General features: G+C 62.5%; 57 protein-coding genes (2 of these 57 running past the window's edge). 25 read left to right on the top strand and 32 right to left on the bottom strand.

What is annotated here, in order from left to right; all coding sequences use genetic code 11:
• On the top strand, positions 1-1351 hold the 3' portion of the coding sequence (pepF, locus tag EHF33_RS02825; protein WP_124867695.1) for an oligoendopeptidase F. Its footprint begins 443 nt before the window's first position; 1351 of the gene's 1794 nt are visible here — the last part of the coding sequence; its start codon lies off the left edge, out of view; its stop codon occupies positions 1349-1351.
• Positions 1352-1422: 71 nt separating this feature from the next.
• On the opposite strand, the gene EHF33_RS02820 is transcribed toward pepF, so the two are convergent.
• Positions 1423-1653 (bottom strand): hypothetical protein, encoded by a 231-nt coding sequence (locus EHF33_RS02820; protein WP_124867693.1) that lies wholly within the window; start codon positions 1651-1653, stop codon positions 1423-1425.
• A gap of 104 nt (positions 1654-1757) precedes the next feature.
• On the opposite strand from EHF33_RS02820, the gene EHF33_RS02815 reads away from it, so the two are divergent.
• The 6 genes from EHF33_RS02815 to trpA all read left to right on the top strand — a co-directional run bounded on the left by EHF33_RS02815 (position 1758) and on the right by trpA (position 7641).
• Positions 1758-2855 carry an acetate/propionate family kinase gene (locus EHF33_RS02815; RefSeq protein WP_124867691.1) on the top strand — a complete coding sequence of 366 codons (1098 nt, stop codon included), beginning with the start codon at positions 1758-1760 and terminating at the stop codon, positions 2853-2855.
• Positions 2856-3281 (top strand): hypothetical protein, encoded by a 426-nt coding sequence (locus tag EHF33_RS02810; protein ID WP_124867689.1) that lies wholly within the window; start codon positions 2856-2858, stop codon positions 3279-3281.
• 127 nt (positions 3282-3408) lie between these two features.
• Positions 3409-4578 carry an alanine--glyoxylate aminotransferase family protein gene (locus tag EHF33_RS02805; RefSeq protein ID WP_124867687.1) on the top strand — a complete coding sequence of 390 codons (1170 nt, stop codon included), beginning with the start codon at positions 3409-3411 and terminating at the stop codon, positions 4576-4578.
• 45 nt (positions 4579-4623) lie between these two features.
• Positions 4624-5451, top strand: a complete 828-nt coding sequence (gluQRS, locus tag EHF33_RS02800; protein WP_241191304.1) for a tRNA glutamyl-Q(34) synthetase GluQRS — start codon at positions 4624-4626, stop codon at positions 5449-5451.
• A 142-nt stretch (positions 5452-5593) separates the two neighbouring features.
• Complete coding sequence (trpB, locus tag EHF33_RS02795) at positions 5594-6817, top strand: tryptophan synthase subunit beta (protein ID WP_124867683.1); 1224 nt, start codon at positions 5594-5596, stop codon at positions 6815-6817.
• Entirely contained in the window at positions 6814-7641 is an 828-nt protein-coding gene (trpA, locus tag EHF33_RS02790; protein ID WP_124867681.1) for a tryptophan synthase subunit alpha, read from the top strand. Before trpB ends, trpA begins: the two co-directional genes overlap by 4 nt.
• Positions 7642-7720: 79 nt before the next feature.
• On the opposite strand, the gene EHF33_RS21720 is transcribed toward trpA, so the two are convergent.
• The 9 genes from EHF33_RS21720 to EHF33_RS02750 all read right to left on the bottom strand — a co-directional run bounded on the left by EHF33_RS21720 (position 7721) and on the right by EHF33_RS02750 (position 14525).
• Positions 7721-7855: a hypothetical protein gene (locus EHF33_RS21720; protein WP_277425528.1), complete on the bottom strand. Its 135-nt coding sequence runs from the start codon at positions 7853-7855 to the stop codon at positions 7721-7723.
• Complete coding sequence (locus tag EHF33_RS02785) at positions 7852-8442, bottom strand: Rad52/Rad22 family DNA repair protein (protein WP_124867679.1); 591 nt, start codon at positions 8440-8442, stop codon at positions 7852-7854. The genes EHF33_RS21720 and EHF33_RS02785 overlap by 4 nt, the downstream gene beginning before the upstream one ends.
• Before the next feature lie 127 nt (positions 8443-8569).
• On the bottom strand, positions 8570-9364 hold the full coding sequence (locus EHF33_RS02780; RefSeq protein WP_124867677.1) for a Cof-type HAD-IIB family hydrolase: 795 nt from the start codon (positions 9362-9364) through the stop codon (positions 8570-8572).
• 144 nt (positions 9365-9508) lie between these two features.
• Positions 9509-10255, bottom strand: a complete 747-nt coding sequence (tpiA, locus tag EHF33_RS02775; protein WP_124867675.1) for a triose-phosphate isomerase — start codon at positions 10253-10255, stop codon at positions 9509-9511.
• 2 nt (positions 10256-10257) lie between these two features.
• Positions 10258-10467: an SEL1-like repeat protein gene (locus EHF33_RS21850; protein ID WP_124867673.1), complete on the bottom strand. Its 210-nt coding sequence runs from the start codon at positions 10465-10467 to the stop codon at positions 10258-10260.
• Positions 10468-10521: 54 nt separating this feature from the next.
• Positions 10522-11388: a tetratricopeptide repeat protein gene (locus EHF33_RS02765; protein WP_124867671.1), complete on the bottom strand. Its 867-nt coding sequence runs from the start codon at positions 11386-11388 to the stop codon at positions 10522-10524.
• Positions 11388-12557 carry a phosphoglycerate kinase gene (locus EHF33_RS02760; protein WP_124867669.1) on the bottom strand — a complete coding sequence of 390 codons (1170 nt, stop codon included), beginning with the start codon at positions 12555-12557 and terminating at the stop codon, positions 11388-11390. The genes EHF33_RS02765 and EHF33_RS02760 overlap by 1 nt, the downstream gene beginning before the upstream one ends.
• A gap of 84 nt (positions 12558-12641) precedes the next feature.
• Entirely contained in the window at positions 12642-13637 is a 996-nt protein-coding gene (gene gap, locus EHF33_RS02755; protein ID WP_124867667.1) for a type I glyceraldehyde-3-phosphate dehydrogenase, read from the bottom strand.
• A gap of 180 nt (positions 13638-13817) precedes the next feature.
• Complete coding sequence (locus EHF33_RS02750) at positions 13818-14525, bottom strand: metallophosphoesterase family protein (protein WP_124867665.1); 708 nt, start codon at positions 14523-14525, stop codon at positions 13818-13820.
• Between the two features lie 110 nt (positions 14526-14635).
• On the opposite strand from EHF33_RS02750, the gene lnt reads away from it, so the two are divergent.
• Entirely contained in the window at positions 14636-16090 is a 1455-nt protein-coding gene (lnt, locus tag EHF33_RS02745) for an apolipoprotein N-acyltransferase (protein WP_124867663.1), read from the top strand.
• A gap of 16 nt (positions 16091-16106) precedes the next feature.
• On the opposite strand, the gene EHF33_RS02740 is transcribed toward lnt, so the two are convergent.
• Together EHF33_RS02740 and EHF33_RS02735 are read right to left on the bottom strand one after the other, a co-directional pair.
• On the bottom strand, positions 16107-17138 hold the full coding sequence (locus EHF33_RS02740; RefSeq protein ID WP_124867661.1) for a site-specific integrase: 1032 nt from the start codon (positions 17136-17138) through the stop codon (positions 16107-16109).
• Between the two features lie 112 nt (positions 17139-17250).
• Complete coding sequence (locus EHF33_RS02735) at positions 17251-18183, bottom strand: diacylglycerol/lipid kinase family protein (RefSeq protein WP_124867659.1); 933 nt, start codon at positions 18181-18183, stop codon at positions 17251-17253.
• A gap of 34 nt (positions 18184-18217) precedes the next feature.
• On the opposite strand from EHF33_RS02735, the gene EHF33_RS02730 reads away from it, so the two are divergent.
• The 5 genes from EHF33_RS02730 to EHF33_RS21715 all read left to right on the top strand — a co-directional run bounded on the left by EHF33_RS02730 (position 18218) and on the right by EHF33_RS21715 (position 23199).
• Positions 18218-18589, top strand: coding sequence for an IPT/TIG domain-containing protein (locus EHF33_RS02730; protein WP_124867657.1), 372 nt, complete (start codon positions 18218-18220; stop codon positions 18587-18589).
• Between the two features lie 91 nt (positions 18590-18680).
• Positions 18681-20030: a histidine--tRNA ligase gene (gene hisS, locus EHF33_RS02725; RefSeq protein WP_124867655.1), complete on the top strand. Its 1350-nt coding sequence runs from the start codon at positions 18681-18683 to the stop codon at positions 20028-20030.
• Entirely contained in the window at positions 20027-21745 is a 1719-nt protein-coding gene (gene aspS, locus EHF33_RS02720; RefSeq protein WP_124867653.1) for an aspartate--tRNA ligase, read from the top strand. Before hisS ends, aspS begins: the two co-directional genes overlap by 4 nt.
• 45 nt (positions 21746-21790) lie before the next feature.
• Positions 21791-22864, top strand: coding sequence for a M24 family metallopeptidase (locus EHF33_RS02715; RefSeq protein ID WP_124867651.1), 1074 nt, complete (start codon positions 21791-21793; stop codon positions 22862-22864).
• Positions 22861-23199 (top strand): septal ring lytic transglycosylase RlpA family protein, encoded by a 339-nt coding sequence (locus tag EHF33_RS21715; RefSeq protein ID WP_277425527.1) that lies wholly within the window; start codon positions 22861-22863, stop codon positions 23197-23199. Before EHF33_RS02715 ends, EHF33_RS21715 begins: the two co-directional genes overlap by 4 nt.
• A gap of 66 nt (positions 23200-23265) precedes the next feature.
• Here EHF33_RS21715 and EHF33_RS02705 read toward each other — a convergent pair whose 3' ends face one another.
• Positions 23266-24594 (bottom strand): Nramp family divalent metal transporter, encoded by a 1329-nt coding sequence (locus tag EHF33_RS02705; protein WP_124867649.1) that lies wholly within the window; start codon positions 24592-24594, stop codon positions 23266-23268.
• Positions 24595-24793: 199 nt separating this feature from the next.
• Here EHF33_RS02705 and EHF33_RS02700 point away from each other — a divergent pair, with 199 nt between their 5' ends.
• Entirely contained in the window at positions 24794-25246 is a 453-nt protein-coding gene (locus EHF33_RS02700) for a YbjN domain-containing protein (RefSeq protein ID WP_124867647.1), read from the top strand.
• A 174-nt stretch (positions 25247-25420) separates the two neighbouring features.
• Positions 25421-26752: an asparagine--tRNA ligase gene (asnS, locus tag EHF33_RS02695; protein ID WP_124867645.1), complete on the top strand. Its 1332-nt coding sequence runs from the start codon at positions 25421-25423 to the stop codon at positions 26750-26752.
• 135 nt (positions 26753-26887) lie between these two features.
• Here asnS and EHF33_RS21000 read toward each other — a convergent pair whose 3' ends face one another.
• Together EHF33_RS21000 and EHF33_RS02690 are read right to left on the bottom strand one after the other, a co-directional pair.
• Positions 26888-27055: a hypothetical protein gene (locus EHF33_RS21000; protein WP_164473388.1), complete on the bottom strand. Its 168-nt coding sequence runs from the start codon at positions 27053-27055 to the stop codon at positions 26888-26890.
• A 227-nt stretch (positions 27056-27282) separates the two neighbouring features.
• Positions 27283-28722: an aspartate kinase gene (locus EHF33_RS02690; protein WP_241191225.1), complete on the bottom strand. Its 1440-nt coding sequence runs from the start codon at positions 28720-28722 to the stop codon at positions 27283-27285.
• A 77-nt stretch (positions 28723-28799) separates the two neighbouring features.
• Here EHF33_RS02690 and EHF33_RS02685 point away from each other — a divergent pair, with 77 nt between their 5' ends.
• The 6 genes from EHF33_RS02685 to EHF33_RS02660 are packed head-to-tail and all read left to right on the top strand — an operon-like array spanning position 28800 to position 34378.
• A complete protein-coding gene (locus tag EHF33_RS02685; protein ID WP_124867643.1) occupies positions 28800-30269 on the top strand; it encodes an alpha-amylase family glycosyl hydrolase in 1470 nt (489 codons plus the stop codon).
• Positions 30266-30925, top strand: a complete 660-nt coding sequence (locus tag EHF33_RS02680; RefSeq protein WP_241191224.1) for an HAD-IA family hydrolase — start codon at positions 30266-30268, stop codon at positions 30923-30925. The genes EHF33_RS02685 and EHF33_RS02680 overlap by 4 nt, the downstream gene beginning before the upstream one ends.
• A 39-nt stretch (positions 30926-30964) precedes the next feature.
• Complete coding sequence (locus EHF33_RS02675) at positions 30965-31984, top strand: dipeptidase (protein WP_124872744.1); 1020 nt, start codon at positions 30965-30967, stop codon at positions 31982-31984.
• The gene (locus tag EHF33_RS02670; RefSeq protein WP_164473387.1) at positions 31981-32847 is read left to right on the top strand and encodes a C40 family peptidase; all 867 of its coding nucleotides are present in this window, start codon (positions 31981-31983) and stop codon (positions 32845-32847) included. The genes EHF33_RS02675 and EHF33_RS02670 overlap by 4 nt, the downstream gene beginning before the upstream one ends.
• Entirely contained in the window at positions 32844-34043 is a 1200-nt protein-coding gene (locus EHF33_RS02665; RefSeq protein WP_241191223.1) for a Gfo/Idh/MocA family protein, read from the top strand. Before EHF33_RS02670 ends, EHF33_RS02665 begins: the two co-directional genes overlap by 4 nt.
• 32 nt (positions 34044-34075) lie before the next feature.
• Positions 34076-34378 (top strand): hypothetical protein, encoded by a 303-nt coding sequence (locus EHF33_RS02660; RefSeq protein ID WP_124867639.1) that lies wholly within the window; start codon positions 34076-34078, stop codon positions 34376-34378.
• 190 nt (positions 34379-34568) lie between these two features.
• Here EHF33_RS02660 and EHF33_RS02655 read toward each other — a convergent pair whose 3' ends face one another.
• The 10 genes from EHF33_RS02655 to EHF33_RS02615 all read right to left on the bottom strand — a co-directional run bounded on the left by EHF33_RS02655 (position 34569) and on the right by EHF33_RS02615 (position 46017).
• Positions 34569-37844, bottom strand: coding sequence for an AAA family ATPase (locus EHF33_RS02655; RefSeq protein WP_124867637.1), 3276 nt, complete (start codon positions 37842-37844; stop codon positions 34569-34571).
• A 52-nt stretch (positions 37845-37896) separates the two neighbouring features.
• Positions 37897-38439, bottom strand: a complete 543-nt coding sequence (locus EHF33_RS02650) for a GerMN domain-containing protein (protein ID WP_124867635.1) — start codon at positions 38437-38439, stop codon at positions 37897-37899.
• Entirely contained in the window at positions 38436-39821 is a 1386-nt protein-coding gene (locus EHF33_RS02645; RefSeq protein WP_124867633.1) for an N-acetylmuramoyl-L-alanine amidase, read from the bottom strand. The genes EHF33_RS02650 and EHF33_RS02645 overlap by 4 nt, the downstream gene beginning before the upstream one ends.
• Positions 39818-40249, bottom strand: a complete 432-nt coding sequence (gene smpB, locus EHF33_RS02640; RefSeq protein ID WP_124867631.1) for an SsrA-binding protein SmpB — start codon at positions 40247-40249, stop codon at positions 39818-39820. The genes EHF33_RS02645 and smpB overlap by 4 nt, the downstream gene beginning before the upstream one ends.
• Before the next feature lie 46 nt (positions 40250-40295).
• On the bottom strand, positions 40296-40463 hold the full coding sequence (locus tag EHF33_RS20995) for a hypothetical protein (protein WP_164473386.1): 168 nt from the start codon (positions 40461-40463) through the stop codon (positions 40296-40298).
• 55 nt (positions 40464-40518) lie between these two features.
• Positions 40519-41082, bottom strand: coding sequence for a hypothetical protein (locus EHF33_RS02635; protein ID WP_124867629.1), 564 nt, complete (start codon positions 41080-41082; stop codon positions 40519-40521).
• A gap of 24 nt (positions 41083-41106) precedes the next feature.
• Entirely contained in the window at positions 41107-42234 is a 1128-nt protein-coding gene (locus tag EHF33_RS02630; protein ID WP_124867627.1) for a GGDEF domain-containing protein, read from the bottom strand.
• Between the two features lie 120 nt (positions 42235-42354).
• On the bottom strand, positions 42355-43503 hold the full coding sequence (locus EHF33_RS02625) for a VWA domain-containing protein (RefSeq protein WP_124867625.1): 1149 nt from the start codon (positions 43501-43503) through the stop codon (positions 42355-42357).
• A gap of 3 nt (positions 43504-43506) precedes the next feature.
• Positions 43507-44133, bottom strand: a complete 627-nt coding sequence (locus EHF33_RS02620; RefSeq protein ID WP_124867623.1) for a DsbA family oxidoreductase — start codon at positions 44131-44133, stop codon at positions 43507-43509.
• A 39-nt stretch (positions 44134-44172) separates the two neighbouring features.
• On the bottom strand, positions 44173-46017 hold the full coding sequence (locus EHF33_RS02615) for an ABC transporter ATP-binding protein (protein ID WP_124867621.1): 1845 nt from the start codon (positions 46015-46017) through the stop codon (positions 44173-44175).
• 127 nt (positions 46018-46144) lie between these two features.
• Between EHF33_RS02615 and EHF33_RS02610 the strand changes: the two genes are divergently transcribed.
• Positions 46145-47266, top strand: a complete 1122-nt coding sequence (locus EHF33_RS02610) for a GGDEF domain-containing protein (protein ID WP_124867619.1) — start codon at positions 46145-46147, stop codon at positions 47264-47266.
• Here the strand turns inward: EHF33_RS02610 and EHF33_RS02605 are convergent.
• Genes EHF33_RS02605 through EHF33_RS02580 form a run of 6 tightly spaced genes read right to left on the bottom strand, consistent with a single transcriptional unit; the run spans position 47263 to position 52311 of the window.
• Entirely contained in the window at positions 47263-48378 is a 1116-nt protein-coding gene (locus EHF33_RS02605) for a cysteine desulfurase family protein (RefSeq protein ID WP_164473385.1), read from the bottom strand. The two genes, EHF33_RS02610 and EHF33_RS02605, sit on opposite strands and share 4 nt — an antisense overlap.
• Positions 48379-48391: 13 nt before the next feature.
• A complete protein-coding gene (locus EHF33_RS21710; RefSeq protein WP_124867617.1) occupies positions 48392-50149 on the bottom strand; it encodes a PASTA domain-containing protein in 1758 nt (585 codons plus the stop codon).
• Positions 50150-50209: 60 nt separating this feature from the next.
• Complete coding sequence (gene folK, locus EHF33_RS02595) at positions 50210-50692, bottom strand: 2-amino-4-hydroxy-6-hydroxymethyldihydropteridine diphosphokinase (protein WP_124867615.1); 483 nt, start codon at positions 50690-50692, stop codon at positions 50210-50212.
• On the bottom strand, positions 50689-51081 hold the full coding sequence (gene folB, locus EHF33_RS02590) for a dihydroneopterin aldolase (protein ID WP_124867613.1): 393 nt from the start codon (positions 51079-51081) through the stop codon (positions 50689-50691). The genes folK and folB overlap by 4 nt, the downstream gene beginning before the upstream one ends.
• Positions 51082-51092: 11 nt before the next feature.
• The gene (gene folP / locus EHF33_RS02585) at positions 51093-51950 is read right to left on the bottom strand and encodes a dihydropteroate synthase (protein WP_124867611.1); all 858 of its coding nucleotides are present in this window, start codon (positions 51948-51950) and stop codon (positions 51093-51095) included.
• Between the two features lie 16 nt (positions 51951-51966).
• Entirely contained in the window at positions 51967-52311 is a 345-nt protein-coding gene (locus tag EHF33_RS02580; RefSeq protein WP_124867609.1) for a histidine triad nucleotide-binding protein, read from the bottom strand.
• Between the two features lie 48 nt (positions 52312-52359).
• On the opposite strand from EHF33_RS02580, the gene EHF33_RS02575 reads away from it, so the two are divergent.
• Both EHF33_RS02575 and EHF33_RS02570 read left to right on the top strand, forming a co-directional pair.
• Positions 52360-53442: an SDR family NAD(P)-dependent oxidoreductase gene (locus EHF33_RS02575; protein ID WP_124867607.1), complete on the top strand. Its 1083-nt coding sequence runs from the start codon at positions 52360-52362 to the stop codon at positions 53440-53442.
• Between the two features lie 70 nt (positions 53443-53512).
• A complete protein-coding gene (locus tag EHF33_RS02570) occupies positions 53513-54517 on the top strand; it encodes a polyprenyl synthetase family protein (protein ID WP_124867605.1) in 1005 nt (334 codons plus the stop codon).
• 70 nt (positions 54518-54587) lie between these two features.
• On the opposite strand, the gene EHF33_RS02565 is transcribed toward EHF33_RS02570, so the two are convergent.
• A complete protein-coding gene (locus EHF33_RS02565; protein WP_124867603.1) occupies positions 54588-55136 on the bottom strand; it encodes a superoxide dismutase in 549 nt (182 codons plus the stop codon).
• A gap of 624 nt (positions 55137-55760) precedes the next feature.
• Here EHF33_RS02565 and EHF33_RS02560 point away from each other — a divergent pair.
• On the top strand, positions 55761-55793 hold the 5' portion of the coding sequence (locus tag EHF33_RS02560) for an aldehyde dehydrogenase family protein (protein ID WP_164473384.1). It continues 351 nt past the right edge of the window; only the first 33 of its 384 coding nucleotides appear in the window; its start codon is at positions 55761-55763; its stop codon lies beyond the right edge, outside the window.

Raw genomic sequence — 55793 nt, 5'->3', positions numbered from 1 at the left:
GCACATTCGCAGCGCCGAAGTCGAAGAACTGCTGGGTCTGGTGCAGGCCCCCTTTGCCAGCGAGCGCGGCATTCATCCGGCCTTGGCCAACATGGATTTAGATTTTGGGCAAGTCGGCGGCGTCCAAATCGGTCAGGGCAACATCGACCGCTTGATCGCCGATCCAGACCGCCAAATTCGCCAGCAGGCCTGGGAGTCCTACGCCGACGCCCACCTGTCGACCCAGCACACCATGGCAGCGGCCCTGTCGACCCACGTGCGCCAAAACGTCTTTATGGCCCGCGCCCGCCGCTACCCCGACGCGCTGACAGCCGCCCTGACGTCCGACCACATTCCCACGGCTGTTTTTCACACCCTGATCGACACGTATAAAGCCAACATTCACATCTGGCACCGCTACTGGCAGGTGCGCCGACGCTGGTTGGGCCTGGATCAACTGCGCGAATACGACGTCAAAGCGCCCCTGGTCAGCCCCCCGCCACTGTCTTACCAGGAATCTGTGGACGCCATCTGCGCCGGGATGCAGCCGCTGGGCGACGACTACGTTTCGCAGATGCGCTCGGGCCTGACCACCGAGCGCTGGGTCGATTACGCCAACAACGCGGGCAAGCGTCAAGGCGCGTACAGCAACGGCGGGGCCAGAGTCAAGCCGTACATTTTCATGAGCTTTCAGGGCGGACTCAGCAGCATGAGCACCCTCGCCCACGAAATCGGCCACAGTATGCACTCGCACCTCGCCCAGCAAGCGCAGGCCAGCAGCGTGCCGCGCTATACGCTGTTTGCCGCCGAAGTCGCCAGCAATTTCAATCAGGCGATGGTGCGCCACCACTTGTTTGCGACCAACACCGATCCTACGTTTGAAGTGGCCCTGATTGAAGAAGCCGTGTCCAACTTTCACCGCTACTTTTTCATTATGCCGACGCTGGCCCGCTTCGAGCTGGAAATTCACCGCCGCATAGAAGCGGGAGAGAGTCTGAGCGCCCCCGACCTCAACACCCTAATGGCCGACCTCCTGCAAGACGGCTACGGCGAGGGCGTTCAAGTCGACCGCGAGCGCAGCGGCATCACCTGGGGCGAATTTTCCACCCACCTCTACGCCAATTTCTACGCTTACCAGTACGCCACCGGCATCAGCGCCGCCCACCAACTCCGGGCTGGTTTTGACACTGATCCCGAAACGGCCCGCACCAAATACCTGCAGTTTCTCTCGGAAGGCGGCAGGCTCGACCCGCTCGACGCCCTCAGCGCGGCGGGAGTGGATTTGAGCACGGCACGCCCGGTGGAGGAGACCTTCAAGGTGCTGAGCGGTTACGTAGACCGGCTGGAAGTTTTGCTGAGCGAGAGAACCTGAAACTTGTCTTCAAAAAAAAGCCCCCCTTCGCCGTAAAGCGAGAGGGGGCTTTTCTTCTCTCTATTTCTCCTCTAGGCTTCCGCTGCTGGCCGCTCTCCCAACCTGTCCACGTACTTCCTCGCGGCGGCCAGAGCGTCTTCCATGCTGTCCATTTTCCGTTTGACGGTGTGCCGGGACACGTCGCGTCCGTCTACGCTGATTTTCCAAGTCTGCGCCGCGCCGCCTCTCAGCGGCCCACTGGTAAACTGCGGCAGTTGCGGGCGCTCAATTTTGATGCGGTGGCCTAAATAAAATTCGTCCATGCCGAGTAGGGTAGCGCTTTTCGGCGAAAAACAAATTCTTCACCACTTGAGGTCACCGTGAAACCCAGCGCCGTGAAACCCAGTACCCGTGTAAAATCTTCTCCATGACCCGCAGCGCCGTCCTTGTGCTCAATGCTGGCTCCAGTAGCCTCAAATACCAATTGATCAGCGGTTCCGAGCGCCTCCTGAGCGGTCTGGTGGAGCGTATCGGCGAACCTGGGGGAGACCACGACCACGCCGTTGCCCTGGGGCGCATCCTTGCCGAGCTTCCAGAAGACGTCACGGTGCAGGCTGTCGGCCACCGCGTCGTCCACGGCGGTGAAGCCTTCCGGGAAGCCACTTTGATTACGCCAGCGGTTCTCAGTGCTCTGACCGAGCTCTCCAGCCTCGCGCCGCTGCACAACCCGCCCGCCGTGCAGGGCATCGAGGCGGCCCTCGCCAGCTTGCCCGGCGTGCCGAATGTCGCTGTTTTCGACACGGCTTTTCACGCCACGTTGCCGCCGAAAGCCTACCTTTACGCGCTGCCGTACCGGTTCTACACCCAAGACGGCATTCGGCGTTACGGCTTTCACGGCACCTCACACGCTTATGTTTCGCGGCGGGCCAGCGAACTTCTGGGCGGCGTGGAAAAACTCGTGACGCTTCACCTTGGCAATGGAGCCAGCGCCGCCGCCGTGCAAAGCGGCCAAAGTATAGACACCAGCATGGGCCTGACCCCCCTGGAAGGCTTGGTGATGGGCACGCGCAGCGGCGATATCGACGCGGGCGCGGTGCTGCGGCTCTCGGAGCAGTACGGCCTTCAGGAAACCTCGAGCCTGCTCAACAAAGAAAGCGGCCTGAGGGGACTTTCCGGCGTTTCCAACGATCTGCGCGACGTTCGGGCCTCAGACACCGAGCAAGCCCGCCTCGCTCTGGCGGTGATGACCTACCGCATCATCAAACAGGTTGGGGCTTACGCGGCGGCCATGAACGGCTTAGACGCGCTGGTTTTCACGGGCGGCGCGGGCGAAAACGACGTCCAGCTTCGCGCCGACGTGCTGAGCGGCCTGAGCTTTCTCGGCTTTGAAGTGGACGCGGCAGCCAACCGTGCCAGTGGGAAAGAGCGGCGCATCACCACGCCGCAGAGCAAGCCCGCCTTGGTCATCCCCACCGACGAGGAAGGCGAAATCGCCCGCCAGACGCAGGAAGTCGTGAACCGCTAGATGCTGCTACTGGTACACGCCGCCCTCACCTTCATGCTGGTCGGGCTGATTCTCATGGTTCAGTGGGTGCATTACCCGCTGTTTGCACAGGTGGGCGCGGCGACTTGGCCGGCTTACGAGCGCGAACACCAAAACAGAATCACGTTCCTGGTCGGCCCGCTGATGCTCGCCGAACTGCTCAGCGCGGCGTGGCTGACCCTGCACCCGCCGCCCGCCTTGCCAAGTTGGAGTGTCTGGCTCGGCCTCGTGCTCACTTTGCTGATCTGGGTGTCCACCGCTCTTGTTCAGTCCCCGCTGCATGGCCGTTTGTCTGCCGCCTTTGACGCCCGACTGCACCGCCAACTGGTGGTCGGTAACTGGTTTCGCACGCTGGTCTGGTTGCTGCGCGGCGGCCTGTGTCTGTGGTGGCTGACGCTGCTGCTCTAAGAGCAAAAGAGATTCAGCGCTGAACGAAGCCTGCGCCGTTCTTATGATTTGAGCAATAAAATTGCTTTTGATATTCAGATACTCAGAGCAGGCGCAATTTTAAATTGTTTTATGTTATTCTGCCTCTATGAAGTTGCTAGAGACTCCCCGACCCTCCCAGCCCCAGACCGAGTATCCCGAACACACGTTGCTGACTCCTGGCCCCACGCCGATTCATCCCCGCGCCATGAAAGCGCTGACCCGCCCGATGCTGGGTCACATGGATGAAGAGGTGTTTAAGCTCAACCGCGCCATCCAAGCCGACTTGCGCGAGATGTACGGCACCGCGCCCGGAGCTTTCACGGCGCTGCTGGCCGGAACCGGTTCGCTGGGCATGGAAGCCGGATTTGCCAACCTGGTCGAACAGGGCGACGAAGTCTTAATCTGCGCCAACGGCTCGTTTGGCCGCAGGATGGCTGAAATGGCGGCCCGCTACGGCGCAAACGTGCGTCTGGTCACCGCTCCCCTGGGCGAAGCCATCAACCCGAGTGACGTGGCCGACCAGTTGGGTGACGCGCAGATGGTGGCCGTCGTTCACGGTGAAACCAGCACCGGCGTGCTCAATCCAGTGCCGGAAATTGCCGAAATCGTGCGGCGCAGCGGCGCTTTGCTGACGGTCGACGCCGTGACCACCGCTGGCATGGAGCCGTTTGAAATGCAGGCCTGGGGCGTGGACTATGTCTACACCGGAGCGCAAAAGTGCTTGTCGGCTCCGCCGGGACTCGCGCCAGTCGCCATCAGCGAACGCGCTTTTGCCCGCTTTGCCGCCCGCCGCCAGCCCACACCGCTGTGGTACTGCGACTTTGAAGGTCTGCGCGGGTACTGGCTGGAGCAGACCTACCACCACACCGTGCCGGTCAATTTGCACTTCGCGTTTGCCGAAGCGCTCCGCGCCGCACTGGAAGAAGGCTTGCCTGAGCGTGCCGCCCGCGTGCGAATGATGGGCGCGGCGATTACCACCGCCCTCGCGCCGCTGGGTTTTTCGCCTTACGTCAGGCGCGAACAAGACCGCTTGCCGACGGTGCTGGCGCTGCGCCTTCCGGAAGGTCTGGACGACGCGGCTGTGCGAAAAGAACTCCGCAAGCGCGAAATCAGCATTACCGGCGGCCTCGGCCCCACCGCTGGCCTGATCTGGCGGCTCGGCTTGATGGGCGAAGCGGCCCGACCCGCGCCGTACCGCATGTTGATGAGCGCTTTGGAAGACATCCTGAATGCGCCGGGCCTGGTGAAGCGCTTTGAAGCGGCTTTGGAGCGCTAACTTGTAGGGGTGATAGGCCGTTACGCCCCCAGTCCTACCGGAGCCATGCACCTCGGCAACGCCCGCACGGCGCTGCTGGCCTGGCTCCACACCCGCGCCCACGGCGGCCAGCACCTGCTGCGAATAGAAGACCTGGACGTCAGCCGAGTCCGTCCCTACGCCTACGACTTGATCCGCCGAGATTTGACATGGCTCGGGTTGGATTGGGATACTGAATATATACAATCAGAGCGGATAGACCTCTACCAAGATGCCTTAACGCACCTCCAAACCTACCCATGCACCTGCACCCGCCGCCAAATCGCCGAAATGACGGCCGCAGCCAGCGCCCCACACGGCCCCGAAGCCGTCTACCCAGGCACCTGCCGCCATCAACACACCGATTCAGCCAAAACTGCCGCCCTGCGCTGGCGCGTTCCCGACGCTGTCGTCTGCCTGACCGACCACTGGATCAAGCAGACGGTGTGTCAACACCTGCTAACCGAGGTGGGCGACTTCGTGTTGCGGCGCGGCGACGGCGTATTCGCCTACCATTTGGCGGTGGTGGTGGACGACGCCGCCATGCAGATCACCGACATCGTGCGCGGCGCTGACCTGCTGAGCAGCACCCCGCGCCAGATCGCGCTGCAACGCGCCCTTGACGCGGCGACTCCGCGTTACTTTCACGTGCCGCTGATGACCGATTACAAAGGCGAGCGCCTCGCCAAACGCGGCGGAGCGCCCAGCTTAAAAGACCTGCGCGAAACGGGTATTTCGCCAGAAAAAGTCCTTTCCGAGTTGGCCCGCTCGCTGGGCTGGAAAATACCGCAAGAAGTGACAGCGGCCGAATTGTTGCCGATTTACCTGGCCCAACCCCAAAGCTCACTTGCTTAGGCGGTCGCATCTTGGCGACCTCTCAATCCTTCCTGTCCGGCTGAGTACCTCCACATTGTGCTTAAATTGTAAAAAAATAACTATTAGACAACTTGTCTAAGTTTCACATTCAAACCCTTAATCGGGGTTCTACTCTACTGCTATGCAACTTCCCACTTATCCGCTGCCAGACGAACGCGGGCGCTTCGGTATCTACGGCGGGCGCTACGTCCCCGAAACCCTGATTCCGGCCCTCGATACCCTCAAGGCCGCTTACGCCGAGGCCAAGCAAGACCCGGTGTTCCTCAAACAACTTGAAGATCTGCTGCGCGAGTACGTGGGCCGACCCAGCGGACTTTACTTTGCCGAGAACCTGACCAAGCACGCGGGCGGAGCCAAAATTTACCTCAAGCGCGAAGACCTCAACCACACCGGCGCACACAAAATCAACAACTGCCTCGGTCAGGCGCTGCTGGCCGTCCGAATGGGCAAAAAGCGGGTGGTGGCCGAAACCGGAGCCGGACAGCACGGCGTGGCCAGCGCCACCGCCGCCGCGCTGCTGGGCCTGGAATGCGTGGTCTACATGGGCGCGGAGGACATCCGCCGCCAAGCACTGAACGTCTTTAGAATGAAGCTTCTCGGGGCGGAAGTCCGGGAAGTCACTTCCGGCAGCGCCACCCTCAAAGACGCCACCAACGAAGCCATCCGCGACTGGGTCACCAACGTGCGCGGCACCTTTTATATTCTCGGCTCGGTGGTGGGGCCGCACCCTTATCCAGCGATGGTGCGCGATTTTCAGAGTGTGATCGGTGAAGAAACCAAGTGGCAGCTCGCCGACTTGGAGGGCCGCGAAGTTCCCGACGTGGTGATCGCCTGCGTGGGCGGCGGCAGCAATGCCATCGGCATCTTCGCGCCGTTCGCTTACCTTCCCGAAGGCCAGCGCCCCCGCTTGATCGGCACCGAAGCGGCGGGTCAGGGCGTGGACACCGGCTTCCACGCCGCCAGCGTCGCCGGAGGCAAAGTCGGAGTGCTGCACGGCTCGATGATGTACCTCCTCAACGACCCCGAAGGCCAGATCACCGAAGCCCATTCGATCAGCGCGGGCCTCGATTATCCGGGCATCGGCCCCGAGCACTGCTATTACAGCGATATGGGCGTGGCCGAATATGTTCCCGTGACCGACGCGCAGGCCCTAGAAGCGCTGCAACTCCTCGCCCGTCTGGAAGGAATCATTCCCGCTTTGGAGACGGCTCACGCCATCCATCAGGCCGTCATCACCGCCCGTGAAATTGGCGAAGGCAAAATCATCGTGGTCAACTTATCGGGGCGAGGCGACAAAGACGTGGCCGAAGTGGCCCGCCTGCTGACCGGGAGCGCCAACGCATGACCCAGACTGTCACGACTCAACTTCAACTATCAACGCCGAGCGCCGAGCGCATCCAGGCCGCGTTCAGTGCCGCCAAAGCCGAGCGCCGCGCCGCGTTTATTCCGTTCATGACCGCTGGTTATCCCGACGCCGAGCGCTTTCATGACGTGGCCTTACAGCTCCTCGAACACGCCGACATGATGGAAATCGGCTTGCCGTACTCTGACCCGCTCGGTGACGGCCCCACCATTCAGCGTTCCAGCGAAGCGGCCATTAAAGGCGGCACCAGCACGCGGCGCACCTTGGAGCTCATCAAAGCGCTGCGCCCGCACACCACCAAGCCGCTGATCGTCATGACCTATATCAATCCTATTTACGCCGTGGGGCCGCGTGAATTCATGCGCCTTGCGGTGGAAGCGGGCGTGGACGGACTGATCTTACCGGACTTGCCACCCGACGAAGATATAGAAATTCGCGACCTCGCGGCGCAGGCGGGCCTAGCCTTGACCTTCTTGATCGCCCCGACCAGCACTCCTGAGCGAGTCAAAATCGTCACCGCCGCCTGCACCGGCTTTGTCTACGCCGTCAGCGTCACCGGTGTGACCGGAGCCAGAGAAGGCAACGCCCTGAGCGAAGTTCCGGCACTGGTGGCCCTCGCCAAGCAGCACACCGATTTGCCTATCGCGGTGGGGTTCGGCGTCAAAGACACCGCCACTGCCCGCCAAGTCGCGGTAGACGCCGACGCCGACGGCGTGGTGGTCGGCAGCGCTTTTATCAACGCGGTCAGCCGTGGGGAAGATGTGGGCGCATTGGCACGCGAAATCGTGGAAGGTTGCCGAAAATAAGCATGTATCTTGCGTGAGCAGACAAAAAAGCGGGGCACTTGGATCATGTCCAAGTGCCCCGCTTTTTTCGCTCGCAGCTTTACACGAACTGCGACAGCCAGCCGCCCAGCAGCAACAGCGGCAACAAGCCAACCATCAACATTAGCGCGGCTGGACTTTCACGCTCTTCTCTGACCTGATCACGGAGCGGCACACCCGAACGCGGCGAGATCACGCGGCCCGCCCAGTAGGGTGAAGGCTCATCAGCGCGGCTTTGAGGTGCTTGTAAATTTCGCGCTGCAACTCCAAGTCATCGGGCAATTCGTATTTGAGCTGCTCCATGGCCTGCATCAGGTGAGCGCCGCCAGGGGTGCGCTCGTGGTCGGGCCGCGCCCACTCGGGCAATTCGGGATCGTGGACGGGAGCGCGTTTTTCATCGTCCCAGTCGGCCCACAGTTTGGGCAAATCGTAGAGATAGCGTCCGATGCCGAACTGCACCGCGCACCGCTTGAGGGCGTCACTCGCCGCCGCCTTCAAAGTTCCCAGCTCTCCTTCACTGCCTTCCCCGATGTCTTCACGTGCCACGCCCAGAATGGTCAGGCGGCCTTTGACGGTGGGGCGGGCCGCGCCCACCACGACTTCCAGTTCAAAGCTCCACTCGTCGGGGCAAATGGCGTCGAGCCGGTCTTGCACGGCGCGGGCGTCAATGTGGGCAAAGAGCAGCGCCCGCTTGTGATCGCGGCTGAAGCTGGCAGGCTTGAAGCCCACCAGATGGGCGGGAAACGGCGCTTGCAGTCGTTTCTGGACATCGCTCAGTTTCATGGATTTAGTCTATAACAGAATGGCGTTATGGTCAAGACGTAAAAGAGGGGAACAGATCGTGGTCAGTAGGAAGTAGGGGGTTGCTTTTCCTGCGGCAGACAACACCGCAAAAACCGCCACCTTCCACTCATTCCTTCATTGCCAGCTCCACCGCTTCCACCAATCCGCCGCTGTCCACATCGCCCACATGGTACTTGGCCGCCGCCCGCGCTTCTTTATCGGCGTTGCCCATCGCCACCGGATAGCCGACCACCTCCAGCGCCGTCACGTCGTTGTGGCCGTCACCGACCATCATCACGCGCCCCAGATCAAAGCCGTAAAAGCCCGCCACTTTCCGAATAGCGCTGCCTTTATTCACGCCGTCACGGGTGACGCTGACAAACAGGGTCTGCGGCATCACCGGACTGCTGGCCGGATGAAGTTGCAAGCCGTCGTGCGCCTCACTCAGCAGCGCGTCTTTTTCGGCGTAAGGAATCAGCCACTGCGCCCGCACCACCATCCCGCTGAGGCTCAGCAAATCACGTGGCTGGAACGGTACGCCCAGCAGCTTGGCGTGTTCCGCCGAGACTGGCGACGTGTCTTCCACAGCGTATTCGCGGTCTGTGTATGTTTCTAAAATTCGCTCCGTCGCCCGCGCTTTTTCAACGAGGCCGACCAACAAATCGTGCGGCAATTCCTCACTGCGCGACTCGCCGGTGTCCACCTTGACAATGCTGGCTCCATTTTGAAAGACGTGCCAGCCGTCAGGATCGAGCCGCTTGGCATACTCCAGCGCGTGTCCCACAGCGGGTCGGCCCGAACACAATACGATTCTGATTCCCGCGAGCCGCGCATCTTTAAGCGCTTCCCAGACTTCCGGCAACACTTGATTGCCGGTTCCGACGAGGGTGCCGTCTACATCCACACAAATCATCTGCAACATGCTGAGCAGTCTAACGGCGCAACGCCCCTTCCTTGAAGGTGCCGTCTACTCTTAAAACTTTATTTCACAAGTTTAATAGTAAGTGAAGAGAATCACTTGCTTCCTCCTGAAAAAGCGGGGCCGACTTCTCCCCGCCGTTCACGTTCAGCTCAGCGCGGCGGCCAAACCCACCACCGAGGCGACGTCCAAGCTCGCGCCACCGACCAGTGCGCCGTTGACATTCGTCTGGGCGCAGATCTCAGCAATGTTGGCAGGCTTGACGCTGCCGCCGTACAAAATCCGCACGCCGTCGGCGTACTCACGGTACAGCCCGCCGAGCGCCCCGCGAATCGCGTCGGCCATTTCGCCGGCGTCGGCGGCGGTGGCGGTTTTTCCGGTGCCAATTGCCCATACCGGCTCATAAGCGATCACGATTTGATCCGCGCCCAACACCGGCACCTGCGAAAGCGAATCGCGCAACTGATCCAAGGTGTAGGCCACCTGCTCGCCTTTTTCGCGCACGTCCAAGCCCTCGCCGACGCAGATGATCGGCACCAAGCCGCCTGCAATAGCCGCTGCTGCTTTGGCCGCCACGATTTGCGAGCTTTCGCCGTGATACTCGCGCCGCTCGGAGTGGCCCACCACCGCGTACATCGCGCCCACATCTTTGAGCATTGCCGCGCTGATTTCGCCGGTGTACGCGCCGGATTCATGCGCCGAGATGTCCTGAGCGCCCAGCTTGACCGGACTGTCTTTAAGTTCCAAGCTCAGGCCCTGGAGGGCAATCGCGGGAGCCATGATCGCCAGCTCCGCCGAGGTCTGCGGCAAGGCGGCCCGTAACTCTTTGGCCCACTGCACGGCTTCCGAAGGTGTCTTGTTCATTTTCCAGTTGAGCGCGAGTAGATTTTTCATGGTTATTTCCCCAGTTCCTTTAAGCGGCTGATGGAGTATGGATCACCTTGTTGCGCTGCGAGCCTGTACCACTTTACCGCTGAGTCGATTGATTTTCTCGTGGCTAGACCGGCTTCATACATGTACCCGAGTTGACCTTGCCCATAGGCATTGCCCCGCTGCGCGGCAAAGGCATTGTATTTAAACGCCTCGGGGTACTTTTTTTGATCCAAAAGCAGGTGGCCGAGTCGGGCCGAGGCGAGGGGGTAGCCCTGCTCTGCACTTTTTTAATACCACACCCCGGCCCTGCCGAGATCTCGAGCGGTGCCGAAGCCGCCCTCGTACAAGATACCGAGCGTGTGCTGAGCGTACTTGTCTCCTTGCCGGGCGGCCAGATCAGACCAGACAAACGCTTCTTGATACTGCCGGGTCTGGTAGGAAAGCCAGCCTAAACTGGCCTGCGAGTACACGTCGCCGAGCGTGGCGGGCTGCTCAAAGTACTTGGCCGCTTTGGCATAATTTTTCGCAACGCCCAGTCCATCTTTATAGACGGTGCCCAGCCGAATCAACGCCATCGGCGCTCGCTGATCAGCAGCGGCCTGAAAGAAAGCAATGGCTCGCGCCGCGTCTTTGCCGACTCCTTTGCCCTCAAGGTAAAGATTGCCCAGATTGATCTGTGCGGCGGGGTAGTTTAAAGTCGCCGCTTTGGTGTACCACTGGGCCGCCGCTGCGTCGTCGCCCGCCGAGCTGTACCACAGCCCCACGTTGTAGATGGCCGGCGGATACCCCTGCGCCGCCGCCTTCTGATACCAGCGCAGGGCGGCGGCGCGGTTGACTCTTACCCCCTGGCCTTCCTTGAACAAGTTGCCCAAACCGTTTTGGGCTTTGGCATTTCCACTCTGGGCCGCTTGGGTAAAGCGCTGCTTAGCAAGGTACACATTACGCGGCACGCCCTGACCATTTCGGTACATCACGCCCAAGCTGGCCGCAGCCCGCATGTCGCCTTGTCGAAACGACGTTTGGAATTCAGGCAAGGCCTCCGCATACCGTCCAGCGTCGTAGGCTTGCTGCCCTTTGAGATAATCCGCGCAGGCCTGACCCGACAGCGCGGCCACGCTGAGAACCAGACAAAGCAGGGTCTGCCGCTGCGTCATTACTTCATTGCTTCGACGCCCGGCAGCGGCTGACCTTCCAGCAGCTCCAAGCTGGCCCCGCCGCCGGTGGAGACGTGCGAGACTTTGCTGGCCTGACCGCTCTTGTTGATGGCGCTGACCGAATCGCCGCCGCCCACCACGCTGTAAGTATCCGCGCCCAACTCGGCCACCGCCCCAGCCACCGCGTTGGTGCCGCCCGCGAATTTGGCAAATTCAAAGACGCCCAGCGGCCCGTTCCAAAACACGGTTTTTGCGCCCTGAAGCGCGGCGATGTAGGCCTTCACGGTTTCGGGGCCAGCGTCCAAGCCTTGCCAGCCGTCAGGAATCTGGTCACTCGGCACCACTTTGGTGTTGGCGGTCTCGTCAAAAGCGTCGGCGGCAATCACGTCGGTGGGCAGCATGATTTTATCGGCGTACTCGCTGAGCAAGCGCCCCGCCAAAGCCAATTGGTCGTCTTCGTGAATGCTCTGGCCGATCTGGCCGCCGCGCGACTTGATGAAGGTGTAAGCCATGCCGCCGCCGATCAGCAGTTTGTCCACCTTCGGCAGCAAGTTCTCGATGACCTTGATCTTGTCGCTGACTTTGGCTCCGCCGATAATCACCACATACGGGTGCGCGGGGTTGTTAATCAGTTTATCCAGCGCGTCCACTTCGGTTTGCAGCAGGCTTCCGGCGGCGTGCGGCAACTTGCCGGCCACGCCGCTCACCGAAGCGTGGGCGCGGTGGGCGCTGCCGAAAGCGTCCAGCACGAAGGCGTCGCCCAACTGGGCCAGCTTGAGGGCGAGGGCCGGATCGTTTTTCTCTTCGCCCGCTTCAAATCGCACGTTTTCTAAGAGGGCCACTTCGCCGCTCCCCAGCGCCTGCACCGCCGCCAAGGTTTCAGGGCTGCTCGGCAAGCTGGCAATGAACTTGACCGGCAGGCCCAGCACCTTGCTCAGTGCCTGTGCCACAGGCGCGAGGCTGTATTTCGGATCGGGGCCCGCTTTGGGCCGTCCCAAATGGCTCATCAGCACCAGTGACGCGCCGCTGGCCAGCAGCGCCTGCAAGGTGGGCAAAGACGCGGTGATGCGGGTGTCGTCTTGAATCACGCCGCCCTTGATCGGCACATTGTAATCCACCCGAACCAGTACGCGCTTGCCCTTCACATTCAACGAATCTAAGTTCTTCATGTTTACTCCTTACAAAGGTGATGGGCCATGAGCTGTTTTCACCCATAGCCCACCCTTCACGACTCAACGTTCGATTTGCTTAACTTAAACGCCTTTCTCGCTCACCAGTTGCGTCAGATCCGCAATCCGGTTGCTGTAGCCCCACTCGTTGTCGTACCAGCTGAAGAACTTGACCAGATTGCCCATCGCCATGGTCAGGCCGCCGTCGATGATGGCGCTGTGCGAATCGCCGACGATGTCTTGCAGCACGATGGGGTCTTCGGTGTAGCTGATGATGCCCTTGTGGCTCCCCTCGGCGGCGTTCTTAAACACCGCGTTGACCTCGTCTGCCGTCACGTCGCGGCCCAAAATGACCACCACGTCGCTGATGCTGCCCACCGGCGTCGGCACGCGCAGGGAGGTGCCATCAAACTTGCCCTTGAGCTTGGGATAGACCTGCGCCACGGCTTTGGCCGCGCCCGTCGAGGTGGGAATGATGTTGACAGCGGCGGCCCGGGCGCGGCGCAAATCAGAGTGCGGCAAGTCGAGCAGGCGCTGATCGTTGGTGTAGCTGTGGACGGTGGTCATGATGGCTTTTTCGATGCCGAAGGCTTCGTCGAGCAGTTTCATCGGCGCGGCCAAGCTGTTGGTGGTGCAAGAAGCGTTCGAGATGATGTGGTGGTTCTTGGGATCGTAGTCCTGCTCATTGACGCCCAGCACGATGGAGATGTCTTCATTTTTGGCCGGCGCGGTGATCAGGACTTTCTTCGCGCCGCCGGCGAGGTGCTTGCTGGCTCCCTCGCGGCTGGTAAAGATGCCGGTGGACTCGATGACGATGTCCACGCCCAACTCGCCCCACTTGATGTTGGCGGGGTCGCGCTCGGCGAGGGCGTGTATCTTTTTGTCGTTGACGGTCAGCGAGTCGTCGTCGTAGCTGACGGTACCATCAAACTTCCCGGCAGTGGAGTCGTACTTGAGCAAGGTCGCCAGCGTTTTGTTGTCGGTCAAATCGTTGATGGCCACGACTTCCACGCCACGCGCTTCTAAAACCCGGAACACCAAACGGCCAATCCGGCCAAATCCGTTAATGCCTACTTTCATATGTTGCCCCTTTGTGACTGAGCGCTTGAGGTGCGCTGCCCAGCCACTTTTGGTTGTTCACTCAACCACCAGTTTACCGCAGCTTCGTCAAGTCGGCGTCGGTACCAACTGGACAAGTGTACTCGGTACACCTTCGGGAAGGAGCGAGAGGTATGCACCTGTTGGCGCACATCCCTTGCCTCAACTCCCCATCTTCCCGCTGCGGATCACGTCGGCAATCACTGGCGGCAAATTCCAGGCCATGATGTCGAAAGCCGCCGACGAGTAGTCATACGGCACTTTGTGCATGCTGACTTTGGGCCTGCGACCAGCGGCGTCGATGATAATCACGTCCGCGCCGGGTTCGTGATTCAGGCTCAGGCCCACCGAACCGGGATCGATAAAAATGGTGTCGCCGATGGTGCGCACAAACGGCACGTGGGTGCCCGCCGAGACGACCACCCGTGAGCTGAGCTGCTCGGCCAGTTCCTGCATCTGGGCCTCGGGGGCCATCAAATCGAGGCGGGCCTCGGGGTCGTGCGGCGCACCGTGAAAATAACGAATGCGCCCGACTGGCGTCATAATCCGTCCGCCCACCGGCAAACGGCGCAGGTATTCGAGCTGCTCCGGTGCGAGGGTTTCGCGTGTCCAGTTCAGAACCTGATCGGCGATCCCGCGCCGCGATTCGCGCTCACCGAACGCCATCGACACCCGCAAATCGCTCGAGCCGAGGCCGACTTTCCAGCCTGCTTGCTGCACGAAGTCGATGACTGGCCCGGGCGACGCACCGTAGCCGACCAAATCGCCCACCACCACCACCGAGTTGACGATATGTTCGCTCAAAAACCGCTGCACTGAAGTCAGCGCGTGAATATTGCTGTGGAGGTCACTGATAAAAGCAATTCGCAAGGTAAGCCCAGATTACCTCAAGGAGCGGCCGCATTGACAGCTTCCCAGCTTGACCTTTTCCCTACACGCCCATTTTTCCACATCTGGGCCCTTGCTACACTTCAAAGCTGATGCCGCGCCTTCCCCCCGCTGTTTTATCCGCCGCTTTCGGCGTGTGTCTGGCTCTGTGCGGTCTGCCGCTGGCTTGGAGCGCTTTGACCGTTTTCCCCCTCGCCCTTTTGCTTGGGCATCTCAGCCGCCAGCCCAGCGTCAAACAACTCACGTTGCAGACGTTGATCGCCATCAGCGCTTTTTTTGCCGCCCAGCTCTTTTGGCTGGTGGTCTTTATGCAAGACCTGATGTCCAAAGACGGCAGCTTGCCTTTGGTGCTGGCGTGGCCGCTCTCGGCGCTAACGTTATCGCTGCTGTTCGTACTGGAAGGCATCTTCTGGGCGCTGATGGCGTTCTTGGTCGCTGCCGCCTTCAAAACGCCGCAGGGCCGCTTGTGGGGACTGGCGGGCGGCTGGGTGATTCTGGAATGGCTCAGGACGCTGGGGGCGCTGGCTTTTCCCTGGTCGGGACTCGGGTACACCTTCCTGAGAACCCCACTCATTCAGGTGGCCGACCTCGGCGGCGTGCTGCTGCTGACCGCGCTTCTGACCGCTTCGGCAGCGGCGCTGGTCACACTCATGCGAGTCAAAAATCCGCGCCCCGCTGCACTGATGGCCGCGCTGTGGCTGGCGGCCCTCGGCTACGGCCTGACCCGCACGGCAGGGGAGGGGCCGCCCGCCAAGGCGCTCTTACTCCGCACCAATCTCGATTCGTTTGCCAAAGTCACTGGCCAAGACTTCGATCAGCAGTGGCAAGCTCAGCTCCAGCTCAGCCAGCAGCGCCGAGCGGGTGAGGTGACGGTCTGGAGCGAAACCGCCTTGCTGTATCCGGAGCGCATTGGAGAAGTTCCTGCACCCGGCCTCTACGGCATGTATCAGTATCCGCGCAATACCGCGATCGGCTGGGACGGGCAGCGCATCACCGGCAGCTTCGACAAAGCCCACCCGGTGCCGATGGGCGAGTATTTCCCGCTGAGTGGGGCGCTCAACGGGCTTTACAGCTCAATCTACCAATCGCTGAATCTGGGCAGCTTCAATCCCCAGTTTCCTGGTCAGTCCTACGCGCCCATTCCGCTCGGGCGCGTGCTTTACGGCGTTTATATCTGCTACGACAGCATCGTGGCTCACGTTGCCCGGCAGATGGCCCTTCAGGGAGCGCAGGTCTTGGTCAATGTTAGCAATGACGGCTGGTACACCGGCTGGGGCGTCTGGCAGCACTTCGACATGGGCCGGGTGCGGGCCATCGAAACGCGGCGCTACGTGCTCAGGAGCGTCAACAAAGGGGTCGCTGCCGTGATCAATGATCTCGGTGAGCCGGTGCAAACCCTCACCGAAGGCGAAGGCGTCCTTCACGCCGAATATCCGCTCCTGAGCGCCACCACCCTTTATATGCGTCTGGGCGACGTTCCAGCCCTGATCGCCGCGCTGCTGCTGCTCGGCTACGCACTCAGGCTCGACTGCCGCCGTACCCAGTAATATATACGACATCCCTTTACTCCAACCCCTCAACCGCCACCAAGGCCTCCCGCCGAATTGAAGCGTCCATCTTGGCGTAAATTGCACTGGTGTTCACCGAAGCGTGTCCCAGTACGTCAGCCACCACGTGCAGGTCACGGGTGGCTCTGTACAGCTGCGTTCCCGCCGTGCGCCGCAGCGTATGCAGGCCCCACAGCGCAGGCGGCAGCCCAAGAGCAAGGTAATACCGTCCGGCAATATCCCGAGCTCCTTTGGTGGTCAACCGCCCACCCGCGTTGCGGTGACTCAGCGAGAACAGCAGCGCGGGCGAAGCGCTGACCAGGCTTTGGCGCAGGCGCAACCAAATGCCGAGCGCTCCCAGGGCCCGCGCAGTGAGCGGCACCTGCCGAGTCTTTTTGCCTTTGCCGCGCACCACCACGTGACCGAGGCTAAGGTCGAGGTCGTCCAGATTCAGTCCGACCAATTCGGCAGCCCGCAACCCAAATTGACCGCCCAGCAGCAGCAAAGCGTAATCGCGGGCCGCGCGGGTGGGGTCACTGGGATGCTCGGCGGCGGGCAAAGCCAAGAGGGCTCTAAACGTCGCCGCGCTGAGGGCCGACTTGCGGCTGTGGGCCGCCTCGCTCTCAGCTGGTGGGCGCACGCTGGTGCTGGGATCAATTTTTAAAACATCGGCCCACACCAAAGCCCGCATCATATTCCGCACGCCGTAGAAGTGGCGTTTGACGCTGGATGCCGACAGCCCCTGTGCCTGTAAGTCCAAGAGCCAGACTTCAAAGACCTCCGGTTCGAGTTGGGTCAGCGCATGTTGCGGCGACGCGGCTGGCCCTGTAAACGCCAAAAACTTTCTGAGCGACTCGGCGTAGTGCGCTAGGGTCAACTCGCTGATGCGTCCGCCTTTGCTGGATTTAAGCCGCAAGTAGGTGTGGAGCAGATCGGTGAGAACCTCAGCGTCTTGGGAATGCGCCGCCCGGAGGCCTTCACGGCGGCGATTAGACGCCGAAGCCCAGCGGGAAGCCAGAACGAGAGCAGAACTGGTTGAACTGGTCAATGGAATCTCTTAGGTTTCATAAGTGAAATTATAGAACCTAAGAGAGACTCACACCAGCAGGGGTTTTAAGGTCAACCGTTTAAGTTGTGCTGGTGTGAGTCCGTCCACTTCCTCAAGTCTCCAATTCTTCCTGACTCGCCCCAGTCAGCAGCAGCGCCGCTTTCGGTAAAACGCGGGCGGTAAACGGCGTGGTTTCGTCATGAATCTCGCCGTCGTACTGAAGAGGAAACGGTTCCTCGGTGCTGACCTCCACTTCACTGGCCGAAAAAACATCGATATTTTTACCGAACACCGGCTCGCCCAAATTGAGCTTGGCCCGCAGCGAGTCGAGCAAATTGGGCAGGAGCTCCAAAACCGATCCGGCTTTGAGCACCAGTACCGCGAACTGCCCGTCATTGGGGCTGACCCCCGGCGCAATCGGCAAACGGAAATTGGCCATCCCGAAGTTGGCGACCATCACCGCCATGGCGTCCACGTCCTGTGCTTTGCCGTCGAGGGTCAAGTGGAAGGTGGTGGTCTTGGGACTCAGCTGCTTGAGGGCGCTGACCACGTAAGCGAACACGCCCAGCCGGTCTTTGAGGCCTTCTGCGCCTTCGATCATGGCCGCGTCCGCTCCTGCGCCTGCCAGCAGCACGAAGCCGTGCGATTTGCCCGCGACGCTCAGCTCGCCCAGATCGATAGAAACGGCTCTGAGTTCATCCACCACCTGTGCCAGCTCCTGTGGGTCTTCCGGCAAGTTCAAGTTTTGGGCAATCAAATTTGCCGTGCCTGCCGGGTAAGCCAGCAGCGGCACGCCCCGGTTTCTGAGAACATAAGCGATGCTGCTGACGGTGCCGTCGCCGCCTGCCGCGATCACGGCGCTGTAGTGCTCGGCGCTGCTCAGCAGGGTTACCAGCTCACCTTTTTGGGGAAGTTCCTCGGCGTCGACGTGCCAGCCTTTTTCACCCAGCGCGGCGATAAAGCGCGGCAGCGGACTCGGCCCTTTACCGGATTTGGGATTGAAGATCAGCAGGGCGCGTTTGGGGGGGGTAGGCTTGGCGTTCATCCAGCCATTAGACTGCGGAGACGGAGGCAAAGTCATGCGTATATTCTTGCTGGGTTCTTTATTGTTGGTGGGCACACTCTCTTCGTGTGCGCCGCGTGTCGGTACGGTGATGGGCGTGACCCAAACGCCGGTTTTGGTCAAAGTCTCGTCCGGCACGGCCAAAGGCGCGGCCGTGATGATTCAGGGCCGCTACCTCGGCGGCCCTGCCACCGGGCGTATCCGTTTGGGCGCGGACGAAAACGGCTCAGGCGGCTACCTGATTCCCGCAGCGTCGGTGGTGTCGTGGACCGACAGCGAAATCGTCTTCAACGTCCCGGCGAACGCCCCGGCCGGCGGAAGCTGGCTGTATATCGAAGTCAACGGGCGGCAGAGCACCGGCCTCCCGTTTAGCGTGAGCAGTCAGTAAGAGCGGCCGTTCGTGAGCAGAGGTGAACGGGGCGCAGGCGACAGAGTAAAGCTGTCCGCCTGCGCCCCGCTCACCGTCTATACTCTCCCCTATGTCACTTCAGCGTCCCAAAGGCACCCAAGACCACTTGCCAGATGGCAGTCCCAAGTTAAGAGCCGATCTCAGCGCCTCCGCTTTTTCTCACGTCACCCGAACGGCCGCGCGGGTGCTGGAGCGCGGCGGAGCGCAGTGGATGGAAACGCCGCTGTTCGAATATGCCGATCTGGTACAGCGCGGCGTGGGCAGCAGCACCGATATCGTGCGCAAAGAGATGTTTACCGTCACCTATGCCGGAGAGCACGGCGGCTATATTCTGCGCCCCGAGGGCACGGCGGGCATTGTGCGGGCTTACCTGGAAAACGGCCTCAAGCAGCTTCCCAGCCCCTTAAAACTCTGGACACACGGGCCGATGTTCCGCGCCGAGAATGTCCAGCAAGGCCGCTTGCGGCAGTTTCACCAGGTTGACTACGAGGTGATCGGCAGTGCGCTAAGCTTGGTGGACGCCGAAGCGATCTGGTTGATGGTGCAGGTCGTACAGGAACTCGGGCTGACCGGCGCGAGGATCAAGCTCGGATCGGTGGGCGACCCGGCCGATCGGGAGCGCTACGACGCTTATTTGCGCCAACTGTTCACGCCACATGCCGAGCGCCTCTCCGCCGATTCACAAGACCGCTTGACACGCAACCCGATGCGAATTCTGGATTCCAAAAGTAAAGATGACCAGGCCCTGATCGTGGAACTTGGCGTCGAGCCGATGCTCAACTTTTTGGGCGAGGAAGCCAGTGCCCATTTTCAAGAAGTGCGTGGCCATCTGGAGGCCTGGGGCGTGCCGTATGACCTCGACCCCAGCATCGTGCGCGGCCTGGATTATTACCGCCGCACCGCCTGGGAACTGCACCACCAGGGCGTCGGAGCCAAGTCGGCCCTTGGCGGCGGCGGGCGCTACGACGGACTGGCCAAAGAACTCGGCGGCCCCGAGACGCCGGCAGTGGGCTGGGCCTTCGGCATCGAGCGCCTCCTGATTGCTATGGACGCCGAGGGCCTCAAGTGGCCGCTCACCGCCGGCCCGCTGGTCTACGTCGCGGCACTGGACGCTGAGCAAGTAGACCCGGCGGCCCGCGTGGCACTGGGCATCCGCGCCGTCGCCCGCGCCGAGTTCGCTTACCGGGCCCTCAAACCCGGCAATGTCTTCAGGGAAGCCGAGCGCCGCACAGCCGTTTACGCCGCCCTGATCGGCAGCGAGGAAGCCGGTCGTGGCAGCGTGATGCTCAAGCACCTCTCAAGCGGCGTTCAGCGTGAAGTGCCGGTGGCTGAGCTGAATGCTCTTTTACTTTCCGATTTGTTCTCTGAAATGCCAAGCCCAGACTCCGCACCCACCCCACCAGCACTGGAGACCCGATGAAGCGCACCGCGTACCTGAGCGACCTCGAACCTTACCTCGATCAAACCGTCACCGTACAAGGCTGGGTGGCGCGGCGACGTGACCTCGGCAAGCTGATTTTCATTGACCTGCGTGACCGCAGCGGTCTGCTGCAAGTTCAGGTTGAACCGGGCTCTCCGGCTTTTGCTGAAGCCGACCGGATGCGCGGCGAATACGTGGCTGAATTTACCGGCACGCTGCGCCTGCGCCCCGAAAGCCAGCGCAAGGAAGGGCTGGGCGCGTACGAACTGATCGCCGATTCGGCCCAGCTGCTCAGCGCCGCCGTGACGCCGCCATTTGAACTCAGTAAAGGTGAGGACGTGTCCGAAGACATCCGCCTCAAATACCGCTACCTCGATTTGCGCCGTCCGGAGATGTTCCAAAAACTGCTGATCCGCTCGCAAGTCTCTGCCGCCATCACCGCCTTTTTGACGGCGGAGGGTTTTATCAATGTCGAAACGCCGATGCTAACCCGAAGCACCCCCGAGGGCGCACGCGATTTCCTGGTGCCTTCCCGGCTCAGCCCCGGCGAGTTCTACGCCTTGCCGCAAAGCCCGCAGCTGTTTAAGCAGCTGCTGATGATCGCTGGCGTCGACCGTTATTTTCAGCTGGCCCGCTGCTTCAGAGATGAAGACCTCCGCGCCGACCGCCAGCCGGATTTCACCCAGCTCGACATTGAAATGAGCTTCGTGAACCAGGAAGACATTCTCGACCTCAACGAGCGCTTGTTGCGCCACGTCTTCAAAACGGCGCTCGACGTGGACTTGCCCTCCCCTTTCCCGCGCCTGACCTATCAGCAGGCCATGGACACCTACGGCTCCGATAAGCCCGATTTGCGTTTCGGTTTGCCGTTTGTGGACGTGACCGATCTGTTCGCGGGCGGCGAGTTCGCGGCGTTTGCAAAAGCCGCCTGCGTCAAGGTGCTGGCGACTGGTGAACTGACCCGCAAACAAATTGATGAGCTCGAGCGTGTCGCCAAACAAAATGGCGCAGGTGGCTTGGCCTGGGTGCGGCGAGACGGCGAGGGACTGAGTGGCGGCATCAGCAAGTTCGTAGGGAAAGTAAGTGGAGAACTGCTCAGCCGAACAGGTGTCGAGCAGGGCGGTACCTTATTGTTTGCAGCGGGTGAGTGGAAAAAGGCGGTGACGGCGCTCGGCGCGGTTCGCACGGCGCTGCGCGACCTGCTGCATTTGGCGTCTGCCGGCTTTGAAACCGTCTGGGTCACCGATTTTCCCCAGCTCGAATACGATGAGGACAATCAGCGCTGGACGTACATGCACCACCCCTTCACCGCGCCGCACCCCGAGGATTTGGCGCTGTTCGGCACCCAGCGACAAGGCGAAATTCGCGCTCAGGCTTACGATCTGGTGCTCAACGGCTTTGAAGTCGGCGGCGGCTCGGTACGGATTCACGACCCCGAAGTGCAGCGGCAAATGTTTGGTGCCATCGGCTTTTCCGAAGAAGAAGCTCACGCCCAATTCGGCTTCTTTCTGGACGCGCTGGCTTCCGGCACACCGCCGCACGGCGGCGTCGCCTGGGGTTTTGACCGCCTCATCATGGTGATGAGCGGGGCGAGCAGTATCCGCGAAGTGATCGCCTTTCCCAAAAACAACAAAGGCAGCGACCTCATGGCGCAGGCCCCGTCCAGCGTCAACGCCGCACAGCTTGCCGAATTGGGCGTGGCTGTTCTTGAGTAAGGGCGACCACGTCGTTCGTTGTTGGGCTTAAAGGAGCGTCAAACCATGTCAAAGCACCAAGCAGACTTTTCAGCACGCCTGACCGCCGTTCGCTCGGCCCTCAAATCAGCGGGCGTGGACGCCTTGTGGGTCAGTCAGCCGGAGAATGTCAACTATCTCAGCGGCTTTTCCAGTCCTGAAGACGCCAAAGCGCTGATTTTGCCGGACGCAGCGTGGCTGTATACCGATGGCCGCTACACCTTGCAGGCTGCACAGGAATCGGCCATTCCGGTGTTCATCGCCCGCTCGCCTGAGACGTTACAGCACGCCGCGCCGCTTCTCTCGGGCCTCAAGGTGGGCTTTGAAATGCAGCACCTGACAGTGGCCGAGCTCGGCGCGTTGCAGGCGCACTGGCCCACCGAACCCGCACCGCTCAGCGGCGTGGTGGAGCGACTTCGGCTCATCAAATCCGATGCGGAAGTGCAGCTGATCGAGCAGGCTCAAGCGATTGCCGACGCCGCCTTCGCCGAACTCTTGCCGATGGTCAAAGTCGGAGCGCGGGAACAAGACCTGGCGCTGGCTTTAGAAAGTGCCATGCGGCGTTTGGGCGCGGACGGCCCCGCTTTCGAGACCATCGTCGCCAGCGGTGTGCGTGGGGCGCTGCCGCATGGCCGGGCCTCGGACAAGGTGCTGGCGGAGGGCGAGTTGGTGACCATCGATTTCGGCGCTCGGCTCGGCGGCTACTTCTCCGACTCCACCCGCACGCTGGCGCTGGGCGAGGTCAGTGAAAGTCAGCGGCGGATGTACACGGCAGTTCTCGAAGCCGAGGAAACCGCGCTCGCGGCCATCAAACCCGGTGTCAGAACCGCCGACTTGGACGCGCTGGCCCGTGAGGTGCTGGGCCGCTACGACCTGGCCGACGCTTTCGTGCACTCGCTGGGCCACGGCGTGGGCTTGAATGTTCACGAGGGGCCGGGCCTCCGCAGCACTTCCGAAGAAGTCTTGCAGGCCGGTATGGTCATCACTATCGAGCCGGGTGTGTATATCGAACACCTCGGCGGCGTGCGCATCGAAGATCTGGTATTGGTAACCGACGAAGGCTCGCGGGTGCTGTCGCACAGTCCCAAGGAGCGGTTTTGATCTTCAAGAAAGTGGTGCTTAAAGCAGGACTCAGTCTGGTCTTGGCGTCCGCTTCTTTGGCGCTGGCGGTGCCGGGGCAAGCCGTCTATTACGGTGGCAAATACAATCCGCATACCCGCATGACCGCCGCCCACCGCACCTTGCCATTTGGTTCTTGGGTGCGGGTCACGCTCAGAAACGGGCACAGCGTGGACGTGCTGATCAATGACCGGGGGCCGTTCGGCAACAGCCGCCGGATTATCGATTTGTCGCGCACGGCGGCGGCCAGGCTGGGGATTCTCTCGCAGGGCGTAGCGGCGGTGGACGTGCGGGTGCTGAAGTACGGGCGGCGGTAATTAAAAAAAAACGCAGAAGGCCGGGGCGAACGTTAATCCCGGCCTTTCGCTTTTGAGTTGCCGGAATCAGGCCGGCGGAAAGAAGGTCTGTTCCAGCAAGAACACGTTCAGGCCGATAATCAGAGCAGTAATAAACCAGCCGACCCATTTCCAGAATGGATTGACCGCGAACTCGCCCATTTTGCGTTTGTCGGTCGTGAACATCATCAGCGGCACCACCGCGAACGAGAGCTGCATCGAAAGCACCACCTGCGAGAGGATCAGCAAGCTGCCGGTGCCTTTTTCGCCGTAGATCAGCACCACCGCGACGGTGGGGATGATGGCGATCAGCCGCGTCACCAGCCGCCGTACCCACGGTTTGAGCCGGATGTTGACAAAACCCTCCATGACGATCTGCCCGGTCAGGGTGCCGGTCAGGGTGCTGTTCTGCCCTGAGGCCAGCAGCGCCACCGCAAACAAAATGCTGGCCGCGCCCGCCCCCAGCATTGGCGAAAGCAGTTTGTAAGCGTCCTGAATCTCTGCGATGTCGGTGCGCCCGGCAAAGTGGAAAGCAGCGGCGGCCAGAATCAGGATCGAGGCGTTGATGAAAAAAGCGAACGTCAAGGCGATGCTCGAGTCCCAGGTGGCGAACTTGATGGCTTCGCGCTTGCCTTCCTGGTCACGCCTGTAGCCGCGCGTATTGACGATGGCCGAGTGCAGGTACAAGTTGTGCGGCATCACCGTCGCGCCCAAAATACCGATGCCGACGTAGAGCACGGCGGGGTCGAGCAGCTGCTTGGAAGGCAACAGACCGCCCAGCAACGGCGCAAGCTCAGGCTTGGAGAAGATCATCTCGAACAAGAAGGCCACGGCGATTGTGGCAATCAAGGTGATGACCAGCGCTTCGATGTACTTGAAACCCTTATTTTGCAGCAGCAAGATCAGCAGCACGTCGGCCACCGTCAGACACACGCCAATGATCAGCGGCAAACCGAAGAGCAGGTTCAGGGCAATGGCGGTGCCGATGACTTCGGCCAGGTCGGTGGCGATAATGGCCACTTCCGCTGAGAGCCATAGCATGATGGCGGCGGGTTTGCTGAAATGGTCGCGGCAGGCCTGCGCCAAATCGCGCCCAGTGGCAATGCCCAGGCGGGCCGAGAGGGCCTGCAAGTAAATCGCCATCAATGAGGAAATGAGCACCATGCTCAGCAGGGTGTAGCCGTAGGCGCTGCCGCCCGCAATGGAGGTGGCCCAGTTGCCGGGATCCATATAGCCTACCGCCACCAGCGCCCCTGGCCCCAGAAAAGACAGAAAGCGCTTCCAGGCGGGCTGGCTGTAATCCACGTTGATGCGGGCAACGTCACTTAAGGACTCGCCCGAACTTTCCTTGCGCCAGCCACTGCCTTTAGAGGTCACGGCTCACCTGATTGCTCACGCGGATATTCACAGTTGCAATTTTAGGCTTACCTAAAACTAAATTTCAAGGGGGAACGTTGCGGGGCATAGAGGTAAGGGGAGGTTATATATATTCTTTAGCAATGGTGGAGTGTGTCTCCCTCCCGCACCTATTTGCGATAGAATCTTGCAGGCATCAATTCTCAGGAGGAAGTACCCCATGACCGAAACTGCATTGCTCACGCTGGAAACCATCGCCAAGTACCTCAAGGAGCGCGAAGTCCAGCTGGATATGGAAGAAAACAATGGCCAGCGCTTTATCCGCATGGGCTGGCGCTTTGAGATGGGCGACGCCGCTGTACTCGTCAGCGTCAACGACGGCCCCAACAACACCTCGCGCTTGGAGGTCACCTGCGTCACCCAGAAGACCTACGCCGAGCGCAAAGACGAAATCATGGGCATTCTCAACGAGCGCAACCGTGAACGCGCTTTTGCCCGCAGCATCGACACCGATGGCAACGTCTGGCTCGAATACGTCGGCTTTTACCCCACGCTGACCGAAATGCCCCAGGAAACCTTCGACACCCTCTTCGGCGGCGTGCTGATGCACTTCCAAGACGACTACGCGTTCCTCGAAGGCGTGCAGATCACCCAGCCCCAGCCGCAAGCTTAAATCGCCCCGTCAGGAGCCGAGGGAACCTCCCCGGCTCTTTTTTCGGCTCGAACTTTGTGAAATAAATATTTTAGTAATTGCCTTGTGAAAATGAGTTTTATCAGCGAGACTCGGGCAGCCGATTTCTAGCATTGGCGTCTCTTGGAGGAGCTTGGCCCTTTATACTTTGAGTCCATGACCTCTATTCGTGAACTTCCTCAATTGATCGGCCAGAGCGTGACTCTTGACGCCTGGCTGACCGATAAGAGCGGCAAAGGTAAATTGCAGTTTCTCAAGCTGCGCGACGGCAGCGGTTTTGTGCAGGCCACCGTGTTTAAGCCTGAGGTCAGCGAAGAGGTGTTTGAAGTCGCCAAACACCTGACGCAGGAAAGCAGCCTGCGCCTGACCGGAGTGGTGCGGGCCGACGAGCGCTCACCCAGCGGGGTCGAGCTTTCGGTCAGCAACTTGGAAGTGGTGGGCGGCTCCGGCGAGTACCCGATCACCCCCAAAGAACACGGCATCGAGTTTTTACAAGACCACCGCCACCTCTGGCTGCGTCACCGCCGTCCCTGGGCCATTTTGCGCATTCGTGACGCCGTCGAGCGCGGCATCGTGGACTTTTTTGCGGGTGAGGACTTTATCCGCTTCGACGCGCCGTTTTTTACGCCCAATGCCGCCGAGGACTCCACCGAGCTTTTTGAGATCGATCTGTTCGGTGAAAACAAAGCCTTCCTTTCGCAGACTGGGCAGCTTCACGCTGAGGCTGGAGCGCTGGCCTTCGGCAAGGTCTACACCTTCGGGCCAACCTTCAGGGCCGAGAAATCCAAGACGCGGCGGCACCTGCTCGAATTTTGGATGATCGAGCCGGAAGTGGCTCCTAGTACCCATATAGACAACATGGCGCTGCAAGAGCGGATGGTCAGCTTTCTGGTGCGCCGCGTGCTGGAGCAGTGCGGCGAGGAACTGACCTTGCTTGGGCGCGACACCGAGAAGCTGAGGCCCGCCGCCGAAGGCAACTTCCCCCGCGTGAGTTACACGCAGGCGCTGGAGCTGATCCGTGAGACGTTGGCCTCCGGCGAGTTGCCGCCCAATGTTTCACCGGAAACCCAGCCGGTCGAGTGGGGCGACGATCTAGGAGCGCCGCATGAAACCATCGTCGGCTCCAAGTTTGACCGGCCCGTCATCATCGAGAAGTATCCGGCGGCAATCAAGGCTTTTTACATGCAGCCTGACCCGGAAGACCCGCGCCTGGCCCTGTGCGACGACATGATTGCCCCGGAAGGCTACGGCGAAATCATTGGCGGCTCTCAGCGCATTCACGACTACCAGTTGCTCAAAAAGCGCATCGACGAGCAGGGCTTGCCGCTCGACGCGTTTGAATGGTACTTGGATCTGCGCCGCTACGGCAGCGTGCCGCACGCCGGCTACGGCATGGGCCTGGAGCGCTTCGTGGCTTGGGTGTGCGGCATCGATCACATCCGCGAGGCGATCGCCTTTCCGAGAATGCTTACGCGGATGTATCCGTAACCCTACCAACCTTGAAGCAGTTGTACGGGCGCGGCTGAGCGCCGACTAAGTCAACCAAAAAAGATGCGGCGAACCTTTAATCTGGGTTCGCCGCTTTCAGTGAGCTCAAAAATAAGCTCAAGGGTTGACTGGGCATCAAGCCGAGGCGGGGCTCGGAGTCCGGGGACGCAGGAAGTTCCAAAAGCTCCAGGGAGCGCTTTGACTCGGCGCTTGTCTCAGCAGGCGGGCGCGGCTGGCTTCCTCACGCAGACGCTGTATGCGTTCCTGAGCGATCAGGTGTTGACGGCTGAAATCAGTGAACATTACGGGCTCCCTGTGGGCGGTGGAGTGAACCGTCCTTTGGTGTGCCGTTATCATCCGCCTGTGAGGTGATCAGCGCGTCAGCCAGACGGCGCAGCACCAAGCTGAGCGCTTTGGCTTAGGGTAGAGTTCACCCGGCTTAGCGCCCACGTCCCTACGCCCAGCCAGCGGTCATAAGAACGGCAGGGCGTGGCCACGTTAGCCACGCCCTGCCCCAAAAAATTGGCTGATCAGCGCGTGTCAGTGCCAGGTTTGTCGGCAACAGGCTCAGCGTCCAGGCCAAAAGCGCTGTGTACGGTGCGGGTGGCGTGTTCTACGTCCGCGCCTTCGATCGCCACGCTGATATTCAGCTCGCTCGACCCCTGCGAGATCATCAAGATATTGATGTCAGCGTTCGCAAGGGCGCTGAACAGCTTGGCCGAAACGCCCTTGGTGCCGCGCATTCCCGCGCCTACAATGGCCAGCACCGCCACGCCGCGCTGCACGTCCACTTGCAGGTGCCTGCCGCCCATCGGCGGGGTCAGGGCCGCCAGCGTGTGCTCCTCGTCGCTGCCCAAAATCACCAGCGAAACGTTGCTCATGCTGCTCGACTGCGAAACCATCAGCAGAGTGATGTTTTCTCTGGCCAGCGCCGCGAAGAGGTCGGCCACCACGTCCGGCACACCCAAAATGCCCGCGCCGGAGACGTTGATGATGCTGACCCCGCGAATGGCCGTGACCGCCTTGACCGGGTGCTGGCCGTCGGTTTGGGCCTCGCTGGTGACCAAGGTGCCGGCAAAGTCAGGGTCGGCGGCGCTTTTGACCCTCAGCGGAATGCCCGCTTCTTGCAGCGGCGTAACCGCCAGCGGGTGCAGCACCTTGGCTCCGAAGTAAGCCAGCTCCATCACCTCGCCGTAGCTGAGCTGGGCGATGTTTTGTGCGCCCATCACGCTTCTGGGATCGGCCGACATCACTCCGTCCACGTCTTTCCAGGCCCAGACCTCGTCAGCGTGGAGTGCTGCGCCCACAATGGTCGCTGAAAAGTCGGTGCCGCCGCGCCCCAGCGTGGTGATGGCTCCTTTTTCGGTTTCGCCCATAAAACCCGCAATCACCGGCGTCAGGCCAGCGTCGAGCAGCCCACTGAGCCGGTCACGGATGCGCCCCGCCGCCGTGCTGAGCGGGCGGGCGCTGCCAAAATGGCTGTCGGTGACGATGCCGGCTTGCCCACCGGTCAGGTGATGGGCCCGCGCCCCCAGGCTGCTCAGCCCCAGCGCCATCAGCGGAGCCGACAAACGCTCGCCGAAGGCCACGATCAGGTCGCGGCTGCGCGGGGTGAGTTCGCGCAGCAAGTACACGCCGTAGACGGCTTGGCGCAGGGTTTCGAGCAGTTCACGGATTTCGCGCACCACCCCGCTGTCGGGAGCCGCGCCGAGGTCTTGGGCCGCCGTGAAGTGGCGGGTTCTGAGGCCCGCGATCTGGTCGTTGGCCAGTGCGATGTCGCCTTTTTCAGCGGCTTCGGCGATCCCGAGCAGTTGATTGGTCACGCCCGCCATCGCCGAAACCACCACCACCACCTTGACGCCTTCTTTGGAGCTACGCTGCGAGAGGTACGCCGAGTGGCGAATGGCGGCGGCGTCGCCCATATTGGTGCCGCCGAATTTCATGACGAGGAGTGAGGGCTGTTCAGGCATGCCCAGCAGTTTACGGCATGCGGCGCGGGCAACGGGCGGAGCGTATAACAGGGAGCAGGGCGGGTAAACTGCTGGGCATGGCCAAATGCTCTTTCCCCCTCCTCGCTTTCCTGAGTGCCGCGCTGCTCTCCCCTGCTTCGGCAGCGTCACTTTCGGCGGCGTCATTTGCCGGACAAGTCATTTACCAGGTGATGCCCGACCGCTTTTTTAACGGCGACCCGAGCAATGATGGCGATGCGGATCTCGCAAACCCCCGGGCGTGGCACGGCGGAGATTTGGCGGGCTTGACCAGCAAGCTGAGTTACCTGACTGACCTCGGGGTCTCGGCGGTGTGGCTGACGCCTATTGATCAGCAGCAAACGGGCCGCAGCTTTGACACCGACGCTTATCACGGCTACTGGCCCGCCGATTTCAGGAAGGTGGACTCGCATTTCGGCACGCAGGCGCAGTGGGAAACCTTGGTCAAGGCGGCGCACGCGGGCGGCTTTAAGGTGGTGCTGGATCAGGTCATCAACCACTTCGGGTACTTGGCCCCTGCCGTGCAGGCCCAGCCGAGCTGGTTTCACACGCAGGCCGACTGTGACAAGGCGACCGACAAAGACGTGGTCTGTCCGCTGGCCGGACTACCGGATTTGCGGCAAGAAGACCCGGCCGTAAAGGACTTTTTGTTTCAAAATGACGCGTACTGGCGCGGTCAGGGCGTGGACGCCTTCCGTTACGACGCCATCAAGAATGTGCCGCAGGACTTTTTGACGGCGCTGCTGGCTCGCGACAGAGCGGCGGAAACGTGGACGCTCGGCGAGTATTACGGAGCCGACGCGCTGAGTCTTGCCCAGTATCAACAAGCCGGATTTGACAGCTTGTTCGACTTCCAACTTCAAGACGCCATGAAGGCCAGCGTCATGGGCGGCAGCGGGCTGAGCCGGGTGGCCAGTGCCCTCGACGCCCTGAGCAGCGTGCCCAAGCCGGATGAGGTGGCGCTATTTTTGGACAACCACGATTTGCCACGTTTCGCGCAGGGCAGCTTGTTTGAAGACACCGGCATTCAGCGCACCAAGTACGGGCTGCGGGCGCTGATGACCTTGCGCGGCGTGCCGGTGATCTGGCAGGGCACCGAGATCGCCATGCGCGGCGGCGCAGACCCCGACAACCGCCGCGATATGCGTTTTGAAAACCAGTGGACGCCGGCCGAGAAACAGGTTTTTGAAGTCACGAAAAACGCCATCAAGGTGCGGCGTGCCTCGGCAGCACTTTCGCTGGGAACACAGACGCGCCTGAATCTCCCGGACAGCCTCAGCGGAAATCTGATGGTGCTGCTGCGCGAAGACAAAAAGAGCGGGCAAAGGGTGCTGGTGGTTTGGCACAGCGGCGACGGGCGGGCCAACTACTCGGTCAAGACTTCGCTGGCCCCTCAAGCGCTGACGCGGGGACTGTTTCTCGATCCGGGTGAAACGCTCAGCAGCGCCAAGATGAGCGTTTCAGGCGGGTACTTGCACCTGAGTTTGCCGCCCAAGACGGCGGCGGCGTTCATACTGGGGAAACTGTGACGAAGCTCAAAGCCGTTCTCTTTGACCGCGACGACACCCTCAGCGTGATGGACGCCTCGGTGTACCACCAGGCCGCCGAGTGGGCCGCCGAGCAGTTTGGCTTGGAGGCCCACTCGGTTCTCGGCGTCATGCAGCGGCACTGGGAAACCGAGTTCGGCGGTTGGTGGGCGCTGCGCAGCCTCGGCGATGAGCAGGTCTTTTGGCAAGACTACGCGGCGCGGTTGGCGGCGGGGCTAGGCCTACGGGCCGAACAAGGAACGGCGCTGGTGGCGCAGTTTCCCTATCACGCTTTCATGAAGCCCGCGCCACAGGCCCGGAGGGTGCTGCTGGAGCTGCGGCGGCGCGGCCTGAAAACCGGGGTGCTGAGCAACACTTTGCCCGACATCTGGCCCACCTTGCAGGCGATTGGGGTGGCCGACGTGGTGGACGTGGCGCTGAGCAGTTGCTTGCTGGGCGTCCACAAGCCCGAGGCCGAAGTGTTTTTGCTGGCGGCTCAGGCACTGGAGGCAGAGCCGGCGGCGGTGTTGTTTTTGGATGACAAGCTGGAAAATGTCTCGGCGGCGCGGGCGGTGGGCATGCGGGCCGAGCTGGTGGACTTGAGCGGTCAGGCGGAGGGGGCGATTTGGGAGTTGGAAGGGGTATTGGCGTTGGTGTGAGGTGATGCTCACGGCCTTTTATATATTCGAGGAGTGAACATGTGGATTGATGGACATTTGGATTTGGCGTACAACGCTTCACTGGGACGGGATTTGACGTTGGGACTCGGGGCACTGCGGGCGTGCGATCCGGTGGAGGGACAGACCGCCACCGTCAGCTTTGAGGAGCTGCGGCGGGCTGGTGTGGGGCTGTGTTTGGGCACGCTGTTTGCCGCGCCGCAGACCAATGACCACGCCGGCTACACCGATTGGCGCGGAGCGCGGGCGCAGGCCATCAGCCAGTTGGAGCAGTACCAGCGCTGGCAAGACGGGGGATTTATTCGGCTGCTGGGCAGCGGAGCCGAGATTTCGGCGCACGCCGCGAAGTATGACCAACACCCGGGCGATCCGGCGGCTTCCCCGCTGGGCGTGGTGCTGCTGATGGAAGGCGCTGATCCGCTGCGCGACGTGGACGACTTGCCGTTTTGGCATAAGGAGGGCGTGCGGGCCATCGGGCTAAGCTGGGGCAAAACGCGCTTCGCGGGCGGCACGGCGGCGGCTGGGCCACTCACCGAGCGCGGGCGCGAGCTGCTCGCCGGCATGCGCGAACTCGGGGTGGCTCAGGATTTATCACACCTCGATGAGCAGGCTTTTTTTGAGGCTGTAGAACTCCAACCGCGCTGCTTTGCTTCACACAGCAACAGCCGAGCGGTCTTGAAGCTCGGTTCGGCGGAGGGCAACCGGCACCTCAGCGACGAGATGGCCCGCGCCATCGGAGAGCGCGGCGGGATCATCGGGCTGGTGCTGGTCGACAGCTTCCTGAAAGGCGGCTGGACGCTGGGCGACCCGCGTGTGGAGTTGCAGCAGGTGCTGCGCCACGCCGAGCGGTACGCTGAGCTGATCGGCTGGGACAAAGTCGGGCTGGGCAGCGACCTCGACGGCGGCTTCGGCAACGAGAAAACGCCGCTGGGGATTGATCAGGCCAGCGACTTGGGACGCTTGGCCGAGGTGTTTCCGGATGAAGCGCGGGACGGCGTGATGGGCGGCAACTGGCTGAGGTGGCTGGGGGCCAACCTGTGAGCGAACTGGACAGCCGGATTCACGCTTATGACGAAGTGGGCCGGCTCGCCGAACTTTCACTGCTGGGAAGGCTGGACACTTCGTTCCGGTTCGTGGAGCCGGTGGCGGCCCGCTGCGGCGCGGCGCGGCTGAGCCTGCGGGCCCGACCTGACGCCCACAGCCCGCAGGTCAGCGAAGCGCTGCCGGGCGAGGCGCTGGAGGTCATTGTGCGGCGGCCTGACGGCTGGGCGTGGCTCAGAACCTTGCACGACGGCTATCTGGGCTTTGCGCGGGTGGAGGGCTTGGCGGAGCAGTCTCCAGGAGCGGCGCTGCAAAGACCGCCGCTCAAGATCACGGCGCTGCGCGGGCACGTCTACGCCCAGCCGAGCATCAAAGCCCAGAAAGTGGCAGAGGTGTGCTTGGGCGCGGAGTTGGCGGGCGGCAGCGACGAAATGGTGAGCGAGGGCGGGCGGCAGTGGCTCGCTGTGGAGGGCGGCTTCGTACAGGCCGTCTGTGCTGAGCCGCTGTCAGACACGGACTCGGCGGCGCTGGCGCTGAGATTTGTGGACACGCCGTATGTCTGGGGCGGGCGCAGCGCCTGGGGGCTGGATTGTTCGGGCCTGAGCCAACTGGTGTACGCCGCCTTTGGGCGCGGCCTGCCGCGTGACGCCGATCAGCAGCAGGCCGCTTTGAGGCCCGTCGACACGGCGCAGCGCGGCGACCTGGCATTTTTTGACGGACACGTCGGCGTGATGCTCGGCGGCGAGCGGATGGTTCACGCCAACGCCACGCAGATGGCCGTCAGCGTGGAAACGTTGGGCGAGGGCGAGTACGGCAAACGGCTGAAGGCGGGCTTGCTGGGATTCGGGCGGTGGCCCGTGTGAGCAGCGCTGGCAAAACCAAGGTGGCCATCATCGGCTGCGGCAACCGGGGCGCAGACGTCTATGCACGCCACTTGACGGCGCAGGGCGCGGAAATCACCCATCTGGTGGAGACCCGCCCCAGTCGGCTTTTGGAAGTCGCGGCCCGCTGCGGCGTGGATCAGCAGCGGCAGTTCAGCGATTGGAACGCCTTTTTCAAGCTGGGCAAAGTCGCCGACGCGGTGGTGATCGCCACGCCGGATCATCAGCATCTGGAGCCGTGCTTGGCGGCGCTGGCCCTCGGTTACCAAGTCCTGCTCGAAAAGCCGGTGTGTCTCAGCGAAGCGGAGTTGGAGACTTTACTCGCCGCCGAGGCCGCCAGTAGCGGACAGGTCACGGTCTGCCACGTGCTGCGAACCACGCCATTTTTTCAGGCGGTGGCTGAAGTGGTGCGCAGCGGACGGCTGGGACAACTCGTCGGCATCACCTTATCGGAAAACGTGGCTTGGTGGCACTACGCCCACTCGTTCGTGCGCGGCAATTGGCGGCGCTCACCGCCCACTGCGCCGTTTGTCTTGGCCAAAAGCGTGCATGACCTGGACGTGCTGCGCTGGCTGGCCGCCTCCGCGCCGGTGCGGGTGGAGTCTCAAGGCGGCCTGCACCACTTCCGGCCCGAGAACCGACCTGTGGGCGCGGCAGACCGCTGCGTAGACTGCGCGGTGGCCTGCCCCTTCGACGCCCGGCAGATTTACCGCTCCCGGCCCGTGGATCAGTGGCCGGTCACAGTGCTGACGGCGGGCGGGCTGAGCTTGGAAGAAGCGCTGGAGAGTGGGCCATACGGCGAGTGCGTGTATTTGGGCCTCAACACTGTCGCCGACCACCAAACCGTGAGCGTCACCTTTGAAAGTGGCGTAACGGCGCAGCTGACTTCCAGCGCCTTTACCCACAACAACACCCGGACGCTCAAGCTGCTCGGCTCTCACGGCGAACTGCGCGGGCAGATGGAGCGCGGCGAAGTGGAAGTTTACGATTTTGTCAGCGGCGCGGTGAGCCTAGTTCGGGTAGACGCCAGCGGCAATCACGGTGGCGGCGACACTGGCCTGGTCAGCGCTTGGCTGGCGTTTTTGCGCGGCGAGTCAGGCGTGCCCACGCCGCTTACCGAGTCACTGGATTCCCACCGGATGGCCTTCTGGGCCGAGCGCTCGAGGACAGGGCCATAAGTGTACTCACTGCCGCGCAACTGAGAAAAAGCTTGGCAGGACTTGAAGCAGCTGAACTGCGCGAACTGGTGCGGCAGATGTACGCGGCCAGCGCGGACAACAAACGCCTGCTCAGCGCTTTGCTGGAGGGCGACAGAAGCGGCCTGAAAATCAAAGTGACGCAGGAAATTGAAAAAGCTTTTGGCACGGCGCAAAGCCGGCGGTGGCCGAGCCTCAAGACAGGGGCAGCACGGACGGCTTTGCAGCACTACGCCAAATTCGCGCCGCCCTCGTTCACGCTGAGCTGGACTTCGTGGAAGCGGGCCTGGCCTGCATGGAGCGCTACGGTGACGTGAGTGGGAGTGCCCGGAGCAGCTTAGAGAGCATGTGGCAGACATTGATGAAGCGCTGTCTGAGCTTGCCCAGAGATGAGGTACCGTGGACGCGCCTCAGGCGGGTGGAGGCCAGTCAAGAGGGGTGTGGCTGGACGTTTTTGGATGAGTTGGAGGGCTTAGAGGAAGAGCGGGAATCTATTATATATATATTCTAGATGGCCTCGCCCTGTTTGATGCCGAGCACCCGTGAAGCGCCGCTGGCGTCGGTGGTGACGCCCCAGATGGCCCCAGCCACTTCCATGGTCGCTTTCTGATGGGTCACCAGCACAAACTGTGCGCCCCGCGCCGCGAAGACTTTGAGGAAATGGGTAAAGCGGCGGATGTTGGCTTCGTCTAGGGGGGCGTCCACCTCATCCAACACGGCCAGAGGCAGGCCACTGGCACTTTCTGTGCCCGCGTGGTTGAGGGCAAACAAAAAGCCGAGGCCCGCCATGGTGCGCTCACCTGCCGAGAGCAGGGTAAGGCTGCGGGTGCGCTTGCCCTGCGGCTGCACGGCGAGGCGCAGGCCGCAGAGTCTGCCGTCCGCGTTGCGCTCGGCTTCGAGCTCGCCCACGCCGCCGAGCAGCTCGCGGCTGTAGTCGGCAAAGGCGGCGTTGACCCGGCCATAAGCCGCCAGGGTGGCGGCCTGCTCTTGCTGAGCGAGTTCGGCGAGATGGACGCTGAGTTCAGCGGCGGCGGCCTGAGCGTCCTCTCTTTGGGTGTGCAGGTCGGCGAGGCGCTCGGCTTCACGGGCGTGTTCGGCTTCGGCCAGCGGGTTGACCAAGCCCAGCTCAGCGAGGTGGGAGCGCACCCGGCCCAGCTCGGCGCTCCACTCGCGGGGTGTACCGGGGAGGAGCGCTGCGTCGGTCAGAGGTTCGAGGCTGCCTTCGCGGCGGGCGGCGGTGAGCTGGGCCGCTTCCAAATCGGCGCGGACTTTGTTTTGGCGGGCCAGCAAATTGGCGTAGTTTTGGCTGGCCTGCGTCTGAACGCGCTCGGCTTCTTCCAGACCCGCAGGACGGCGCTGCTCAGCCTGGGTCTGGCGGCGCAGGACTTCGCTGGCGGCCAGGTGCTGCTCGGCGCTTTGCTCAGCGAGGGCGGCGCTGTTGGCACTCAGACGCAGATGCAGAGCGGTTTGCTGCTCGGCGGCTGAGCGGTAAAGCGTCCAGGCCGCCGCGATCTGGCGGGCTTCGGCGAGTTGTTCGCTGCGTTGGCGCTCGGTTTGGCGCAGGTCAGCGAGGCGAACTTCCAACTCGCGGCTGCGCTGTTCTAGGTCAGCTGGAGCGAGGTCGGCGGGCGCTGATGGGAAATCGGCCGCTTGCTGAAGTTGGCCGAGCAAGCCGCGCTGACGGGTTTGGGCAGCGCTCAGCTCCGTTGCGAGCTGGGTGACGCGGCGCTCCGCTTCTCGCTCGGCGGCTTGGAGCGCGGCAAGTGAGGGCAGGACACTGAGCGGCAGGGCGGCACGTTGGGCGCTGAGCGCGGCGTGAGCGGCTTCTAGACTTCGTTCTTGGATGTTCAACGCTTCCAGTTCATCGGCCAAGTCCCCAAAGCGGCGCTGATCAGTGAGCAGGTTCGCGCCGCCGTCGCGCAGGCGTCCGCCGGTCAGCGCCCCACCGGGTTCCAGCAGCTCGCCGCCGAGCGTGACTAAGCGCGGGCGGCTCTGGAAGCGGCGGGCCAGGCGGGTGGCGGCGGGCAAGTCTTCCAGCAGCAGGGTATCGGCCAGCAGCGCCTCGCTGATTTGCGGCGGAGCGCTGGGGCAAAGGTCGGCGAGATTGCCCAGCACGCCGCTTTCGCTGAGCAGTGCCGAGTCGCGGCGCGGGCGGGGGCGCAATAAGTCCAGCGGCAAAAAGGTGGCGCGTCCGCCCTGCCGCTTGAGCAGGTCGATCAGTTCGCGGGCGTCGTCGGACGTCTGCACCACCACTTGCTCCAACCGGCGGCCCAGTGCGGCGCTGGCGGCGGTTTGATACTCGGCGCGGACGCTCAGCACGTCGGCCACCGAACCGATAATGCCGGGGTGGTCGCTCGTCAGAGCGTTGCGGGGGCCTTCGCCGTAGCGGGTGTACGAATGGAGCAAGGTTTCCAAGCGGGTGTGTTCGCTTTGCAGCGGCTTACGGGCGGCCCTGAGTTCGCTGAGCTGGCGCTCTAAGCGGCTGAACTGGGCCTCAAGTTCGGCGCGGCGCTGGGCGGCCTGCTGAGCCTCAGTTTCGGCTTGCTGGCGCTCTGTGGCGGCGGCTTCCCGCGCTGCTTGGGCTTCTTGGAGGGCGGGAGCAAGCTCACTTAAGCGGCGCTCCAGCTCCGTTTGCTCACTTTGCAGGAGATGGCGCTGGGCACTGCTGCGGACCTGCGCTTCGGCGTGCTGGGCCGCCAAAAGGCGGGCGCGTCCGAGTTCGGCGCTGAGGCTGCGCCACCGGCTTTCGGCTTGGCTCAGCTCGGCGCGGGTCGTTTGAAGCTGGGTCTCCACGTCGGAGACGTCGGGGGCAGCCTGCGGCGGCGCAGCCAGTTCGGGGACAGACCGCTCCCGCTCCAAGCTTTCGCGCTCGGCTTGCAGGCGCGTCACGGCGCGGCTGAGCTGGCGCTCGGCGTGTTGGGCGGCTTCCAGCAGCTCTAGGGCTTGGCGGTGGCCGGCTTGATCTGCCCGGACTGCCCGCACCGCTTCACGGGCAGTTTCGAGCTGAGCGCCCGCCAGCACGGTGCGCTGCGCCAAGACCAGCGATTCTTGCTCAAGCTGGGCGGCGGAGGCCTGAGCCGCTTGCAGTTCGGCCCTGAGCGTTTCCTGACGGTGACGGAATAGCGCTTCGACAAGGGCCAGTTCGCGCAGGGCGAGGGTTCGGGCGAGCTGGGCCGCCGCCGCTTCGATCTGGAGGCGCTGGGTGCGGGCGGACAGTTCGTCTTCAAGGCGTTGCAGCTCGCTCAGGGAGCGCCGCGCTCCTTCAAGGCGGCTCTCGGTGTCCTCGCGGGCGGCCACCGCCCTACTCAGGCCCGCCGCTTCCTGAAGGTAGCCGAGCAGGGTTTTGCCCTCGGCCTGCACCACCCCGCTGACCTCGCCCTGCCCGATGACCGCCAGCCCGCCGGGGCCGAGGCCGGTGCCGCGCAGCGCCTGCTGAACATCGCGCACCCGCACAGGGCGGCCCGTGAGGTCTTGCTCGGCGCTGCCGTCGCGGTAAATCCGGCGGCTGAAACTGAGCTGGCCCCGCGGGGTTCGCAGCTCGATTTGCACTTCCGCGAGGCCCACCGGCGCTTTGCCACCAGAGCCGTGAAAAATCAGCTCAGTGGCTTTGGCGGCCCGGAGTTCGCGGGCGCGGGCTTGGTGGCAGGCCCACCGCAGCGCTTCGACCACGTTGCTTTTGCCCGAGCCGTTGGGGCCGATCACAGCCGTCACGCCGGGGCCGAAGTCCAGGCGGGTGCGCTCAGCGAAACTTTTGAAGCCTTGCAGGGTAATGGATTCAATCATGGGCAGTGGGGTTGGACTGAGGAGCAGAAAGTGAAGTGACCACTGCTCGCAATCAGTCTTGGCAATCCGCCTTGCCGTACGGGCGGGTCAGATCCATGTGGCCGAGCAAAGTCGGCGCACTTTGACCGCCCAGCAAAAACAGCACGTCTTTGCCGGTTTTGTCGAGCAGGGTGCGGGTCAGCGAGCAAAGGATCATCCGCTCGCCGCTGACGCCGTAATTGAACTGAGCATAGCTGCTGGGCAAGTTGACATAAAAGTGCGGGCCGCGCACCCACACGTCCGGCACGGCGCTGCCCTGCGGAATGACCCGCAGCCCTTTGCCCTTGAGCGGGCCACGCGCCCAGGCGTTCAGCTCGGCCTGCGCGACTTTGCCCGGCGACTGGCCTTCAACGCTCACGCTGCGGTCTTCAGTCACGAAACTGTCCACGTTGCCGTTTGAGAAGTACAGCGTGACGGTAATCGGCTGCACCACTTCGAGTTGAAGCGCGGGCGGCGTCGGCGCGGGCGGCGGCTGCGAGACCCAGTTGCGAACCGCCAGCGAGAGCGCCAACACCAGCAAGCCCAAAATGTTGATGGGCGTAAAGAGGCGCTTCATTGGCCGCTTCCGGTCAGGTTGGTGGCCCGCGCTTTGAGGAAGGTGGCCACGCTCAGGGCCAGCGCTTCCGAGACTTTGACGGTGCGCTGGGCCGTGATCAGGTTGGCGAGGTCGCCGGCGTTTTGCGGCCAGCCGAGTTCGAGTTCAAATGAAGCGTGCGGAGCCTCACCCGGCAAAAAGAGGCGCGGGATTTGCTCGGCTCCGGCTTTGAGGCCGCGTGAACCGAGTTCGCCCATCAGCAGTTCGGCCAGCCGCTTGGTTTCGCCGCCGTCGCCCACCGCTGCCCGCACCAGGTCGCTACCACCGGCCCCGCTGCGAAAAGCGTTGATGATCTGGGCGTTTTGGTCGCCCACCGGCTGATAAAGGGTGATACCTTTTCGGCCTGAGCCGGGAAAGCGCCCCACACTGAGCGTGACAAAGACTTGGCTTTGACGGGCCAGCTTTTCTCGCTGGGCCACCGGGAGCCGGCCCGCCGAGCTGCGGGTGAGCTGGACTTGCCAGCCCGCTTTGCTGAGTAGCTCGCCGGTGGCGCGGGCGACTTCGAGCGGAATATCCACGCTGCCGCCGCCTTTGGGAGCCGGATCAAGGACGATCAGCGGCGAGCGCGGCACATCCGCGAGCGCAGCGATGTTGCGCGGCAATCCGGGGCCGACATCGAGAACCAGTCGCACGCTGCCGGGGCGGATCACCTTGAACAGCCGGTAGCCTGCGCCGTTGCCCAGCGGAATGGCGATGCTGGCGTTGCCCTGCGCGGTTTTGACTTCAAACTGCGGCACGAACGCGCCGCGCGTGGCGTAGGTGCGCGGATTGGCGTTGACGCCTTTGAGGGTCAGGGTCAGGATGTTGCCGCTGAAATTGGCGGCGTACTGAAGGTCACGGCTGAAATCCAGCACGATCCGGTCGGTGTCTTTTCCGGCCCGCGAAGACACGTTGGTCAGGGCCGCAGCGGGCAGCGAGAAATCGCCGGTGCGGTAGTCCGCGCCCAGACCGCGTGCCAGGGTGTCAAGCGGCAAGTACACTTCGCCGTTCACCAGCGTGGCGGTGCGGGCTTTGAGGCGGGTGCTGTCAAGCTGCACGGTGTTGAAGTCGGTGGCGGCCCGCTCGGAATCTTGGTCGATCGGCAAGATCAGCTCGTGGCCCAGGCCGCTGACACGCACGTAAGGGTCTTCGCGGCTGACTTTGACGGCGCTCAGCCCCTCGACGGTGAGCTGCGAGGCGTATTCGGCTCCGCCCAGCACGATGGCCTGAGCGTCCCGGCCGCCCAGCGTCAGCTTGCTGTAGGCGTACTGCGCTCCGGCGACGCCCAGCAAAAAAAGAGCGGCCAGCAGTCCGGCCCGCAGGCGCAAATCTTGGAACAGACTTCTTTGCAAACTGGGCTTCATGCGTTCCTGATTTCTTTGCGGGCTTCTTTGTCGGCCTCGGCGCGGCGCTTGTCGTGCAGCTTTTTACCGCGTGCCAGCGCCACTTCCACTTTAAAGAAGCGGCCTTTTTGGTAAAGGCGGGTGGGAATGAGACTCAGCCCTTTAATTTTGAGTTGGCGTTCTATTTTTCCGATTTCTTCGCGGTTTAAGAGCAGGCGGCGGGTGCGGCGGGGGGTGTGGTTGTTGTAGCTGGCATCTTTGTATTCAGGAATGTACAGCCCTTCAAGGTCAAGGTCGTGGCCTTGCAAGCGGGCAAAAGCGTCGCGGAAATCCACGCCACCGGCGCGAATGCTTTTGACCTCACTGCCGGTTAAACTGATGCCCGCCTCGAACCGTTCCAGCAGTTCATAGTCGTAATGTGCGCGGCGGTTGGTATACACGGGCCGCATTCTAGCAGGCGAGTTTGTGAGGGCGGGCCAAGTCCCGTAAGGTGGCTCAACTTTTGAACATCCAGCGGGTGAGCAGAGGCTGGATGAAGCCCAGCAGCACCGTCGCAAACCAAGACGGGTACGGCTGGGTAGAGGCCGCTATAGCCACAGTTCCAGCAAGCCTCATGACGCTGGCAAACACGCTGTCGCTCAGGCCGTGTAAGCGGCCCAGCAAAATACCTTGCAGGTTGGTGTCCGGCGACAGGGAGTCAGCTGAACGGGCGCTCCGCTCAGGTCTTCTCCAAGGCCACCCGTTCTCCCGCTTCAGACGCGGCGAAGCGCTCACGCAGAAAACGGCCCTGGGTCAGCATTCTATCGGCAGCGGCGTGGTCTAGGCGCAGCGCTTCTTTGACGCCCGCTCCGATCAGGTCGAGTTGTTCACTCAGCAACGTTTCGGCGTCCATGCCCTGTGCCGAGAGACGCTGGCGTGCCCCCGCCGTCAAATCGAGGAAGGCCCGCAATGTTTGCGGCAGGTAGTCGGCTTGGGTTTGCTTGATCAGGAAAGCGCTGCGGGCGTCCAGCGTTTTGGGCGCGTCCTGCACCAAGCACAGCAACTCCAGCGCCTGTGAGCGCTGCGGTTCCGGCAGGCGCAGGGCCAGCACCGCAGCCGCGTGGGGGTCATCCGGCGTGGGCGCGGGCAGCGGCGCAGGCTGTTTGGCGGCTTGTTCCAGCTCGGCGATGGCCCGCTTTTCTTGGAGAATACGGAGCTTACTTTGGCCGTCGACGCGGGTAATCAGCGCGATGCCGCCGAAGATGCCACCAAAAATCACCATCAGAATCGGAACGGCTTCCATAGTTCGTTGAGTATGGCACGCGCTTCAGTGCGCTGGGCCGTACTCGGCCTCCGCGTCATCCATCTTGACGTGCTCGACACCCACGCGGTCGCGTCCTGCTGACTTGGCCGCGTACATGGACTCATCGGCGCGGGCCAGCAGCGTGCTGAAGGCCTCACCGGGGCGCACCGTGCTGAGGCCGATGCTGATGGTCAGGCGCAGGTGATGCGGCCAAGCGTGCGCCCGGAAGTCGACCAAGAGCTGCTCAGCACGGAACCTGGCACGCTCGGCGGCAGCTCCCGGCATCACCACGATAAATTCCTCCCCGCCCCAGCGGCCCACTGTCGGCGGCGCGGCCCCCACTTCGGTGACGGCATTTTGCAGCACTCTGGCTGCCGCGACCAGAACTTCATCCCCGACGCCGTGGCCGCACTCGTCATTGACGCGTTTGAAGTGGTCGAGGTCGATCAGCAGCAGTGAACCGGCCTGCCCCCGAGCGGCGGCGCTGAGCAGCGCGTCCACTGCCGGATACACGGCGCGGCGGTTGGGAAGCTGGGTCAGGGGGTCAGTGAAAGCCATCTGCCGCAGCTGTTCTTGGGTAACGGCTTGGGCGGCGTGCTGCGTGCGGAACCACGCCAGGCCCCAAATCAGCGACAGCACCACCACCGCATTGAGCTGCACCCTCAGCCACTCGAAGACGTTGTGGAGCGCCGCCGATCCCGGCAGGAGCCAGGGCAAAGCCAGACTCAGCGCGGCATACGCCAAGTTGAACACAAAAAACTGCCTGGGCACAAACGCCAAAAACACCAGTGCGCAGACTCCAACCATGCCCCAGTACGGCCCATTGTTGATCAGGCCGCTGGCAGGCGCTTCAAAGCACAGTAAGATAATGCGTGCCACATTGGCCACCGCCAGCACCCCGATGCCCAGGCGCTCGGACACCACCAAGGAGCGCTTGGTCAGCAGCCACCACAGGTTAAAGATGCCCAGCAGCCACAGCGTCGGTGCGCCGTAGATCAAATACAAATCCGAAGCGCCGGTCAGGCGCTGCCAAAACACACTGACGCCCAGCAGCACCAACCCGAAGCTCAGCGTGGCGGTGTAGATGCGGCGGCGGCTCGCCTCGCCGTCAGGATCGCGCAGAGGCAAATGAAGTCTGGAGTCTGGAGCCATTGGCGCTCAGTGTAGAGCGCGGCGTTTGACAAGACCTTGACAGCCGAATGCCGTTAAAGTTCCAAAGCCCAGCCGCCCCATCAACAATCCAAGTTCAGCGTCCCAAATCAGCCCAGTAAATCAACGCAGCGCCCGCTGCACTTTTTTGGGGAGGGCCAGCAGGTCGGCGGCGTCCTCAACGCCCACAAATACGTCTAGGGCCGGCAAAGCCGCCGCCATTCCGCGTGCCAGCGGCTGGTACCCGTCTTGGGCGGCCAGCGGATTGAGCCAGATGACCCCGCCGACTCGGCGGCGCAGTTTACTGAGCGCCCCGGCCAGTTGCGCTGGCTCGCCGGTATCGAGGCCGTCACTGAGGATCAGCAGCAAGGTCGTGGGCCGCAGCGCGGCTTTGCCTTCGCGCAGCAGCCGCTCCAGATTTTCACCGATGCGGGTGCCGCCGCCCCAGCTTTGGCCCAACTGCATGGCGGGCGCAACTTGCCCGGCCCGCAGCAGGGGAGTCAGTCGAGTCAGCGAAGTGCTGAAAGCGTAGACCTCCACCGAGCGGCTGCGGACAGAGAGGGCGGCGGCGTAGCGCAGCAGCAGCGCGGCATAGGGAGCCATGCTGCGGCTGCCATCCAAGACCAGCACCACTTTGGGCGGGCGGGGCGGGCGACCTTTGCGGCGCAGCCGGATCGCCTCGCCGCCGGTTTGCCGCGCCGATTGCAAGGTGGCCCGCAGATCAATGCGCTGCCCCAACGGCGTGGGCCGAAACCGCCGCGAATGCCCAAGCCGCACGCCCAGGAGAGCGCGGGCGGCTTGGGCGTAAAGCTGAGCGTCGCCGGACAAAGAAGGGGGCGCTCCCTGTGCGGCATGGGGACTCAGGCGGGTTTGCAGCCACTGGGCGGCTTCGCTGGCGTTTTCAACATCTGGAGACAGAGGCTCGGCCTCGGCTGCACCTTGCTGCTGGGCAGGCAGCGGTTCAGCGTCGCCTGAAGGGGGGCTGTCGTCTTCACTCGGCTGGGGTTGAACGGCGTCGCTTTGAGGCGGCGCGGGCAAGTCCGGCTTTAAGAAATGTGCCCGAAACAGCGGCACAAAAAGCTCGGCCTGCTCTTTGCTGCGGGCAAACACAATCCCCCAAGCCGTTTCCAGCGCGGCTAAATCCAGCAGGCCCAGCGCTTCAGCGGCCCGCAGCGCCCCGGCCAGCTCGCTGGGGCCAGCAGAAAATCCGGCGCGGCGCAACTTGGCGACAAAGGCAGTGAGTTCAGGAAGCAGCGCTGAACCTTGCGCCACGGCTCAGGCCCGTTTGGCCCGCTTGATGGTTTCGATGCGGGCGTCACTTTCCAGTACCGAGACGTAGAGCTGCCACGTTTCGAGCGCTTTTTCAGGCGAAACGAGGTTGGCAAAACGGAAGTAAGCGGCGTGACCTTCCGGCAGCACGAAAGTCGGCGTGCCGAAGACGCCCTGCTCCGCCGCCGCCGCCAGATCGGTTCGCAGCTCGGCTCGGCGGGCCCCATCCTCTGCCAGGTCGGTTTGGAACTGGGCCATATCAAGTCTGGCTGTCTGGGCGGCGGCTTGGATGGTCTGGGCACTCAGCTCGGCTTTGTCACGGTGCACGGCCCTAAAGAGCGCCAGGGCAAAGGCCCAGCGCTTTTCTTCACTTTGCCGGGCCGCCGCTTGGTCAGCCAAAAAGGCCTCTAAGCTGCCGATTTGGGCCGCGCTGCCACTGCCTGCCGCTTGATCGGTCAGCCACCAAGTCGGCTGGTGACGGCTCTGGGCATTGTCATTGTGGTTACCCTGCACGAGGCTGAAGTGGCGCAGCTCGAACATCAGGCCGTGTTCGCGCCGCAAGAGATCGGCCAGTTCTACGCCGCGCCAGGCGTAAGGGCATAGGAAATCAAAGTAGATCAGGGTAGGGGTCATGAGCGAGGCTAGCACGGCTCAAGGCCGCAGCATTGCGGCTTAAATGCCTTGCACGGCCAGTGGGCCTTGCTCACGGCGCTCGGCACGGAACTGCAAGTCGTAGAGGTCTTTATAAAGGCCGCCTTGTTGCAGGAGTTCGGCGTGAGTCCCGCGCTGCACGATGCAGCCCGCGTCCATCACCACGATCAAGTCGGCGCTGCGAATGGTGCTGAGGCGGTGAGCAATCACGAACGTGGTGCGGCCCACCATCAGTTTTTCAAGGGCGTCTTGCACCAGCGCTTCGGATTCGTTGTCCAGGGCACTGGTGGCTTCGTCCAAAATCAGGATGCGGGGATTTTTGAGAATGGCCCGCGCAATGGCGACGCGCTGGCGCTGCCCGCCCGACAATTTCACACCGCGCTCACCGACGGCCGTGGCGTACCCCTGCGGCAGTCGCAGGATAAATTCCTCAGCGTTGGCCGCCCGCGCCGCGCTCTGCACTTCAGCTTGGCTGGCGCTGGGCCGCCCGTACAAAATGTTCTCGGCCACGCTGCCGGAAAACAGCAAAGTCTCCTGCGGCACCAAGCCGACTTGACGGCGCAGCGCTTCCAAGTCGGCTTGCCGCACGTCCACGCCGTCCACCTTGAGGGTGCCGCCGGTCACGTCGTAAAAGCGCGGCAGCAAGCTGACCAGCGTGGATTTTCCAGCTCCGCTCGGCCCCACTAGGGCCACCGTTTGGCCCGGCGACACATCCAAGTTAAGGCCAGACAGGGTGGGCAGCTCGCCCTCGTCACCGTACCGAAACGAGACCTCTTCGAACTGGACGTGGCCCACCACCCGGTTCAGCGGCTGCGGGGCAGCACTGACGGGCAACTCGCTTTTGGTGTCGAGCAGCTCGAAGAGGCGCGAGGAAGCGCCCAACGCTTCTTGAACTTGCGAAAAAATGCCGGTCAGGCCGCCGACGTTGATCCCGACTTGCAGCGCATAAAACAAAAAGCTGACCAGTTTGCCCGGCGTGATGGCCCCCACCAAGACTTGCCGCCCGCCGTACCACAGCACCCCCGCCAAGCTGCCAAACGCCAAAAAAGTCATGATGCCCGCCATCAGTGACGTGAGCTTGATGCGGCGCAGCGAAGCGGCAAACGACTGCTCGACGCCGTCGCCGTAGCGCTCACGCTCCACGTCCTCGGCGGTAAAGCTCTGCACCACCCGCACGCCGCTGATGGCTTCCTCGGCGCTGGCGTTGGCGGCGGCCACTTTATCCTGCACCTCGCGGGCGGCCTTGCGGATCTGGAGGCCGATCACCACCGCCGTGCCGATAATCAGCGGAATGACCGCCAGCGTAAACAAACTGAGCTGAAAACTGGTCAGCACCATCAAGGTGACGCCGCCAATGAGCGTCACGACTTGGCTGAGCAGTTGCGCTAGAGCGCTGCTGACCACCGTCTGCACCGTGGATACGTCGCTGGTCAGGCGGCTGGTAAGTTCGCCGGTGCGCCGCGTGGCAAAAAAGCGCGGACTGAGCGTGAGCAGATGCGAAAACACCGCTCGGCGCAGGTCGGCCACCACCCGCACCCCCACCCGCGAAATCAAAAACGATTGCAGAGCGGTAAACAGCGCCACCACCGCGAACACTCCCAGCAGCAGCAGCACGATTCGGTCGAGCGGCCCAGTGTCGGCCACGCCGCTCCCCGCCCGCTTGAGAAATGAAGCGTCGATCAGGTTGCCGAACAATTTGGGAAACACCAAGCTCAGGCCAGCCGAAATCAAGGTGCTGAAAATGCCCAGCGACAGCCATCCAACGTAAGGCTTGACGTAGTGCAGCAGCCGCAGCAAATTGGCCGGGTCGCGGCGATTTGGCCCGGTGTCTGGCAAAGCGGCGCGGGCGTTGGGACGTGAAAACATAAGTTCAGATTAGCAGTTTGAAAAGATGAACCTATCTTTATTCAAAAAGCAAACTGTACTTGAGAATGATTAAGGATAAGTTAAGAATATTGAATTCGGAGGCGAGCGATTACAATAGTGAGCCAGTATGCAGCGTTTGAGAGAATTAAGTCATCCGACCCACTTGGAGAGTATCAGTCACCTGCAAAGGCAGGGTTTTCGGCTGCTCGCTCCGGTGGCGACGGTGGCCGCAATCTTGGCACTGGTTTTCCAACGTGACTCGGTCGATTCGCTCGACAAAGTGGCGTTGCCGCTGATCGCCGCGCTGGTGCTGATGATGGAGCTCGGCTTGCGCCGCAACTGGCTCAAACTCGGACAAGCGCTGGACGCGACGTATCTGGTGATCAGCCTGTATTTGGTGATTCTTTTTTACCATCAGTTTTCTTCGTTCGTGCCTGAACATCAAATGCTCAGCGAGGGCGTGATGTGGTTTCCGGCGCTCTCCATGATGGCGTTTGTGCTGTGGAGAGTGAAAACGGCCAGCCAGATCGTCATCGGCACGCTGCTGATCACTTTGCTGATCGCCGCGTTTCAGGTGGCTGCGCTGTGGCAAGCTGGGCAACTCAGTGACCGCTTGCTGGCTTCGCTGAGTCAGTTCTTTTTGTCCAACATCCTGATCGTGCTGATTCAGTATGTGGTGGCCCGCGTTCGGCAGCAGTACGAGGAGATGCGGCGGCTGGCTTACCTCGACAGCCTGACAGGCCTGCCCAACCGACGAGCGGCCCAGCGCCTCCTCGATCACCTCGACGGAGCCCAGCAGCCTTACGCCCTGATTTCGTTTGACCTCGACCATTTCAAGTTGATCAACGACCAGTACGGCCACGCAGAAGGCGACCGGGTGCTGGTGCAAGCCGGCCAACTCGCCGGCCAATACCTCAGCGAACCGAGTCTGCTGGCCCGCTGGGGCGGCGAGGAATTTTTAATGATCCTGCCGGGCCTGAGCAGCGCAGAAGCCTGCTTGATGGCCGAGCGGGCCCGCAGCAACTTGGCTGGCTACAGCTTCAGGTTTGGCCAAGTCACCGCTTCGTTCGGCGTGGTCGGCCCTATCAACACGCCGCCAGCGGCTCAAGTCGAACTCTTGGGCTTTGCTGACCGGGCGCTGCAAGCCGCCAAAATCAGCGGACGAAATAAAGTAGAGGTGGCGTCTCACTGGCACGAGGCGTTGCTCGCTCAGTACCATGTCCACCCGCAAGAAACCAGCTTGCGCTAAGCGCGGCTGGCCGTGGCCGCCCTGAGCAGTGCCGAAGCGGCTTCGTCAATCTCACCGGTGGTGGTCTGAAATCCAAAACTGAGCCGCACGGTAGCAAGGGCGTCGGCGTCACTGAGGCCCAGAGCGCTCAGGACGTGGCTGGGCTGCATGGTACCCGCCGAACAAGCGCTGCCCGCCGAGACGCACACCCCCGCGAAATCCAAATTCATCAGCAGCGCCTCACCGTCCGCGCCGAGAGCGGTAAACGACGCCACCTTGGGGCTGCCCGCTGGGGTGTGGTTGGCCCGCACATTCGCGTGACCCGACAGCCGCGCTGTGAGGCGGTCATTCAGGGCACGCAGGTGGGCGTGGGTTTGGAGCTGCGCGGCCACCGCTTCACGCAGGCTCAAGCCCGCCGCATAAAGGCCGGGAGCGTTTTGAGTGCCGCTCCGCAGACCCTTTTCTTGCCCGCCGCCCAGCAGCAGGGGCGGCAAGTCGAGGCCGCGCCGGACGTAGAGCAGGCCCACGCCGAGCGGCCCGCCCCATTTGTGGGCGCTGAAACTGGCGTAATCCACCTTCCAAGACAGCAAGTCGACGGGCAACACGCCGGGCGACTGCACCGCGTCGGTGTGAAATTTCGCCCCGCCCGCGTGGGCAATTTCGGCCAACTCGGCAATCGGTTGTACCGCGCCGATTTCGTTGTTGGCATGGTGAATGCTGACCAACTTGGTGTCGGGACGTAGCGCTTCCCGGAGCTGCTCAGGGTCAATCTGGCCGCTGGCGTCCGGCTCAAGGAAGGTGACGGCCACGCCCCGCGCCGCGAGGAAGCGGGCCGGAGCCAGCACCGCCGAATGCTCAATGCTGGAGGTGATCAGGTGACCGCCCGCGCCGGGGAAGCTGGAGAGCAGCACCTGGTTGTCGGCCTCGGTGCCGCCGCTCAGGGCCGTGAGGGTCAGCGGATGCACGCCCAGCGCCGCCGCCAACGCCGCTCTCCCCTCTTCGAGCAGCTCGCGGGCGGCCTGACCCGCCGCGTGAATGCTGGCCGGATTGCCCGGCACGGCGGCGGCGTGGGCGTAGGCCGAGAGGGCGGTAGCCGTCATCGGGTGGGTGGCAGCGTAATCAAGGTAAATCACAAGTCGGGGGAACTCACGGCCCGAAGGTGGCGTAGTCTTTGCCGTCGATCCGCACGGTGAAAACGTAATTGCCGCGCACGCTGACATCGTCACGCTGGGCCAGTGCCCCCGCGAGCTGGGCGCTGTCCGTGGGCGGTAGCACGGCGCGTTCACCGTCTTCGTCACGCACCACGATTTCGACTTGGCCGGCGGGTAAGGTGGCCGGAAAAGTGTAACTCAGCGGCACGATTCGACTGGCGGTGGCGGGCGGCTGCGCGTTGGGTTGCTGCGTGCCGGGTTGCTCCGTGCTGGGTTGCCCCGAATTCGGCGTCTGCGGCGCGGTGGGAGTCGGCTGGCTCGGGGCCGTTTCGGGCGTGGGCGCAGCAGGAGTAGGAGCGGCAGGCGAAACAGGCGCAAATTCCGGCTGGGCAGCCGGCGTGTTGGGCACTGTCCCGCTATTGTCCGCGCCGCCCGTATTGAAGGTGGGATTGGTCACCGGCTCCGGCGACGGCGGGGGCAGCGGCAAAGGCGGCACCGGCAGTGGCGGCGTTGCCACGGCGGGCGCTTCGTAGCGGGTTTGGGCCACCACCAAGGTCACGGGCGAGCCGATATCGACTTTATCGAAAGCCGCCGGCGACTGGCGCAGCACGGTGTTTTCGACCGAGTCGGAAGTTTCTTTCTTGGTTAGATTGACCACCAAGCCCGCCCGGCGCACCAAGTCGCGGGCGTCGTCAAACGGCAAGCCGCGCAAATTCGGGAGCCAGGTTTGCTGCACCGCCACGCCGCTGCTGATCAGCAGCCGCACGCTTTGGCCGCGCCGGATCACCGCGCCGGGGGCCGGAAGCTGCGCCACGACCCTGCCCTTGGGGGTTTGACTCAGGCCGCCGTCGACCTGCGAGACGCTGCCGAGCTTGAGAAAGTCCTCGGCCAAAGTCGCTTTGACTTGGTCGATGGTTTTTTCCTCGAATCTCGGCACGGTCAGGGTAGGCGGGTTGTTGACCGTCAGGGTCACGAGGCGGCCAAGGTGCAGGGTGGTGCCGGGTGCGGGTTCTTGAGCGATGACCGCACCGAGCGCTGCGCCGCGCTGGTCGCCCTCAGCGTACTGCACGCGGTAGCCCAGAGCGCTGAGCTTGTCTGCGGCGGCTTTGGCTTCTTGGCCCGTCACGGCGGGCACGTCGGCCAGCGCCGGATTGAGGTAAATCTGAGCAGCCTGCGCTCCGAAGTAGGCCGCGCCGATTACACAGGCCACGCCCGGAATCCACGACCAGACGCTGCCGCGTGGCCGTACCCGCCGCACTTTGCCTTGGCTGATCGGCGTCAGGGCAGCGGCGCTCAGCGACTCGGCCTCGGCTGGGGTGCGGCTGGCGGGCGTCATGAAAGCCAGCCTCGGAACGTCGCCGTCCATCACGATTTCAGCGTCCATCAGCGCGAAGCCCTGAACCGCGAGGCGGGCCGCGAGGTCGCGCAAATTGCTCAGCGCCGTTTCATTTTTGATGGGCTGGGCCTGAAAAGCCGCCAGCGCCACGCCCGGCACTTCCCGCCACACCGCGTAGTACGCGCCGGGACGGGCCACCACATCGGCGAGGCCCGCCGGAGCAAGCGCCTTGAGGGCCGTGCGGTACTTGTGAAAAGCGTTGCGCTCGTCGGAAGTGGTCACTTCAAACCACGCCAGCCGCAGCAGCTCGCCAGCTTCTGCACCTGCAAGCGGATCGGCCTGCACGGTATAAATGGTTTGCCCGCCGCTTTGCGAGCGCTGTTCTATCACTTCGTATTTGCCGTCTATCCGCGCCATCCGTTTAGGAGTATAGAACGCCTGAAGGCCAGATGCGGCTCATGAAAGATGAGGAGCAGGTTATTGCCGCGCCCGGTCTAATTCGGCCAGCGCCTGCGACACGCTCTGGCCGGTCAGCGGGTGGACGTAGTCGGGGTCGAGGTCGGATAGCGGCCTGAGCACGAATTCGCGCTCCCACGCCCGGGGATGCGGCAGGGTCAGGCGCGGGGTGCTGAGGACGCGCTGGCCGTAGGCGATCAGGTCGAGGTCGAGAACCCGGGCGGCCCAGCGCTCACGGCGCACCCGGCCATAGCGGGTTTCTAAGTCCAGCAGCGCGTCCAGCAGCGCTTCGGGGGACAAGTTGGTGCAGAGTTTGGCGGCGGCGTTGAGGTAATCCGGCTGCCCTCCTGGCCCACCCACCGGAGCGGTGCGGTAAAAAGCGGAGACGGCCTGCACTTCACCGAGAGCGGCAAGTTCGTGGACAGCCCACTTCAGCGCCGCCTCAGGGTCGCCCAAGTTGGCTCCCAGGGCGATCAGGGCCGTTTCGGTGGTCGTGGCCCTCACGGCTCAGCTCGGCTCAGGTGCAACTCGGCGTAGACGTCTTCAAAAACTCCCGGCAGCGGCGCGTGGGGCTTGTGGACGCGCACCGTCACGGCGCTGAGCTGGGGAAAGTCGGCCAGCAGAGCCGATGCCAAGCGCCCCGACAAGGCCTCTAGAAGTTGCCAGCGCTCCCCAGTGACGATGGAAGCGATCAGGTCGTAGGCGGCGGCGTAGTTGACGGCCTGAGTCAGATCGTCGCTGATACCTGAGAAATCATAGAGCAGTTCGGCGTCCACCACGAACCGCGCTCCAAACACCGCTTCTTCCTGATAAACACCGTGTCGTCCGTGAAAGGCCAGACCTTTGAGCACGACTTTGCTTCTCGAATGTTGCCTGACTGAAAACTCGCTCATACAAAAGCCGATTATGCACTCTCCAGAGCGGACTGCACCCGCAGCGCCAAAACATGTGAGCGCACATCGTGAACGCGCACCAGCGCCGAGCCGTGCCGGGCAGCGTGCAGGTGCAGCGCCAGACTGGCCGCGTCACGGGTGGAGGCCGCCGCGTGCGGTTCACCCGACAGCGTGCCCAGAAAGCGCTTGCGGCTGCCGCCCACCAACACCGGACTTTCCCCCGCCGTCAGCTCAGATAAGTGGCGCAGCAAAGTGAGGTTGTGCGTTAAGGTTTTGCCGAAGCCGATGCCCGGATCAAGCAGCAAACTCGGCACACCCGCCGCTTTGGCCTGCTCGGCCTGGGAGCGTAGAAAGCCGAAAACTTCGGCCACCACGTCTTCGTAATGTGCAGCAAGCTGCATGGTCTGCGGCTGGCCCTGCATATGCATCAAGCAGGCGGGAGCGGCGTGCTGGGCGCAGACCACCTGCATCTGCGGGTCCCGCAGCCCCGACACGTCGTTGACGAGGTGCGCCCCAGCCCTCAGCGCGGCGTCGGCGACTTCCGGCTTGAGGGTATCTATGCTGATGACGGCTGAGCTGCCTCTCAGTCCGCGAATGACCGGCAGCACCCGGTCAAGCTCGGTGGCGGCGTCCACCGGCTCGGCACCGGGACGGGTGCTTTCGCCGCCGATGTCAAGGATCAGGGCTTGGTCTTGCAGAAGCTGCTTGGCGTGAGTGAGGGCCGCCTCCGCGCCGCGCCCACCGTCCGAGAACGAGTCGGGCGTAACGTTGACGATGCCCATGACGGCGCAGGAGGGCCAGCGCAAGGTGTAGCCGTGGTCGTGGCGCAGCGCTCCGGGCACCGCAAAGCCGAAGTGAAGTTCAAACATGAATGGACACCTGCTTCTACTCGCCGAAGCCCACCGAATGCCCGCCTTCCCAGCCGCCCAGAATATGAATGTGGGTGTGAAAGACTTCTTGCCCGCCGCCTTTTCCGGCGTTGATGACCAAACGGTAATCGCCGAGCTGCTGGCGAGCGACCCGGCTGGCGGTCAGCCATAAGCGGCCCATCTCGGCTTCGTCTGTGACGTCGTCAATTCGGGCGCTGAATTTTTTGGGAATGACCAGCAGATGTATCGGCGCTTTGGGGGCAATGTCTTTGATAACGATGTAGTCCCCGTCTTCGTAAACGATCTCGGCGGGAATGTCGCGGGCGATGATGCGTTCAAACAGCGTGGGCGCGTTGGTCATGTCTTTACTCTAAACGCCTTTGCCACCACTTTCACGCACACTAAAGCGATGAAGCCGGTGTCAGATACGCGCAGATCAACCAAACTCAATGCCAAGCCCCGCAAGCGCCGCTCCGGCCTCGGCGGCACACTGCTCATCAGCGCCGCCGCTTTGATCGCCGCCCGGCGCTTGTTTGTCGCGCCGTTTTCGCTCGCCGGAAAATCCGTGCTGATCAGCGGCGGCTCACGGGGACTGGGCTTGGCGTTGGGGCGCGAACTGCTGCGCTACGGCTCAAACCTGACCTTGCTGGCCCGTGACGAAGCCGAACTGCGCCGCGCCGAAAGCGACTTACAGGCCAGAGCCGCTGCGCTGCGGCAAATCAGCGGCCAAACGTCCCAAGTGCAGATCGTGGTGGGCGACGTAACCCAGCAAGCCGACTTGGAGCGGGCGGTTGAGGCGGCAATCAGCACCTACGGGCAACTGGACGTGGTGGCCAACGTCGCGGGCATCATCCAAAGCGGGCCGCTGGACAATGTGACGGAGCAGGAGTTCAGGGACAGCATGGAAGTCAACGCCTTTGCGCCGCTGCGCCTGACGCGCACCGCTTTGCCGTATTTGCGGGCCAGCGGCGGGCGGGTGCTGATCGTGGCGTCCATTGCGGGCAAGGCCGCCGTGCCGCACCTGAGCAGCTACAGCGTCAGCAAGTTTGCGGCGGTGGGTCTGGGTCAGGCTCTACGGGCCGAACTCGCTCAAGACGGCGTGCTGGTGACCACCGTTTGTCCGGGTCTGATGCGGACGGGCAGCCCCAGACACGCTCAGATCAAGGGGCAGCACCGCCGAGAATACGCTTTATTTGCCACGCTAGATAATCTGCCACTGATCTCGCTGGACGCGGACAAAGCCGCCCAGCGCACCGTGCAGGCCCTGATTCGCGGCGAGGCTGAAGTAATGATCGGCGGCCCTGCCAAACTGCTTAGGGTGTTTCAGTCGTTCGCGCCGCAGCTCAGCGCCGATGTACTGACGCTGCTCAACCGCTTCTTACCGGGGCCAGCCAGCAGCGACGTGGCCCTGAGAGGACAGCAGGCCGAAACGCCGCTGACCCGCGCCAATCCAATTAAGCGGAAAGCGGAGCAGTCGCTCAACGAAAGCTGACGGCCCACGGTGGAGAAGAGATTTCGGAGCGCGGTCAAGTTGAAGCCTCTCCACGCTAAACTAACGTCCAATGCGCTCCGATCTGCTTAACCTTATCCTCGGTTTGCTGCCCAGCACCGATTCAGACCGTACCCATTCGCATCCAGAGCTCGCTCAGTTTTACGCTATGCTGCGCGACTACCCCCAGCGCGGCGGCAAAGGCCTCCGCAGCGAACTGCTGCTGCTGAGCGCCAAAGCGCATGGAGCGCGGGAAGACACGCCGCAGTGGCAAAGCGCCTTGTGGCTCGGCGCAGTGCTGGAACTGTTTCAAAATTGGGTGCTGATTCACGACGACATTGAAGACGACAGCGAAGAGCGCCGTGGGCGGCCAGCGCTGCACCGCCTCCACGGCGTACCCCTGGCCTTGAACGCGGGCGACGCCCTGCACGCTTACATGTGGGCCGCTGTGCAGCAGGCGGGCGTGCCAGAGGCTTACGAGGAAGTCCTGACCATGATTCACCGCACGGCTGAGGGCCAGCACCTTGATTTGGCTTGGGTAGCCCATCACGAATGGCAACTCACCGAGGCTGATTACCTGGAGATGGTGCGCCTCAAAACCGCTTATTACACGGTGGTCATTCCGCTGCGGTTAGGAGCCTTGGCCGCTGGACAACTCCCCGACCCCGCCTTTACGCCCGCTGGGGAAGCGTTGGGCGCGGCCTTCCAAATCAGAGACGACGTGCTGAATTTGCAGGAAGACGAAGGCAGCTACGGCAAAGAAATCGGCGGCGACCTCCTCGAAGGCAAGCGCACCTTGATCGTATTGCATTGGCTCTCCAGCGCATCCGCCGCACAACAGGCGTTCTTCCTGAATCAAATGGCGCTCCCCAGAACAGACAAAGACCCGGTGCAAATGGATCAGTTGCTGGATTGGATTCGGGAAAGCGGCAGCTTGAATTACGCGCAGCAGTTTGCCCTTGAGCAAGGCCGCAGGGGACTCAACTTGCTCAAAGAAGCGCTGGGCAGAACAGCAGATCAAACCGCCGCCGCACAGATCATCGATCTGGTTCAGAGTTATGTCACGCGGCAGGCTTAAGGGCAGGCCCAAAATCAAAACAGAGCCTGACCGAAATCAGACCCTGTTTTGAAGGTGCGAAAACTCAGTTTTACATCTTGACAGCGCTGCAAGCTACGCCTGGGTCAGCAGGCTCACCAGCAGCGTTCTTGGCCGTGTGAACGTTGTAGTAGGTGGCCTTCATGATGGCACTCTTGGCGACGCTACCCATCAAGATGACGTTGCCGCCTTTGTCGCTGAGGCCGACCATCATGCTCGGCAAAATCGCTGGGCCGTTGCTGGCGCATGGATCAGTCGAGGGGACGGTACCTTGTTCGTGGTAGTGCGCCACGTAATAGGTTTCAGGTGCCATGCCGGTCAGCTTGGTGGTGGTCATCACCGTGTCGCCGTTCATCGTGACGGCCACGTTGCCCATCGGCGCAATATTGGTGGCCGCCGGTTGACGGTTAAGGACGTAGGAGGCGGTGTTTTGATTCACCACTGGGGTTTTTACAGCCATGCTGCTATCGGCCATGGAGTTGTCTTTCATGGCGGCTCCGTCTTTGGTCATGGTGCTGTCTTTCGAGCCAGCGCCCATTCCCATCATCGAGCAAGAACTCAGCAGCAACACGCCCATCCCGAACATCATAGTATTTTTCATAATTGACCTCTTTGCGGCCCAAACGTTGAACGTTTCGCCACCGAATTGACACCTTCCACTTGATTCTGGTAGGTACAAAACATCGAACTCCCCCATCATGTGCTGACTGACCCCTGTTCAATAGGTAACAAGACTTTCAATCTCAGCGCCACCTCACGGATAGATAAAGTCAGGATGAAGTCTATCTAAGGCGTTCAGAAAGGTTAAGAGCATTTAGACTGAGTTCAACTTCTTTCCCCCATTGATTTTGGAGGCCCGCTTAGATGCTCCCTACACCCGTTCCCGAATCTGAGACGTCAGCTCGCCCCACTCAACTTAGTCACCTCTTCGAGACGCACCAAGCGCGGCGTTGGGAGGCCGCTCAAAGCCGCGCCGCCAAGCGCCGAACACTGCTTCGGCAGCTCAGCGACGCCGTAAAAGCCCGGCGGTTAGGACTGGCCGCTACTCTTGCACGAGACATGGGCAAGAGTAGCGGCCGAAGCGGAAATCACCAAACTTCACCCGTTGCTCGAAGAAATCCGATATGCCCGCTGCCATTTGGAGAGCTGGATACAGCCGTAGTCCGTCAGCGTAGTTGCCGGTTTGGGCTGGGGCCGCAGCGTCATACAGCCCGAAGCGCGTAGCGTGACCCTGATTTTGAGCCCGTGGAATTATCCA

The sequence above is a fragment of the Deinococcus psychrotolerans genome (assembly GCF_003860465.1).
GTDB lineage: Bacteria > Deinococcota > Deinococci > Deinococcales > Deinococcaceae > Deinococcus > Deinococcus psychrotolerans.
The sequence above is the reverse complement of the archived record's forward strand: the minus strand, read 5'-3'. Positions and strand labels throughout refer to the sequence as shown.

Coding starts and splice junctions, on each gene's coding strand:
- EHF33_RS02615 (WP_124867621.1), bottom strand. CDS start 46,017: ATGTTTTCACGTCCCAACGCCCGCGCCGCTTTGCCAGACACCGGGCCA.
- EHF33_RS02635 (WP_124867629.1), bottom strand. CDS start 41,082: ATGGAAGCCGTTCCGATTCTGATGGTGATTTTTGGTGGCATCTTCGGC.
- folP (WP_124867611.1), bottom strand. CDS start 51,950: ATGTTTGAACTTCACTTCGGCTTTGCGGTGCCCGGAGCGCTGCGCCAC.
- trpA (WP_124867681.1), top strand. CDS start 6,814: ATGACCCAGACTGTCACGACTCAACTTCAACTATCAACGCCGAGCGCC.
- EHF33_RS02785 (WP_124867679.1), bottom strand. CDS start 8,442: ATGAAACTGAGCGATGTCCAGAAACGACTGCAAGCGCCGTTTCCCGCC.
- EHF33_RS02820 (WP_124867693.1), bottom strand. CDS start 1,653: ATGGACGAATTTTATTTAGGCCACCGCATCAAAATTGAGCGCCCGCAA.
- EHF33_RS02610 (WP_124867619.1), top strand. CDS start 46,145: ATGCAGCGTTTGAGAGAATTAAGTCATCCGACCCACTTGGAGAGTATC.
- gap (WP_124867667.1), bottom strand. CDS start 13,637: ATGAAAGTAGGCATTAACGGATTTGGCCGGATTGGCCGTTTGGTGTTC.
- hisS (WP_124867655.1), top strand. CDS start 18,681: ATGTCACTTCAGCGTCCCAAAGGCACCCAAGACCACTTGCCAGATGGC.
- EHF33_RS02685 (WP_124867643.1), top strand. CDS start 28,800: ATGGCCAAATGCTCTTTCCCCCTCCTCGCTTTCCTGAGTGCCGCGCTG.
- trpB (WP_124867683.1), top strand. CDS start 5,594: ATGCAACTTCCCACTTATCCGCTGCCAGACGAACGCGGGCGCTTCGGT.
- EHF33_RS02580 (WP_124867609.1), bottom strand. CDS start 52,311: ATGACCAACGCGCCCACGCTGTTTGAACGCATCATCGCCCGCGACATT.
- EHF33_RS02655 (WP_124867637.1), bottom strand. CDS start 37,844: ATGATTGAATCCATTACCCTGCAAGGCTTCAAAAGTTTCGCTGAGCGC.
- EHF33_RS02630 (WP_124867627.1), bottom strand. CDS start 42,234: ATGGCTCCAGACTCCAGACTTCATTTGCCTCTGCGCGATCCTGACGGC.
- EHF33_RS02620 (WP_124867623.1), bottom strand. CDS start 44,133: ATGACCCCTACCCTGATCTACTTTGATTTCCTATGCCCTTACGCCTGG.
- tpiA (WP_124867675.1), bottom strand. CDS start 10,255: ATGAAAAATCTACTCGCGCTCAACTGGAAAATGAACAAGACACCTTCG.
- EHF33_RS02765 (WP_124867671.1), bottom strand. CDS start 11,388: ATGACGCAGCGGCAGACCCTGCTTTGTCTGGTTCTCAGCGTGGCCGCG.
- EHF33_RS02565 (WP_124867603.1), bottom strand. CDS start 55,136: ATGAAAAATACTATGATGTTCGGGATGGGCGTGTTGCTGCTGAGTTCT.
- folB (WP_124867613.1), bottom strand. CDS start 51,081: ATGAGCGAGTTTTCAGTCAGGCAACATTCGAGAAGCAAAGTCGTGCTC.
- smpB (WP_124867631.1), bottom strand. CDS start 40,249: ATGCGGCCCGTGTATACCAACCGCCGCGCACATTACGACTATGAACTG.
- EHF33_RS02805 (WP_124867687.1), top strand. CDS start 3,409: ATGAAGTTGCTAGAGACTCCCCGACCCTCCCAGCCCCAGACCGAGTAT.
- EHF33_RS02815 (WP_124867691.1), top strand. CDS start 1,758: ATGACCCGCAGCGCCGTCCTTGTGCTCAATGCTGGCTCCAGTAGCCTC.
- EHF33_RS02780 (WP_124867677.1), bottom strand. CDS start 9,364: ATGTTGCAGATGATTTGTGTGGATGTAGACGGCACCCTCGTCGGAACC.
- lnt (WP_124867663.1), top strand. CDS start 14,636: ATGCCGCGCCTTCCCCCCGCTGTTTTATCCGCCGCTTTCGGCGTGTGT.
- asnS (WP_124867645.1), top strand. CDS start 25,421: ATGACCTCTATTCGTGAACTTCCTCAATTGATCGGCCAGAGCGTGACT.
- EHF33_RS02570 (WP_124867605.1), top strand. CDS start 53,513: ATGCGCTCCGATCTGCTTAACCTTATCCTCGGTTTGCTGCCCAGCACC.
- EHF33_RS21710 (WP_124867617.1), bottom strand. CDS start 50,149: ATGGCGCGGATAGACGGCAAATACGAAGTGATAGAACAGCGCTCGCAA.
- EHF33_RS02735 (WP_124867659.1), bottom strand. CDS start 18,183: ATGAACGCCAAGCCTACCCCCCCCAAACGCGCCCTGCTGATCTTCAAT.
- EHF33_RS02650 (WP_124867635.1), bottom strand. CDS start 38,439: ATGAAGCGCCTCTTTACGCCCATCAACATTTTGGGCTTGCTGGTGTTG.
- EHF33_RS02700 (WP_124867647.1), top strand. CDS start 24,794: ATGACCGAAACTGCATTGCTCACGCTGGAAACCATCGCCAAGTACCTC.
- EHF33_RS02715 (WP_124867651.1), top strand. CDS start 21,791: ATGTCAAAGCACCAAGCAGACTTTTCAGCACGCCTGACCGCCGTTCGC.
- EHF33_RS02675 (WP_124872744.1), top strand. CDS start 30,965: ATGTGGATTGATGGACATTTGGATTTGGCGTACAACGCTTCACTGGGA.
- EHF33_RS21000 (WP_164473388.1), bottom strand. CDS start 27,055: ATGTTCACTGATTTCAGCCGTCAACACCTGATCGCTCAGGAACGCATA.
- EHF33_RS02690 (WP_241191225.1), bottom strand. CDS start 28,722: ATGCCTGAACAGCCCTCACTCCTCGTCATGAAATTCGGCGGCACCAAT.
- EHF33_RS02760 (WP_124867669.1), bottom strand. CDS start 12,557: ATGAAGAACTTAGATTCGTTGAATGTGAAGGGCAAGCGCGTACTGGTT.
- EHF33_RS02645 (WP_124867633.1), bottom strand. CDS start 39,821: ATGAAGCCCAGTTTGCAAAGAAGTCTGTTCCAAGATTTGCGCCTGCGG.
- EHF33_RS02575 (WP_124867607.1), top strand. CDS start 52,360: ATGAAGCCGGTGTCAGATACGCGCAGATCAACCAAACTCAATGCCAAG.
- aspS (WP_124867653.1), top strand. CDS start 20,027: ATGAAGCGCACCGCGTACCTGAGCGACCTCGAACCTTACCTCGATCAA.
- gluQRS (WP_241191304.1), top strand. CDS start 4,624: ATGCACCTCGGCAACGCCCGCACGGCGCTGCTGGCCTGGCTCCACACC.
- EHF33_RS02810 (WP_124867689.1), top strand. CDS start 2,856: ATGCTGCTACTGGTACACGCCGCCCTCACCTTCATGCTGGTCGGGCTG.
- EHF33_RS02730 (WP_124867657.1), top strand. CDS start 18,218: ATGCGTATATTCTTGCTGGGTTCTTTATTGTTGGTGGGCACACTCTCT.